This window comes from Pseudomonas marginalis (genome assembly GCF_008692035.1).
In the GTDB taxonomy this organism is placed as follows: domain Bacteria; phylum Pseudomonadota; class Gammaproteobacteria; order Pseudomonadales; family Pseudomonadaceae; genus Aquipseudomonas; species Aquipseudomonas marginalis.
The window spans coordinates 1148404-1206074 of the sequence record NZ_VTFG01000001.1; the positions used below are offsets into that span (position 1 = coordinate 1148404).

Annotated in this window: 46 protein-coding genes (2 of these 46 only partly in view); 15 read left to right on the forward strand and 31 right to left on the reverse strand. The window is 61.4% G+C overall.

Translation table 11 applies throughout. From position 1 onward, the window contains the following. Window positions 1-1767: the 5' portion of an efflux RND transporter permease subunit gene (locus FX984_RS04945; RefSeq protein WP_098479311.1), read on the reverse strand. 609 nt of this gene lie to the left of the window's left edge; 1767 of the gene's 2376 nt are visible here — the first part of the coding sequence; its start codon is at window positions 1765-1767; its stop codon lies beyond the left edge, outside the window. A 15-nt stretch (window positions 1768-1782) separates the two neighbouring features. Next, window positions 1783-2811, reverse strand: a complete 1029-nt coding sequence (locus FX984_RS04950; protein WP_178087829.1) for a WD40/YVTN/BNR-like repeat-containing protein — start codon at window positions 2809-2811, stop codon at window positions 1783-1785. Window positions 2812-3109: 298 nt separating this feature from the next. Here FX984_RS04950 and FX984_RS04955 point away from each other — a divergent pair, with 298 nt between their 5' ends. After that, on the forward strand, window positions 3110-4225 hold the full coding sequence (locus tag FX984_RS04955; RefSeq protein ID WP_098479310.1) for a Gfo/Idh/MocA family protein: 1116 nt from the start codon (window positions 3110-3112) through the stop codon (window positions 4223-4225). A 71-nt stretch (window positions 4226-4296) separates the two neighbouring features. Here the strand turns inward: FX984_RS04955 and FX984_RS04960 are convergent, their stop codons facing one another. From FX984_RS04960 to FX984_RS05010, 11 genes are all read right to left on the reverse strand, one after another. Next, on the reverse strand, window positions 4297-5115 hold the full coding sequence (locus FX984_RS04960; RefSeq protein WP_133822097.1) for a hypothetical protein: 819 nt from the start codon (window positions 5113-5115) through the stop codon (window positions 4297-4299). Window positions 5116-5257: 142 nt separating this feature from the next. Continuing rightward, a complete protein-coding gene (locus FX984_RS04965) occupies window positions 5258-6961 on the reverse strand; it encodes an AMP-binding protein (protein ID WP_146478014.1) in 1704 nt (567 codons plus the stop codon). 31 nt (window positions 6962-6992) lie between these two features. Beyond that, window positions 6993-8291 carry an acetyl-CoA C-acetyltransferase gene (locus FX984_RS04970; RefSeq protein WP_146478013.1) on the reverse strand — a complete coding sequence of 433 codons (1299 nt, stop codon included), beginning with the start codon at window positions 8289-8291 and terminating at the stop codon, window positions 6993-6995. Beyond that, window positions 8288-9178: a MaoC/PaaZ C-terminal domain-containing protein gene (locus FX984_RS04975; protein ID WP_092356806.1), complete on the reverse strand. Its 891-nt coding sequence runs from the start codon at window positions 9176-9178 to the stop codon at window positions 8288-8290. The genes FX984_RS04970 and FX984_RS04975 overlap by 4 nt, the downstream gene beginning before the upstream one ends. A 3-nt stretch (window positions 9179-9181) precedes the next feature. Next, a complete protein-coding gene (locus FX984_RS04980; protein ID WP_146478012.1) occupies window positions 9182-10525 on the reverse strand; it encodes a 3-oxoacyl-ACP reductase in 1344 nt (447 codons plus the stop codon). A 135-nt stretch (window positions 10526-10660) separates the two neighbouring features. After that, window positions 10661-13186, reverse strand: coding sequence for an acyl-CoA dehydrogenase (locus FX984_RS04985; protein WP_146478011.1), 2526 nt, complete (start codon window positions 13184-13186; stop codon window positions 10661-10663). Window positions 13187-13440: 254 nt separating this feature from the next. Beyond that, the gene (locus tag FX984_RS04990; protein WP_027608590.1) at window positions 13441-14895 is read right to left on the reverse strand and encodes an outer membrane protein transport protein; all 1455 of its coding nucleotides are present in this window, start codon (window positions 14893-14895) and stop codon (window positions 13441-13443) included. Between the two features lie 131 nt (window positions 14896-15026). After that, a complete protein-coding gene (gene praB, locus FX984_RS04995) occupies window positions 15027-15521 on the reverse strand; it encodes an alkane oxidation protein activator PraB (RefSeq protein ID WP_027608591.1) in 495 nt (164 codons plus the stop codon). A gap of 123 nt (window positions 15522-15644) precedes the next feature. Beyond that, window positions 15645-16139, reverse strand: coding sequence for an alkane oxidation protein activator PraA (gene praA / locus FX984_RS05000; protein ID WP_027608592.1), 495 nt, complete (start codon window positions 16137-16139; stop codon window positions 15645-15647). 117 nt (window positions 16140-16256) lie between these two features. Continuing rightward, window positions 16257-17537, reverse strand: a complete 1281-nt coding sequence (locus FX984_RS05005; protein WP_092356800.1) for an alkane 1-monooxygenase — start codon at window positions 17535-17537, stop codon at window positions 16257-16259. Between the two features lie 294 nt (window positions 17538-17831). Continuing rightward, entirely contained in the window at window positions 17832-18830 is a 999-nt protein-coding gene (locus FX984_RS05010) for an alpha/beta fold hydrolase (protein ID WP_154905340.1), read from the reverse strand. A gap of 276 nt (window positions 18831-19106) precedes the next feature. On the opposite strand from FX984_RS05010, the gene FX984_RS05015 reads away from it, so the two are divergent. Genes FX984_RS05015 through FX984_RS05025 form a run of 3 tightly spaced genes read left to right on the forward strand, consistent with a single transcriptional unit; the run spans window position 19107 to window position 22381 of the window. Continuing rightward, complete coding sequence (locus FX984_RS05015; protein WP_146478010.1) at window positions 19107-20645, forward strand: flavin-containing monooxygenase; 1539 nt, start codon at window positions 19107-19109, stop codon at window positions 20643-20645. Beyond that, window positions 20642-21532, forward strand: coding sequence for an SDR family NAD(P)-dependent oxidoreductase (locus FX984_RS05020; RefSeq protein ID WP_146478009.1), 891 nt, complete (start codon window positions 20642-20644; stop codon window positions 21530-21532). The genes FX984_RS05015 and FX984_RS05020 overlap by 4 nt, the downstream gene beginning before the upstream one ends. Before the next feature lie 15 nt (window positions 21533-21547). Further along, window positions 21548-22381 (forward strand): metal-dependent hydrolase, encoded by an 834-nt coding sequence (locus FX984_RS05025; protein ID WP_027608597.1) that lies wholly within the window; start codon window positions 21548-21550, stop codon window positions 22379-22381. On the opposite strand, the gene FX984_RS05030 is transcribed toward FX984_RS05025, so the two are convergent. Next, a complete protein-coding gene (locus tag FX984_RS05030) occupies window positions 22378-24453 on the reverse strand; it encodes an EAL domain-containing protein (protein ID WP_146478008.1) in 2076 nt (691 codons plus the stop codon). The genes FX984_RS05025 and FX984_RS05030 overlap by 4 nt on opposite strands. 287 nt (window positions 24454-24740) lie before the next feature. On the opposite strand from FX984_RS05030, the gene FX984_RS05035 reads away from it, so the two are divergent. Continuing rightward, complete coding sequence (locus FX984_RS05035; protein WP_027608599.1) at window positions 24741-25070, forward strand: DUF6388 family protein; 330 nt, start codon at window positions 24741-24743, stop codon at window positions 25068-25070. 8 nt (window positions 25071-25078) lie between these two features. Here FX984_RS05035 and FX984_RS05040 read toward each other — a convergent pair whose 3' ends face one another. From FX984_RS05040 to tssA, 16 genes are read right to left on the reverse strand one after another with little or no spacing between them, the layout of a single operon-like run. Then, on the reverse strand, window positions 25079-25921 hold the full coding sequence (locus FX984_RS05040; RefSeq protein ID WP_146478007.1) for a serine/threonine-protein kinase: 843 nt from the start codon (window positions 25919-25921) through the stop codon (window positions 25079-25081). Next, the gene (locus FX984_RS05045; protein ID WP_092357246.1) at window positions 25918-26634 is read right to left on the reverse strand and encodes a PP2C family protein-serine/threonine phosphatase; all 717 of its coding nucleotides are present in this window, start codon (window positions 26632-26634) and stop codon (window positions 25918-25920) included. The genes FX984_RS05040 and FX984_RS05045 overlap by 4 nt, the downstream gene beginning before the upstream one ends. Window positions 26635-26639: 5 nt before the next feature. Continuing rightward, on the reverse strand, window positions 26640-30014 hold the full coding sequence (gene tssM / locus FX984_RS05050; protein WP_146478006.1) for a type VI secretion system membrane subunit TssM: 3375 nt from the start codon (window positions 30012-30014) through the stop codon (window positions 26640-26642). 15 nt (window positions 30015-30029) lie between these two features. After that, window positions 30030-30893 (reverse strand): type IVB secretion system protein IcmH/DotU, encoded by an 864-nt coding sequence (gene icmH / locus FX984_RS05055; RefSeq protein ID WP_092356783.1) that lies wholly within the window; start codon window positions 30891-30893, stop codon window positions 30030-30032. 5 nt (window positions 30894-30898) lie between these two features. Beyond that, window positions 30899-32227: a type VI secretion system baseplate subunit TssK gene (tssK, locus tag FX984_RS05060; RefSeq protein WP_092356780.1), complete on the reverse strand. Its 1329-nt coding sequence runs from the start codon at window positions 32225-32227 to the stop codon at window positions 30899-30901. After that, window positions 32214-32714 carry a type VI secretion system lipoprotein TssJ gene (tssJ, locus tag FX984_RS05065; protein WP_027608605.1) on the reverse strand — a complete coding sequence of 167 codons (501 nt, stop codon included), beginning with the start codon at window positions 32712-32714 and terminating at the stop codon, window positions 32214-32216. Before tssJ ends, tssK begins: the two co-directional genes overlap by 14 nt. A gap of 5 nt (window positions 32715-32719) precedes the next feature. Then, entirely contained in the window at window positions 32720-33904 is a 1185-nt protein-coding gene (gene tagH / locus FX984_RS05070; protein ID WP_027608606.1) for a type VI secretion system-associated FHA domain protein TagH, read from the reverse strand. Between the two features lie 16 nt (window positions 33905-33920). After that, entirely contained in the window at window positions 33921-34052 is a 132-nt protein-coding gene (locus FX984_RS32660; protein ID WP_081744502.1) for a type VI secretion protein, read from the reverse strand. A gap of 59 nt (window positions 34053-34111) precedes the next feature. Then, on the reverse strand, window positions 34112-35644 hold the full coding sequence (locus tag FX984_RS05080; RefSeq protein ID WP_108572858.1) for a sigma-54 interaction domain-containing protein: 1533 nt from the start codon (window positions 35642-35644) through the stop codon (window positions 34112-34114). After that, complete coding sequence (locus tag FX984_RS05085; protein ID WP_146478005.1) at window positions 35641-38079, reverse strand: AAA family ATPase; 2439 nt, start codon at window positions 38077-38079, stop codon at window positions 35641-35643. The genes FX984_RS05080 and FX984_RS05085 overlap by 4 nt, the downstream gene beginning before the upstream one ends. Window positions 38080-38091: 12 nt before the next feature. Continuing rightward, on the reverse strand, window positions 38092-39099 hold the full coding sequence (tssG, locus tag FX984_RS05090) for a type VI secretion system baseplate subunit TssG (RefSeq protein ID WP_146478004.1): 1008 nt from the start codon (window positions 39097-39099) through the stop codon (window positions 38092-38094). Next, complete coding sequence (tssF, locus tag FX984_RS05095; protein ID WP_146478003.1) at window positions 39063-40850, reverse strand: type VI secretion system baseplate subunit TssF; 1788 nt, start codon at window positions 40848-40850, stop codon at window positions 39063-39065. Before tssF ends, tssG begins: the two co-directional genes overlap by 37 nt. Further along, window positions 40840-41241, reverse strand: a complete 402-nt coding sequence (gene tssE / locus FX984_RS05100; RefSeq protein ID WP_027608611.1) for a type VI secretion system baseplate subunit TssE — start codon at window positions 41239-41241, stop codon at window positions 40840-40842. The genes tssF and tssE overlap by 11 nt, the downstream gene beginning before the upstream one ends. Before the next feature lie 14 nt (window positions 41242-41255). Next, window positions 41256-42731: a type VI secretion system contractile sheath large subunit gene (gene tssC / locus FX984_RS05105; protein ID WP_051429442.1), complete on the reverse strand. Its 1476-nt coding sequence runs from the start codon at window positions 42729-42731 to the stop codon at window positions 41256-41258. Between the two features lie 28 nt (window positions 42732-42759). Beyond that, a complete protein-coding gene (gene tssB, locus FX984_RS05110) occupies window positions 42760-43257 on the reverse strand; it encodes a type VI secretion system contractile sheath small subunit (RefSeq protein WP_027608613.1) in 498 nt (165 codons plus the stop codon). A 31-nt stretch (window positions 43258-43288) separates the two neighbouring features. Beyond that, a complete protein-coding gene (tssA, locus tag FX984_RS05115) occupies window positions 43289-44836 on the reverse strand; it encodes a type VI secretion system protein TssA (RefSeq protein WP_146478002.1) in 1548 nt (515 codons plus the stop codon). Window positions 44837-45314: 478 nt separating this feature from the next. Between tssA and FX984_RS05120 the strand changes: the two genes are divergently transcribed. Beyond that, the gene (locus FX984_RS05120) at window positions 45315-45830 is read left to right on the forward strand and encodes an Hcp family type VI secretion system effector (protein ID WP_027608615.1); all 516 of its coding nucleotides are present in this window, start codon (window positions 45315-45317) and stop codon (window positions 45828-45830) included. 53 nt (window positions 45831-45883) lie between these two features. On the opposite strand, the gene FX984_RS05125 is transcribed toward FX984_RS05120, so the two are convergent. Continuing rightward, window positions 45884-46705, reverse strand: coding sequence for an aldo/keto reductase (locus FX984_RS05125; RefSeq protein ID WP_027608616.1), 822 nt, complete (start codon window positions 46703-46705; stop codon window positions 45884-45886). Window positions 46706-46811: 106 nt separating this feature from the next. Here FX984_RS05125 and FX984_RS05130 point away from each other — a divergent pair, with 106 nt between their 5' ends. The 9 genes from FX984_RS05130 to FX984_RS05175 all read left to right on the forward strand — a co-directional run. Further along, on the forward strand, window positions 46812-47306 hold the full coding sequence (locus FX984_RS05130; protein WP_146478001.1) for a DUF1543 domain-containing protein: 495 nt from the start codon (window positions 46812-46814) through the stop codon (window positions 47304-47306). Window positions 47307-47921: 615 nt separating this feature from the next. After that, entirely contained in the window at window positions 47922-48203 is a 282-nt protein-coding gene (locus FX984_RS05140; RefSeq protein WP_003208024.1) for a peptidylprolyl isomerase, read from the forward strand. Between the two features lie 130 nt (window positions 48204-48333). Further along, the gene (locus tag FX984_RS05145; protein ID WP_092356765.1) at window positions 48334-50193 is read left to right on the forward strand and encodes an extracellular solute-binding protein; all 1860 of its coding nucleotides are present in this window, start codon (window positions 48334-48336) and stop codon (window positions 50191-50193) included. After that, window positions 50193-51254 carry a microcin C ABC transporter permease YejB gene (locus tag FX984_RS05150; protein ID WP_027608619.1) on the forward strand — a complete coding sequence of 354 codons (1062 nt, stop codon included), beginning with the start codon at window positions 50193-50195 and terminating at the stop codon, window positions 51252-51254. Before FX984_RS05145 ends, FX984_RS05150 begins: the two co-directional genes overlap by 1 nt. Next, window positions 51254-52276: an ABC transporter permease gene (locus tag FX984_RS05155; protein ID WP_065927157.1), complete on the forward strand. Its 1023-nt coding sequence runs from the start codon at window positions 51254-51256 to the stop codon at window positions 52274-52276. Before FX984_RS05150 ends, FX984_RS05155 begins: the two co-directional genes overlap by 1 nt. 10 nt (window positions 52277-52286) lie before the next feature. Then, entirely contained in the window at window positions 52287-53861 is a 1575-nt protein-coding gene (locus FX984_RS05160; RefSeq protein ID WP_092356759.1) for an ABC transporter ATP-binding protein, read from the forward strand. Next, entirely contained in the window at window positions 53858-55249 is a 1392-nt protein-coding gene (locus tag FX984_RS05165; protein ID WP_146478000.1) for a sigma-54 interaction domain-containing protein, read from the forward strand. Before FX984_RS05160 ends, FX984_RS05165 begins: the two co-directional genes overlap by 4 nt. Window positions 55250-55542: 293 nt before the next feature. Beyond that, on the forward strand, window positions 55543-56934 hold the full coding sequence (locus FX984_RS05170; RefSeq protein ID WP_027608623.1) for a GntP family permease: 1392 nt from the start codon (window positions 55543-55545) through the stop codon (window positions 56932-56934). 7 nt (window positions 56935-56941) lie between these two features. After that, window positions 56942-57671 carry the 5' portion of a 3-hydroxybutyrate dehydrogenase gene (locus FX984_RS05175; RefSeq protein WP_092356753.1) on the forward strand. Its footprint extends 44 nt past the window's final position, so the window shows 730 of its 774 coding nt (coding positions 1-730); its start codon is at window positions 56942-56944; the stop codon falls past the right edge of the window.

A 57671-nucleotide genomic window follows, 5' to 3' on the forward strand; every position in this document is an offset into this window, starting at 1 on the left:
GTCCTGTACCGCATGCACCGCGCGGTCGAGGGTCTCGGCCTTGTGGTCATTGAGGAACACCAGCACCGGCGCCAGGGAGCAATTGTTGTTGTACAGGCCGTCGGCGCGGGCGATGGAGTTGTTCAACACGTCGGGGTTGCGCGACAGGGTTTCCCATTTCAGGTTGCCCTCGTTCATGCCCTTGATCATCTGCTTGGACACGGTCACCAGCGAGATGGCCGACTGCACGCCCTCGGTGTTCTGCATCTTCCACATCAACTGGTCGATGGGCGCCATGGCTTCATAGCGCGAGCAACCTTCGGCCTTGGTCTTGACCATCACCACCAGCACGTCGGAGCTGGTGGAGTAGTTGCTGATGATGAAGTTGTTGTCCTTGTTGTAGCGCGAGTCCGGGCGCAGCTCCGGCGCGCCCTGGTCGAGGTCGCCGATCTTCAGGTTCTGGCTGTACCAGAGGCCGCCGCCAAAGGCGACCAGCGCGAGCAGGACCGAGACCGGCGCGACTTTGGGGCTGGCGAATTTCGACAGCAGGCGCCAGAACGGATGTTCTCGGTGCGCGTCCTTCTTGCTCCGGGCGATGGCCCGCTTGCTGATACCCGCATAGGAAATCGCCACCGGCAGCAGGATCAGGTTGGTGAACACGATCACCGCCACGCCGATGGACGCGCCGATGGCCAGTTCGCGGATCACGCCGATATCGATAATCAGCAGGGTAATGAAACCCACCGCATCCGCCAGGATCGCGATCATCCCCGGCAGGAACAGTTGCCGGAAGGTGCGCCGCGCGGCCGTCAAGGCGTTGTCCGCCTCGCTGGATTGCAGGGCGATACCGTTGATCTTCTGCACACCGTGGGAAATCCCGATGGCGAAGATCAGGAACGGCACCAGCATCGAGTACGGGTCCAGCCCGAAGCCGAAGAAGTGCATCAGGCCGAGTTGCCAGACCACCGCCACCAGTGTGGTGCTCAACACGGCGATGGTGCTGCGCAGGCAGTTGGTGAACCACAGCAATAGAACCAGGGTGATGACGAAGGCAACGCCGAAGAACAGCACCACCATCACCAGGCCGTCGATCAGGTCGCCGACCTTCTTGGCGAAGCCGACGATGTGGATCTTGACGTTGGGGTTCTGGGCTTCGAACTTGTCGCGGATCTTGTCTTCGAGTTCATGGGAGAACTTGCGGTAATCCAGGGCCAGCAGCTTGCCCTGGTCCTGCGGGTCCGGGTAGGACTCCAGCAGCGGGATGTCGACGATACTCGACTTGAAATCGTTGGCCACCAGCCGTCCGACCTGGCCGGACTTAAGCACGTTATTGCGCAGTTGATCGAGGCTTTGCGTCGAGCCGTTGTAGCTCTGCGGGATCACTTCACCGCCGGCGAAGCCCTCTTCGGTGACTTCGGTCCAGCGTACGCTGGGGCTCCACAGCGACTTGAGGCCCGAACGATCGACGCCGGAGATGTAGAACACCTCGTCGTTGATCTGCCTTAGGGTCTCCATGTATGACTGAGTGAAGATGTCACCGTCCTTGGCCTCCACCGAGATACGCACCGTGTTGCCCAGGTTGGCCAGGTCGTTACGGTGCTCCATCATCTTTTCGATGAAGGGATGCTTGAGGGGGATCATCTTTTCAAAGCTGGTGGACGGGCGAATCAACGTCGCCTGCCAGAACAGGAAAATGCTCACCAGCAGGCAGATCACGATGACTGCCGGGCGGTTATTGAAGATCAGGCGCTCAAGAAAGGTCGCTTTATCGTTGTGATGACTGCTCATGCGTTCCCCGCCTTCTTATTGTTTTGTCGGTTCGGCGCCAGTGGGTGTGGCGACGCGAACACCACCCTGCCCGACCAGAATCAAGTTGCCGTTGCCTGCCGCCGTGACGGCCGACAATGAAATACGATCGGGGCGATTGAACACGCTGAAGGTCCGGCCGTCGTCATGGCTGACCACCACGCTGCCGCCGTTGCCGACCACCACCAGCGAACCGTCTTCGAGCAAGGTGGCCCCCGACAGGCCGAACTCCAGGGCCCCGCGTGCGGCATTGAGTTCGACTTGTTCCCAGGTGCTGCCGAAATCCGTGGAGCGGTAAAGATTGCCGCGCAAGCCGTAGGCCAGCAGGGTTTGGGGTTGTGCGGTGCTGATCACGCCAAACAGCGAGCCCTCGTAGGGGCCTTCGAGTTTTTCCCAGGTCTGGCCGTCGTCGCTGGAGCGGAACATGCTGCCCTGCTCGCCGACGATAAACAGGCCGGCGTCCTTGATCCGGGCTATGGCGTTGAGGTGAAACTGGTCTTCATTGTCGAGGCGGTCGCTGACGTCTTCCCAGGTCTTGCCGCCGTCGGTGGTTTCGATCAGCGCCCCATAGGCGCCCACGGCCAGGCCGTGGTGGGCATCGTTGAACCACACGTCGAGCAACGGCGCTTCACGCTTGAGGTCTTGATACTGCTGGGTCCAGGTGGCACCGCCGTCGGTGCTGGCGAGGATTTGCGCATCATGGCCGACTGCCCAGCCCTGCTTGTCATCGACGAAATACACCGCCGTGAGCAGTTGCCGGGTGGGGACCTTGGCTTGGGTCCAGGTGCTGCCCTGGTCATCGGAATAGAGGATGTGCCCGCGATCACCGACCGCCACCAGGCGCTTGCCGGCATGCACGACATCGATCATCAGGCCTTTGGCGGCCTTGGGGGATTCAATCGCAAAAGAGCTATCGCTGGCGGCCTGGACAACGGTCGGCAACGCGACAGTCCCAAACAGCGAGAGCGCTGCGGCCAGCAACGCAACCCTGCGTGCGGCGCGTGGGCGGCAAACAACCCAACCCATGACAGGCTCACTCATAGACCTTTCTCCCATTTATTATTGTTAGGTCGTCTCGCCTTCCCGGGCCCTGAAACCTGCAATCTAGAGCGCCTGGAGGAAGCAGGGGCCATCCTATCGGGCTTTCGAATCGTCTGACAATCGGTGCTACGTTATCTTTTGTTAACTGACGGCGTTTGGCCATGCCTGAATAGGCGGGTATCAACCAGGCTGATTAATGAATTTTTATTCCATCTATTGAAATTTAGGAATTTTTATTCCATTAATAGCCTTCCTGAAAACAATAATCCAAAGGACCACGGCTATGCGTGAACTCGGAATCGGCTTGATCGGCACAGGCTTCATGGGCCGCGCCCACGCCCTGGCATTCAACAATGCCCGGGCGGTATTTGAACTGCCGGTACACCTCAAGCTGGCCGCCCTGGCCGATGCCGATACCGAGCGCGCCCAGCGCTGTGCCACGGCCTGGGGGTTTGCCCAGGCCCACGGCGACTGGCAGGCGCTGATCGACGACCCGGCCGTGGATGTGGTGGCCATCACCACGCCGAACCACCTGCACTTTCCCATGGCGATGGCGGCCATTGCAGCGGGCAAGGCGGTGTACTGCGAAAAACCCCTGGCGGTCAGCCTGGAGCAGGCCGATGCCATGCGCCAGGCCGCCCGCGAAGCCGGGGTGGTGACGCGGGTCGGCTACAACTACCAGCACAACCCGATGATCGGCCTGGCGCGGCAACTGATTGCCGAGGGCGACCTCGGCGACATCATCAGCTTCCAGGGCGAGTTCAGCGAAGACTTCATGGCCGACCCGGCGTCACCGTGGTCGTGGCGCTGTGAAGTGGAGCATGCCGGTGGCGCCCTGGCGGACCTGGGCAGCCACTTGCTGTCGATGGCGCGTTACCTGGTGGGCGATGTGACCGGCGTGTGTGCCGACACCCAGACCGTCCACGCCCAACGCCCGGCCGTCAAAGGCAGCGCCGAGCAGAAAGCCATCGCCGTGGATGACCAGGTGCACGCCCTGCTGCGCTTCGCCAACGGTGCGCGCGGCACGGTGAGCAGCAGTTGGCTCAAGCACGGTTACAAGAACCACCTGAGTTTCGAGATCAGCGGCACCAAGGGCACCTTGGCGTTCGATCAGGAGCGCTTGAATGAACTGCGCCTGTGCCGTGTCGGCCAGGACGGTTTCCAGCGTCTGCTGGCAGGTCCTGCCCTGCCCGGCTACGCGGCATTCAGCCCGGCGGCGGGGCATCAACTGGGGTACAACGAGCTGAAGACCCTGGAGGTGCAGGAGTTGATCATGGCCGTGGCGGGGCAAGGCGCGGATGGCACCGACTTTGACGCGGCGTGGGAGGTGGAACGGCTGGCGACGGCGATTCGTGTGGCGGCCCGTGAAGAGCGCTGGGTCAACCTAAACTCGCTCTGAAGCGCAATGCAAAACCCTTGTGGGAGGGGCAAGCCCCCTCCCAACTTTCAGATCACCTGCACACCTCTCAATCAGCGGAAGTGAAGCCTGTCGAGCATGTCGGGACGCCTGAGGAGTTCCTTCGCCAGCCAGGCCTGGCGACCGAAGTAGGGATGCCTGGTAACGGTCCAGTTGGCAACTTCATGCAGTTTTTCGAGGCTGAGGTGGATGGGCCACTGCGGGTCCTTGAACAGATCGAAATCACGCATCAGCTCTCGGGCCAACTCTTTGTCATTCTGGTTTTTAAACATCGTGATGTTGAGGTTGTTTCGATCGATCAGGCTATCCAGCCCGCCGGTGATATGGTGACGGTCCATATCGTCGACCAGGTCTCCACGCCTCATCAGTTCCCGTGCCAGGCGGATATTCTGGTCTTTGTCATAATCGCCGGTCAGCGGTTTGCCGGCCATATTCTTCAGGCCGTCCTTGGTGATGATCCCATGGGGTGCCTTGAAGTCATCGAACCTGTCGAGCAGCATGCGTGATAGGTCCGCATTGCTCTTGCTACCAAAACCGTAGCAGGGCTTGCAGGGGAACGGGTCGGGCCTTGGAGGGCGATGGGCGCCAAAGCAGTGACGGACGAACTGCTTGAAATTGCTCATAACCCCCGCCGGCCAATAACCTGCTTTGATCTGCTGTGCACGGTCACGCGCCTCGAAGCCGGCGGTACCCGCGTTCGCGTAAAACGCCGCCGACCGCGGGGTGTCACTCGACTGAAAGCTGATTGAGGCGCTCTTTTGCGGAGTGGCGGACGCATTCGCCGTTGGTTTTGGGGAAGAGCTATTGCCCTGATCCACCTCCGGGTCCAGGCGTGAGGAAGTAACAGGTTTATCAAGAGCAGGCGCCAACATCGTTTGATGTCTCCAGTCCGGTTTGGCCAAAAAGTGTTCACCTGCCTGTCCAGCGTCGCACCAGGACGCAGATACACAGCGATAACGCTGGGTTGCAAGTAGTCCTTATGTGGCAAGCCTGTCCGAATCAGTTCCTGCCTTTCTAGCGCAAGGCTCGACGCAACACTTTGCCCACCGTCGTTTTAGGCAACTCGGTAGTGCGAAACTCCACATACCTGGGCACCTTGTAGCCCGTCAGGTATTCCCGGCAATGGGCGAGGAGCTGTTCCTGGGTCAGGTTCGGGTCCTTGCGCACCACGATGATCTTGACCTTTTCCCCCGTCACGCCGTCTTCCACGCCGATGGCCGCCACTTCGCCGACGCCCGGGTGCAGCGCCACCACGTCTTCGATTTCATTGGGGTACACGTTGAAGCCCGAGACCAGGATCATGTCTTTCTTGCGGTCCACCAGGCGGATATAGCCGCGTTCGTCCATCACGCCGATATCACCGGTCGACAACCAGCCCCCGGCGTCCAGCACCTCGGCGGTTTCCTTCGGCCGTTGCCAGTACCCCTGCATCACCTGTGGGCCGCGCACCTGCAGTTCGCCCTGCTCGCCGATATCGGCCAGTTCGCCGTCTTCACGCATAAACCGTACCCAGGTCGACGGTAAAGGAACACCTATGCTGCCGGTGAATTCCATTTCGCGCATGCGCGCAATGTCGATCGGGCTGATGCTCACCACCGGCGAGCATTCGGTGAGGCCGTAGCCTTCGATGATCGGCAGGCCGGTGACGTCCTTCCAGCGCTTGGCCACCGCCGTGTGCGTGGCCATGCCGCCGGCGATCACCATGCGCAGGTCGGAGAAGTCCCGAGCGCAGAACTCCTTATTCTCCAGCAAGCCGTTGAACAGCGTATTGACCCCGGCAATGCCATTGAAGCGCTCCTTGCGCAGGATCATCTGCACCCGCTTCACATCCCGCGGGTTGGCGATGAGGATGTTGCGCCCGCCCAGGCACATGAACATCAGGCAGTTCACCGTCAGGGAAAAGATGTGATACAGCGGCAGCAGGGTGACGTTGGTTTCCTGCTTGTCCTGGTCCAGCTGGTCGCCGACCCAGGCCTTGGCCTGCAACAGGTTGGCGATGATATTGCGATGGCTGAGCATCACGCCCTTGGCATCCCCGGTGGTGCCGCCGGTGTATTGCAGGAAGGCCAGGTCGTCGAGGTGCATGTCCACCGGGAAGTGGTTGAGCGCGCGGCCCTGTTTCAGCACCTGGTTGAAACGCACCGAGCCCCTCAGGTTGAACGCCGGCACCTGCTTTTGCACGCGACGCAGGATGAAGTTCATCGCCGCGCCCTTGAAGCTGCCAAGAAGATCACCGATGGCGGCCACCACCACGCGCTTGACGCGGCTGCCGGCGATGACTTTTTCCAGGGTATGGGCGAAGTTTTCGAAGATCACCACGGTTTCAGCGCCGCTGTCCTTGAGCAAGTGCTTGAGCTCATGGGCGGTGTACAACGGGTTGACGTTGACCACCACCGCACCGGCCAGGATCGTGCCCAGCAGGCAGATCGGGTACTGCAAGCAGTTGGGCATCATCAGCGCCACGCGGTCGCCCTTCTGTACGCCCTGGCCCTGCAGCCAGGCGGCAAACGCAATGCCTTGCACCTGCCAGTCGGCGTAGGTCATTTCGGTGCCGATGCTGACGTAGGCGACCCGCTCGCGAAATTTCTCCAGGTGCTCCAGGAACACCTCGCGCAACGACGGGTAGTCCTCGATACCGGCATCGATGTCCGCCGGGACGCCGGGCAGGTAAGCGTTCAACCAGACCCGTTCGGTATGTTCCAGGCTGATAGCGTTCATGGCAGTCTCCTTATTGTTGTTATTGATGGGGCTACTTTTCGACGATAGCGGTAATGCCCAGCCCGCCCGCCGCGCAGATGGAAATCAGGCCGCGACCGCCGCCCCGCTCGTGAATGGCCTTGGCCAGCGCCGCCAATTGCCGGCCACCGGTGGCGGCAAACGGGTGGCCGCAGCCGAGGGAACCGCCGTTGACGTTCATTTTGGCGCGGTCGATGGCCCCCAGCGGCGCCTCCAGGCCGAGCCGTTCGCGGCAGTAGTCGGCGTCTTCCCAGGCCTTGAGCGTGCACAGCACCTGGGCGGCAAAGGCTTCGTGGATCTCGAGGAAATCGAAGTCGGCGAAACTCAGCCCTTCGCGCTTGAGCATGCGCGGTACGGCGTAGGCCGGCGCCATCAGCAGGCCCTCCCTGCCGTCGACAAAATTCACCGCCGCCGTCTCGCCCGTGCGCAGGTAGGCCAACACCGGCCAGCCATGGGCGGCCGCCCACTCTTCGCTGGCCAGCAGCACCACCGAGGCGCCATCCGTCAGTGGCGTGGAGTTGCCCGCCGTGAGGGTACCGTGCTGGCGGTCGTAGGCCGGGGACAGGCCGGCGAGTTTCTCCAGGCTGGCGTCGGCGCGCAGGTTGTTGTCCCGCGCCAGGCCGCGATGGGGGCTGATCAGGTCGTCGAAGAAACCGCGCTGATACGCGGCATCCAGGCGCTGGTGGCTGGTGAGGGCCAACTCGTCCTGGGCCAGGCGCTTGATCTGCCAGCGTTGGGCCATGGCTTCGCAATGTTCGCCCATGGACAAACCGGTACGCGGCTCGCCATTACGCGGCAACAGCGGCTTGAACAACATCGACGGACGCACCTTCAGCAGTGCCTTCACCTTGTCGCCCATGCCCTTGGCGCGGTTGGCCGCGAGCAAGGTGTGGCGCAGGGATTCATTGATGCCGATGGGCGCGTCGGAGGTGGTGTCGGCGCCACCGGCGATGCCCACGTCGATCTGGCCGAGGGCGATCTTATTCGCCACCAGCAAGGCCGCTTCCAGGCCGGTGCCGCAGGCTTGCTGCACATCGTAGGCCGGGGTCTGCGGGGACAAGGTGGTCGACAGCAGCGATTCACGCGCCAGGTTGAAATCCCGCGAATGCTTGATCACCGCGCCGGCGGCAAACTCGCCCAGGCGCTGGCCGTGCAGGTTGTAACGGTCGACCAGGCCTTGCAGCGCCGCCACCAGCAGGTCCTGATTGCTGTCGTGGGCGTACACCGTGTTGGAACGGGCAAACGGAATGCGGTTGCCGCCGATGATCGCCACGCGGCGGGTCGGGGCCGGGTTGAAGCTGTAGTCACTCATGTAGGGCTCTCATTCCAGACAAATAGCCCGCGCATATGCGGTTTGTCGCCGGCGAAATTGCGCACTTCGAATTCGCGCCGCGGGCCGCTCACGGGGTGTTGCCACAGGGCGACCTGGCCGGGCAGGAAGATCGGCAGCTTGAAGTCGCAATGGGCTTCGGCCTGACCCAGGCCCCCGGGGGGTTGTTGAGCGGCCAATGCGCGGCCGAGGGTCCACATGCCATGGGCGATGGCGCGGCGAAAGCCGAAGAGCCTGGCGCCGATCAGCGAGGTGTGGATCGGATTGAAATCCCCCGAGACCGTGGCGAAGCGCCGGCCCAGGTCCGCAGGCAGTATCCAGCGCTGGGTGCGTAACAGGCCCTCCTCCTGCAACGCCAGCGCGTCCTCCCATGGCTCGCCGACGGGACCTTTCACCTCGCGGCGCAGGTACAGGCTGTCGCTTTCCCACACCAGGGTGCCGCTGCTGTAGGCCCGGGTGGCGATGCTCAGCGCCTGGCCCTTGGCATGGGCCACCCAGCGTTCGCAAAAGACTTCCAGGCGCAGTGCCTGGCCTTCCTGCAGGCGCTGGTGCTGCCGAATGCGGTTGGCCAGGTGCACCATGCCGCTGGCCGGATACGGGAAACTCGGACGGGTCAGCAGCATCAGGTGCAGGGGGAACGCCAGCACATGGGGGTACGACAGCGGCACGCCCTGTTCGCGGCGAAAGCCACAGGCACGGCCGTAAGCCGCAATGCCCGCAGCGGACAATTCCACCGCCGAGCGCACCAGGCGCTCCCTGGGCAACAGCGGTGCGCCGTCGAGCTTGGGTTTGCGCAGGGCACGTACGCCGTCCAGCAACAGGCGCGCGCGTGATGGCGGTGGGTCGATGATCTGCGTCACGTAGTCCATGGCTCAGGCTCCCAGCAGGCTTTGGCCGCACACGCGCACGACCTGGCCGTTGACCCCGCCCGACGCCGGGTGCGCCAGCCAGGCAATGGTTTCGGCCACATCGATCGGCTGCCCGCCCTGGGACATCGAGTTCATGCGCCGCCCGGCCTCGCGAATCATCAGCGGGATCTTGGCGGTCATCTGGGTCTCGATAAATCCAGGTGCTACCGCATTCACCGTCACCTGTTGCGCCGCCGCACGCGGGGCCAGGCCTTGCACCAGGCCGATCACGCCGGCCTTGGAGGTGGCGTAGTTGCTTTGCCCGAGGTTGCCGGCAATGCCGGAGATCGACGACACGCACACGATGCGAGCTCCAGGATTCAAACCCTGGTTGTCCAGCAAGGCATTGCTCAGGTTCAACGGCGCTTCAAGGTTGACCGCCAACACGCTGCGCCAGGCCGCTTCAGGCATCTTGGCGATGGTCTTGTCGCGGGTGATCCCGGCGTTGTGCACCACCACATCGAAGGCACCGTATTGGCCGACATGGGCATGCAACTGGGCAGCGGCGTCCGCTGCCGTGATGTCCAACGGCAGCGCCGAACCGTCCACACTCGCGGCCGCCTGTTGCAGCGAGTCCTGGGCCTGGGGCACGTCCACGCAGACCACATGGGCGCCCTCGCGGGCCAGGACCTGGGCGATGGCCAGGCCAATGCCTCGGGAAGCGCCGGTGACCAGCGCGCGGCGGCCGGCGAAGGGTTTGTCCCAATTGACGGCGACCTGCCCATCCACCGGTTTTTCCAGGCGCACCACCTGCCCCGACACATAGGCCGAACGCCGCGACAGGAAGAAACGCAGGCTGCTGTCCAGTGCGTCTTCCGCTCCCGGTGCCACGTACAGCAACTGCACGGTGATCGCCCGGCGCAACTCCTTGGCCAATGAACGCACCAGGCCTTCGAGCGCACGCTGGGCGATGGCCTGGGGCAACTCGGTGCAGTGTTCCGGCGCGGTGCCCAGCACCACAACGCGGCCGTGTTGGCCCAGGCGCCTGGCGTTGGCGTGGAAGAACTCATAGAGCTCGTCCAGTTGCTGCAGGCCGGTTATGTCGCTGGCATCGAACACTGCGCCCTGCACCTTGACCGTGGACGGCGCCTTGAGCGTCGCCGGGGTGGCGGTGACCGTGTCGGTGGCGCTGAATACCTGTTGCACCTGCGCAGCCAGGCGCCCTGCCCCGGCGACAATCACCGGGTTGGCCAGGCCTGGCTGGCCGCTGCGGTGACGCTGCAACGGCACGGGCTGGGGCAAGCCCACCACCTGGGCCAGGCGACGGCCCCAGGGGGAATTGACGAACGATAGGTAGCTGTCACTCATAGATAGATCCACTCACCACACAAACTTGCCGTGTAAACCCGGTCTGTGTGGGAGGGGGCTTGCCCCCGATAGCGGTGTGTCAGACCACAGGATGGGTATAGACAAATCGCTATCGGGGGCAAGCCCCCTCCCACATCAGTTGACCGGGGCGTTTTCACCTTGGGCGGCTCGGCGTTTGGGCGCCGGTTCCAACGCCTGCCTGCGCTGCTGCAACGCCTCCAGCAAACCGAAGTCCTGGGGGAAGTCATCCACCTGGATAGCGTGGTCGGCGTATTCCACATAGCGCGCCAGCAAGGCGTCTTCGTCGTCGCTGATCAGGTCCAGCGCCCGCGCCTTGACGCGCCAGGCGGTAAAGGCCGTGGCGGCAATCGGCATCGGTTCGAGCAGGCCTTGCCTGATGGCCGGCTTGAGCCGGGCGTCGATCAGCTCGACTTGCGGCAGCAGGCGGAAGCCCAACTCGCCGTAGGCCAGCTTGTCGATTTCCGGACGCGGAATGTAGGAATTGGCCAGCAGGCGGTCGCGGGTTTCGCCGGGGATCTGCACCACATCGGCCACCTGGGCCAGCAGCTGATCCGAAGGTTTGCGCAACGCAATACCGAACGGGAACGTCAAGCCACGCAGCACCGCCGCCGCCGCTGTGGAGGGGTAGTTGTCCAGCACTTCGGCAAGGGCTTCATGGGCACGCAGCAATGCGTCCTGTGCCGCCCAATGCACCAGCGGCAGGTCTGCCTGGGGCCGGCCGTCGTCCTCGAAGCGCTTGAGCACGCAGGACAGGATGTACAGCTGCGACAGAATATCGCCCAAACGCCCGGTGATACTTTCCTTGCGCTTGAGGGCACCGCCCAGCACGCCCATGGAAATATCCGAGATCAGCGCCAGCACCACCGACAGGCGATTGGCCTGGCGATAGTAGGACGCCAGCGCCGGGTCGGTCTTGGCCGGTACGGAAATCAGGCGCCCGCCGGTCAGGGCATGCACCGCCGAACGTACGGTGTTGGCCAATACAAAGCTCACATGGCCGAACATCGCGCTATCAAAGTCTTCCAGCGCCTGGCGCCGGTCCGGGTTGCGCGCCGCTTCCATTTCGCGGAACACATAGGGATGGCAACGAATCAGGCCCTGGCCAAAGATGATCAGGCAGCGCGTCATGATGTTCGCGCCTTCCACCGTGATGGCGATGGGGCTTTGCTGATAGGCACGGGCCAGGAAGTTATTCGGGCCCATGCAGATGCCCTTGCCGGCAACAATGTCCATGCCGTCGTTGACGATCATCCGCGCGCGTTCGGTGACGTGGTACTTGGCGATGGCCGAGATCACCGAGGGCTTCTCACCGGCATCCAATGAAGCCACCGAGACCTTGCGCACCGCATCGCAGGCATACAGATGCCCGGCCATGCGCGCCAGCGGCGCCTGCACCCCTTCGAACTTGCCGATGGGCAAGCCGAACTGTTTGCGCATCGCCGCGTAGGCCGTGGTACCACGCACCGCGACCTTGCCCAGGCCGACGTTGGCCGACGGCAGGGAAATCGCGCGGCCGGCGGCCAGGCACTCCATCAACATGCGCCAGCCGTTGCCGACCTGTTCGCGGCCACCGATCACCCACTCCAGCGGGATGAACACATCCTTGCCGGTGGTCGGGCCGTTCTGGAATACCGCGTTGAGCGGCCAGTGCCGGCGACCACTGTTTACGCCGGGATGGGAGGTGGGGATCAGGGCACAAGTGATGCCGAGAGAGCCCTTCGGCCCCAGCAATCCGTCCGGATCTTCCGCGCGAAACGCCAGACCGAGCACCGTGGCGATCGGCCCGAGGGTGATATAGCGCTTGTCCCAGGTCACACGAAACCCCAGTACCTCCTGGCCTTCATGGGTGCCTTTACAGACGATGCCCAGATCGGGAATCGCCCCGGCATCGGAGCCGGCGTACGGGCTGGTCAGGGCAAAGCACGGGATGTCTTCGCCCCGGGCCAGGCGTGGCAGGTAGTAATTGCGCTGGGCATCGGTGCCGTAATGCAGCAGCAGTTCGGCCGGGCCCAGGGAGTTGGGCACCATCACCGAAATCGCCGCCGCCGAGCAGCGTGTCGACAGCTTCATCACTACCTGGGAATGGGCATAGTGGGAGAAGCCTTTGCCGCCGTACTGCTTGGGAATGATCATGCCAAGGAAGCCGGCGTCCTTGGTGTACTGCCAGCCTTCGGGGGACATGTCCTGCCAGACCTGGGTGGTTTCCCAGTCGTTGGCGATGTCGCACAGGGTTTCCACTTCATTGTCGAGAAAGGCTTGCTCCTCGGCGCTGAGGCTCGCCGGGGCCGCTTGCAGCAGGCGCTGCCAGTCGGGCTTGCCGCTGAACAGCTCGGCGTCCCACCACACGGTGCCGGACTCGATGGCGGCGCGTTCGGTGTCGGACATCGCCGGCATGATCGTGCGAAACAGATTGAGGGCCTTGCCGGTCAACAGCGCGCGGCGCAGCGGTTTGAGGCTCATCAACAACGCCGGCAATACCACCAGCACGGCCGCGACGGTGGCGCCGAAAGCCGCCACCCCATTGAACAGGTAACCCGCTGTCAGCCAGATCAGGCCAGCGCCCAGCCACAGGGTGGCGGCAGCTTGTCGATACGCCAGGGCAATCGCGGCTGCGACACCCACCAATAACCAGATAACCATGGGGATACCTCTACTCGATTCAGGGCGTGGTTTACGTGCGAAAGGTCGGATCGACCTGCGGCGTAAAGCCACACTACAAACTTGGAAAGATAAATTCAAATTTTGTTTTGAAATTTTTATTTAATGCTTGGGCGAAAAAATAGCGGCTGAATGAATCAGCCTGGAATGCCAATACTCAAGGAACTGTCGACGTGGAATGAGGGTGAAGGCATCAAGATGCGCCTGGTGCCTTTTCCATCACCCTCTATGAAATATCAGAACGCGTAGGTGGCCGACACGCTCACCACATCGCCCGACGACTCCGCCTTGCCATTCAGGCTTGCGCCACCCAGGCGATCGACGTTTTGAGTCTTGAGCTTGACCTCTTGCACGAACTGGTGGGAATAGGCCAGGTCAAGACTGAGGCCCTTGATTGCTTTCACATCGTAACCAGCCCCCAACGACAGGAATGTACGGTCGCCATCCGGGATTCGCGGGTCGCGGGTCGAATTGCGTGTAGGTGTCTGGTCAAGGGCTACACCTGCACGCAAGGTCAACTCATCGGTCAAGCGGTAGTCACCGCCGAGGGAGTACATCCAGGTGTTCTTGTAGTTGTAGGGAATGGACACAATGGTGGTGCCACCGGACTCGAGCGTCAGGTCTTTGAAAGAGGACCACTCAGTCCAGGTCACACTGGCCCCCATCGTGAAGCGATCGTTGAACTGGTGTACCCAGTCCAGGCCGGCCGTGGCAGGAATGTCCAGTTGGACACTGGCATGGGCGCCGTCCGGTGCCAGCTCTAACCCTGGATAAGCGGTATTCACCAACGTACCGCTACCGCCAAACGGACTTGGCTGGGTCATCAGGTTGTAGGAAAACTGATCGGCGTAAATATTGTATTTGCCGGTCATCTTGTTCTTGATCTTGGCGTGGTAATTCAAGCCAAGGGTGTCTCGCTCCGTGGGTTTCCAAACAATGCCGGTAAACCAGCCCGCTGAAATGTTGTCGACCTTCACACGCATCAAGGCATTGCCGACATCAGATGGAAAATTGATCCCGCCCAGCACGGAATCGGACACCGCGGCGGCAGACAACAAGTCCACGTTTTGGCTGACGAAGCCCTTGCTGTGTTGCACGATCACGCCACCGCCGATAGAAAATTGATCATTCACCTTAAAGGACAGGGATCCGGTCAATCCTACGGTTTCAATTTTGGTGTCCACTGCAAAGTCGCGCAGTTTCGAGTCCTGATCCCAAGTGGAGCGCATACCTTGCGGCACAACCTGGCTCAGGCCGAAAGCAAACCGATCCCCCAGGGGCATGACCATGAAACCGGTTGGCAACCAGGCAGTGAACCCGCCTTGACCGCCGTCGTTGCTATTCACCGTGGTCGCTGCGACGTCGGGAAAACCATTGGCGTCCAAGGGCGTATTGGAAATCGGGTTGCCTGCATAATCAGAGGCGTCACCTTTGTATTTGATCTTGATGCGGGCGTAGTCGACGGTAAATTGCGCCACGTTGTGTTCGACAAACGCCATGGCCGCCGGGTTGTTGTATGCGGAACTGGGATCGTTCTTGAACAACGAGCCACCGGCAAATGCCCGGCCCCAACCGGGTGCGCCGTAGGTCGGAGTTGAAAAACCGCCGGCCTGTGCAGGCGCGTTCACCATCGCCCCGCCTATCAGTGCCAGCCCCAGCAAAACCTGCACGTGTTGTTTCTTATTATTCATGCGGCACTCCTTATTGTTATTTCTCTGAGCCGGCCCCGCCGGTTCGTTTTGCTTCCGGCAGTTCACAAACTGGCGCCCGATCGAGGCGCCAGTCTTTCAACAGGTGATCAGCCCGGTGTGTCAGTTACCCATCAAGGCACGATGGTAAATGTCGGGCTTGGGGTAACGCTCAGGCTCACCACGGTGCAGCTGCCGCTCAAGGTCTGGTTGGAGGCGGTCAGCACACCCCCGCTGTAGCCCACGGTGATGGTGGATGGACCGCAATTGGACGCCGGATACAGAACCGACGCGGCGATGGTGTAACCAACGTTGCTGACCGAGCCCGCAGCGGCACCGGTGGCGGTCAAGGTCCATGGCAGACCGGTGATTTTCGGCAGCGCACAAAGACCACCGCCGGTCACCGCCACACCGGTGATTTTTGCCACACCGCTGGCATCGACGTTCCCGGTAAAAGTTGCGCCGCAGTTAACAGTGGCCTGGAACGACGATGGCGACTTCACCGAAATGGTGCCTGGCGCAGTGAAGCTCGAGTTCACCGGGGTGATGCTATAGGCATTGGCCATCGAAGCAGCACCCATGCAAACAGCCAAAGCAGACAACGATACGAGGGTTTTCAAGCTTTTCATTGTTTTTCCTCACATGTTATGGCGAGTCATTTCGCCAGGGGGTAATGGCCATGAACGAGAGGTCACGGTGAAACTGCAGAACTTCCCTTTCCAGCCAAATTTCAATTCAATTACCGCAGCACGCTATTCAACAACTTTGAAGTTCGGCGGCATCTTGATCGACACCGTCTTGATCTTGCAGTCTTCGCCAATCGGTACATTGGCGGCTTCCAACTTGCCGGTGGCGTTATCCCAGGTGCCATCGGCGGTAGAAGGCCCGCACTTGCCGCCCAGGCCGAAGGCGTGAACATCCACACTGATCTTCGACATGGAACCGCTCCTGGTATCTTTGGCGACCAGGATCCACGGCAAGTTGATGGCTTCGACGCGACTGCACTTGAGGCCGCCGTCGAATTCGACTTTGTCGACATTGACCGAGGAACCGTCCGCAGCGACCTTGCCGGCCACCTTGATGGTGCAATCGGCGCTGATCAGCGCGCCTTTGGAGAAGCTGATCGGGCCCTGGGCGGTAAAGGCGCTGCCCGCCGGTTCGATACGCGCGGCCTGGGCCTGGTGATAGGCGATCAGGCCCAGCACGGCCAATACGATATGGGTGGTGAACTTGGCAGGTGTTTGCATGGTGTACGTCCTTCCCTTTAATTATTGTTGTTCGGGTCAAAGCACTTTCTCGGGGCGATAAAATCCTGCGCGGCAATCAGGCCCCGAGTACACGACAACACTAAGTGTTACTTCAGATCAAAACGGCTTGGCACTGCCGCTGTACTTCTCCAGGTACTTCAAACGCTGTGAAGGTTGAAGATTGGTCAGGGTGATATCCCCGGCATAATGATTAAGGACTCGATGATCCATGCGCCGCCGCCACAAGTACGGTACATAGGCCCAGACAATCATGCTCGCGTAACCATAAGGCAGTTGCGGCGACTCATCGAAGTGGCGCAACGACTGATAACTGCGCGTCGGGTTGGCGTGGTGATCGGAGTGCCGCTGCAGTTGGAACAGAAAGATATTGGTGACAATCCGATTACTGTTCCAGGAGTGCCGAGGCGAACACCGTTCATAACGACCGTTGGGCAACTTCTGGCGTTTAAGGCCGTAGTGCTCCACATAGTTCACCACTTCCAGCAACGAGAAGCCGTAGATGCCCTGGATAACCAGGAACGGAATCACCGCAGCCCCCAGCCAGGCAATCATCGCGCCCCACAACACCACGCTGTACATCCAGGCACTGAGCACAGCGTTTTTCCAATGCCAGGCCGGCAGGCCGAGTTTGCGCAGGCGCTCGCGCTCCAGGTTCCAGGCCGAGTGTGCGCTGAACCACACCGAGCGCGGCAGGAAGGCCCAGAAACTTTCACCCAGCCGCGAGCTGGCCGGGTCTTCCGGCGTGGCGACGCGCACGTGATGGCCACGGTTGTGCTCGGTGTAGAAGTGCCCGTAGAAGGTCGGCGCCAGGGTGACCTTGGCGAGGAACACTTCCAGGGCATTAGGCTTGTGCCCCAGTTCATGGGCCGTGTTGATCGCGATACCGGTGGCGGCTCCGGTCGACATGGCCATGCCCAGGTAAGTAAACCAGCTTGGTTGGCCATGCAGTTGCGCACGCTCAGTGATGTAACCGGCGGCGCGGGCCAACCAGCTGGAAGGTTCAAGGTTGGCGGTGGCGTGCAGCAGGCCGCCCCGGATGATCCAGTCGATGCCGCCGGCGGCCAGCCATCCGGTAATCACCACCGACGCGATGACGAACAGCACGCCGATGTAGACGATCCAACGGTAATAACTTTGGGATTCAAGGTGGTTGACGGCGGATTCGGGCGGGTTGCTGATGTCTTCGCCGAGCAGCCCGTCGATCAGGGGGATCAGGCCAAAGATCACCAGTACGCCGACCCACCACAGTTGCTGGATGCCAGTGGCAATGGCGAGGGCGCCGGACAACAGAGGGGTGGCCAATGGCAGGATGCCCAACCACCACAGGTGGCGCTTGCCGTCGGTCCAAACGCTTGGCGCTGCCAGAGTCCGGTTCATGGCAGCCTCCTTGGCAGGCAGGCGGAAAACAGGTTCAGGGAGCGCTGGGTGCTCCGGGAAATCAACCATGCGATAAAAGACGTTTTTTTCATTTTTATTCGCTCTTAGGCATTTCAAAAATCATTTCAAAATAAATATTGAAATATTTTTTTAAATAAATAGCGCGGAATCGTTAGGTCGTCAACTACTTTTTCGAGGCCTTTTTTACGTGACTGGACAGTCTGTTTTTCAGCTGTTTGGTCAGGTCTCTAGGGCAGGCATTTGCGACGTTAGACCCGACAATGAGGGCCACGATTATTTGTTCGCCAAGGCAAAGGGCGGATGCAGGACCGTGGCCGTTTCCACCGGGCGCACGCGCTTGGCCACGTGCAGCACGGCCTCGACCACCCGCGCCGTGGCGGTGATCGGCAGCATGTGGCCACGCCCTTCCACCACTTGCAGCTTGAGGCCGGGCACTTTATCGGCGAGGGCCTGGCCATGCCGGCGAAAGTCCAGCACCTTGTCCCGCGCGCCATAGATCAGGCCGATGGGCAGGGTCAGTTGGGGGTAGCGCTTGACCATCCCGGGCAGGCAGTCGTTGACCAGCGCAATCTCGCTGGAGGCAGCGTAAAAGTTGTCGGGGCGCATCCCCAGCAAGCCGCCGCCCCGGGTGGCGAAGTCCTCGGGAGCGGCGTCCGGCGCAAACACGCCCTTGACCACCGAACGTCGAGTCAACAGGCCCATGGGCACGGTGAGGGTATTGGCCACAAAGCGTCGCAACCAGGCCGGTCGCACCGCCAGCGACCAGAACACCAGCGGCAACCTGGGTTGGGGATGGGTCAACGGTGCCACCAACACCAGGCCCGATACAGCCTGAGGATGATCGAGGGCCAGGGCCAGGGAAATCGCGCCGCCGAGGGAATGCCCGAGCACCAGGGGTTTGTCCAGGCCAAGCTGGTTGATGAAGGCCGCGACTTGCCGCGCCTGGGCCGGCAAGTCCGCAGCGGTACCTTTATGCCGCGTGGAATACCCCGACCCGGGACGGTCGAGGGTGATCACCCGAAAGTGCTCACGCAGCTGGCCGGACAAGGCATAGGTCAGGTTGCGACTGCAGCCCATCAGCCCGTGAATCATCACCAGCGGTGGGCCCTTGCCCTCTTCCACATAATGAAAGCGCTCGCCATCCACCTCCACGAAGCGCCCGTTGATTGGAACAGCGGCTTCGATGCGCCGTGTCATCCAGGCGCTGAAACCCCATAGCACCGCACTTGCCCCCACCAGCACACCTGCAGCAGTCACCCATTGCACAGCCATAGCTCGTCCTCGGCTTCCCTGTGACCGGCGACCTGACCGGAATTGATCAAGGCCTCGGCCAACGTCCACACCCTGGACCTGAACGGCGTGCGTACCACGCTCGTCCGTCGGACAAGTCGCACATAAGGCACAAGGTCCTAGCGTAGGCGCTATTTTCAGGTAGATTATTTAAAATCTTTTTTAAAATAATTAATTCAATTTTTCTTTGCAATGGTGTTCTATCTAAAAGACACAACAAAAAACAGGAGCACATCCGATGCCCATGAAGGACCGCCTATGAATGCCCACAGTGATTCCATCGACATCGCCATCATCGGTTCGGGTTTTGCCGGCCTGTGCATGGCCATCAAACTCAAGGAAGCGGGGTTCACCGACTTCTTTATCGCCGAGCAGGCCGACACCCTCGGCGGCACCTGGCGGGACAACCATTACCCAGGTTGCGCCTGCGATGTGCAGTCCCACGTGTATTCGTTTTCCTTTGCACCCAACCCGGACTGGACTCGACAGTTCGCGCCGCAAGCGGAAATCCGCGCCTACCTGGAACACTGCGCGGTGCGCTTCGGATTGGCGCCCTACCTGCGTTTCGGCATGGGCCTGAAGCGCGCGGTGTTCGATGAACAGCTACAACGCTGGCAGTTGAGTTTCAGCGATGGCCGCCACGTCAGTGCGCGGGTGCTGGTGTCGGGCATGGGCGCCCTGGCACGCCCGGCGCTGCCGGCGATTCCGGGGCTGGACACCTTCAAGGGCAAGCGCTTCCACTCCCAGCAGTGGGATCACGCATACGCCTTGAAGGGCAAGCGCGTGGCGGTGATCGGCACGGGGGCCAGTGCCATCCAGTTCGTGCCGCAGATTGCGCCGCAGGTGGCGCACCTGGATCTGTTCCAACGCACGCCACCGTGGATCATGCCCAAGCCCGACCGCGAGATTTCAGCGTTCGAACGCTGGCTGTTCAAGCACCTGCCTGTTACCCAGCGTCTGGTGCGTGGCGCCTTCTACTGGGCACTGGAAGGCCGTGTGCTGGGCTTTGCGCTGCACCCACGGCTGATGAAAATGGTGCAGAAAGTCGCCCTGCGCCACCTTCGCAAACAAGTGGCGCGCCCTTCCCTGCGCAAGGCCCTGACGCCGGACTACACCATCGGCTGCAAGCGTGTGCTGATCTCCAATGACTACTACCCGGCGCTGTCGCGCAGCAATGTCGAGGTGGTGACCGACAAAATCCTGCGCATCGAAGCCGACGGTGTGATCACCGCCGACGGTATCAAGCACCCGGCCGACTGCCTGATTTTCGGCACCGGCTTCCAGGCCACCGACCCGCTGCCCCGGGGCTGCATCATCGGTCGCGACGGTGTGGACCTGATGGACACCTGGCGCGACGGTGCACACGCCTATAAGGGCACCACGGTGCCGGGCTATCCCAACCTGTTTCTGATCATCGGGCCGAACACCGGCCTGGGCCATAACTCGATGATCCTGATGATCGAGGCGCAGGTGACCTACATCCTCGACGCGCTCAGGCAGATGCAGCGCCATCGCATCGCCACGGTGGACGTCAAACCGATGGTGGAACAGGCCTACAACCGTCAATTGCAAGACCAACTCAAGCGCACCATCTGGAACACCGGCGGTTGCCAGAGCTGGTACCTCGACCCACGTACCGGCAAGAACACCACCCTGTGGCCCGCTTCGACATGGCGCTTCAAGCGGGTCACCCGGCAGTTCGCACTCAAGGACTATGCGGTCGACCTGTTGCCCCTCACTGTTCCCACCCGCCCGGCCACGGCGCCCCACTCCACCGCAGAAGGCAGCCTCTCATGAAGTCATTCAACGGCCGCGTGGCGGCGATTACCGGCGCGGCATCCGGCATGGGCCGCGCATTGGCCCTGGCACTCGCGCGCGAAGGTTGCCACCTGGCACTGGCGGACAAAAACGCCCAGGGCCTGGAGCAGACCCTGGCACTGATCAAGACCTCAACCCTGGCGCCGGTGACGATTACCACCCAGGTGCTGGATGTGTCCGACCGCCAGGCCATGGAGGCTTGGGCGGCGCGCTGCGTGGCCGAGCATGGCCAGGTCAACCTGGTGTTCAACAACGCCGGCGTGGCCCTGTCGAGTACGGTCGAAGGCGTGGACTACGCCGACCTGGAGTGGATCGTCGGCATCAACTTCTGGGGTGTGGTCCACGGCACCAAGGCGTTCCTGCCGTACCTCAAGGCCAGTGGCGACGGCCATGTGATCAACACGTCCAGCGTATTCGGCCTGTTTGCCCAGCCCGGCATGAGCGGTTACAACGCGACCAAATTCGCCGTGCGCGGCTTTACCGAAGCCCTGCGCCAGGAGCTGGACCTGCAACGCAGCGGCGTCTCGGCCACCTGCGTGCACCCCGGCGGCATCCGCACCGATATCTGCCGCAGCAGCCGCATCGACGCGAACATGACCGGCTTCCTGATCCACAGCGAACAGCAGGCCCGCGCCGACTTCGAAAAACTCTTCATCACCGATGCCGACCAGGCCGCCAAGGTGATCCTGCAAGGCGTGCGCAACAACAAGCGTCGCGTGCTGATTGGCCGCGACGCGTATTTCCTCGACCTGCTCGCCCGTTGCCTGCCGGCGGCCTATCAAGCGCTGGTGGTGCTGGCCAGCAAGCGCATGGCCCCCAAGCAACGCAGGCCAGTGTTTGAAACCAACGACGAGCCCCGTCTCTGAACAGGAGCACGAATCATGTTGCCGATCCGCCGCGACCTCCATTTTGCCCTGCCCGCCGAACGCATCACCGACTGGCACGAACAGGGCCCGTTCATCACGCATTTCTTCAATGCCTTGTCGCTGCTGTTCCCCCAGGGCGAACTGTTTTTCATGGACAGCGTGCGTCACTACCGCAAACGCGTCGACGATCCGGCGCTAAAGAAACAGATCCAGGGATTTATCGGCCAGGAGGCCATGCACAGCCGCGAACATGTGGCCTATAACGACCTGATGCAAGCAGCCGGGCTTCCGGCGCACACCCTGGACCGTCGGCTTAAATTCATTCTCGATCTGCAGAAGAAACACTTCGCACCGTCGTTCAACCTGGCGATCACCATTGCCCTTGAGCACTACACGGCGATGCTCGCGGAAATCCTCCTGAGTGACCCGTCGCGCTTTGGCGATTCGCTCAAGGGCTACCAGCAGATGTGGTATTGGCACGCCCTGGAAGAGACCGAACACAAGGCCGTGGCCTTTGATGTGTGGAACACGGTGATCAAACCCGGGCCCAAGCGTTACCTGCTGCGCACCGGGACCATGCTGACAACTACGGTGTTTTTCTGGCTGGTGGTGCTGGATTTTCATGTGCGTCTGTTGATTGCCGACCGCAAGGCGGGTGGGCACCTCAAAGGCTTCTGGCGCATGTTGAAATTTCTTTATGGCCCCAAGGGCGTCTTCCCACGCATGCTGAGGCCGTGGTTGCACTACTTCAAACCCGGCTTTCACCCCTGGGATCACGACAACCGTGCACGCCTGGCAGGTATCGATCGCTTGGTCGAGGAGATCGAACAGACCCAGCGCGGCTACTAGACCTGCGCCATGGCCGCACGCTCGCGCACAAAACCTTCCAACTGATCGCCCGGCAGTGCCTTGCTGAAATACCAGCCCTGGATAATCAGCTCGGCGCCGGTGTTCAAGAAGGCCAACTGCTCGGCGGTCTCCACGCCCTCCACCACCACGCCCAGGTTCAGCGCTTCGCAGAAACGCAGCATGCCGGTCAGGACCTGGGCGCCCTTGGGATCGTGCTGCGCCACCACGAAACTGCGATCGATCTTGATGAAGTCCACCGGGAACTGGTGCAGGTAACTCAAGGCCGAAAACCCGGTGCCGAAATCATCGATATAGACCTTGGCGCCGATGCCCTGCAGTTTCTGGATGTTCTGGCGCGTGGCAGGGATATCGCTGACCAGCGCGTCTTCGGTGATCTCCACCGATACCTGGCCATGGGCCTGGGCGAGGATCTCCACCAGGCGCTCGCCGTGGGCGGCGTCGGTCAGGGTGGCGCTGGAAATATTGATGGTCATCGGCAGGGTAAAGCCGAGTTTCTGCCATTTCTGGTACTGGCGAATCGCCTGGGATGCCACCCACATATCCACGTCCGGCATCAACCGCGCCTGGGCCAGCCATTGCAGGAACTCCCACGGTGAATGCACCGTACCTTGGGCATCGCGGGCGCGCATCAGCGCTTCGCAGCCAGTACACAGCCCGGTGCGGGTCGAGACCTGGGGCTGGTATTCAAGGTAGAACTCATAATCGCTGATCTGCTGGATGCGATTCAGTTCATTGGCCTGGCGCGCCAGCGCCTTGTGGGAAGCCAGGACCGGGTCCAGTTCGCGCAGCCGGCCTTTTTCTTCCAGGCCGCGGAAGGTCATGTCCAGGGACTTGAGGTACACCGTGCCACCTTCGGCAGCCTGGCGATGAATCGCGCGCACATAGGGTGCATACACCAGCGTGCCCAGGCCCAGGAGCGTCACTTGCAGCGCGACGGCCGCCAGGTCGCCATGAGTACTCAGGTAGGCATTGAGCAACACCGGTGCGGTAAACGGGACGCTGGCCACCGCCGGGGATACCCAGCCCAGTTGCACCACGGTAAGCGCCACCATTGCGTTCAACGCAGGCACCAGCAGAAACGGAATGAACAGACGCGGGTTGAGGATGATCGGCAGGCCGAACAGCAGGACTTCACTGACGTTGAACAGCGAGAGCGGCAAACTCGCCACGGCCACCAGGCGCATGGACTGGCTCTTGGAAAACAGCAGGATTGCGATCAACAAACACAACGCACCGCCCGAACCACCGATAAAGGCAAAGCTGCCCAACAGGCCGCCGTTCAGCACATACCTGATTGGCTCGCCCGCTGCCAACGCGGCGCCGTTGAGCACCACGGCCTGGTCCAGCACATCAAACAGCGGTTGCATGGCATAGACGCCGTGAACCCCGAAAAACCACAACAGCGAGTTCATCACGGTGACAAACAAACCGCTGCCGTAGGGCGACTCCAGCGCATCGAGCACCTGGGGGCCCTGCAGCTGCGCCACATAGGGTATCTGCAACAACAAGGACAGCGCAGCCACCAGCGCCAGGGCGGTAATAGCCCCTGGCACTACCATATTGATCGTGCCTCGCAGGTTGTACCCCACCAGGTCTTCATTAACCAGGCGCGTCCAGCGAAAACGGTGCAGCCAGGCCAAGGCCGGTACATTCAGCAGCGGCGAGGCAATAGCAATAAACAGCAGGAAGGTGGCCGATGCCCGGGGATATTCCCGCAGGATAAACGTCGCCAAGACCACATGGGCCAGGCACAGGAACGCCACCGGCAATTGCGGCAGGCGGTGCTGGATCGCCAGCATGTAGCCAATGGAGGCGGCCACCAGACACGGGATCACCGAACTGATCTGATTGTGCAACCCCGCCAGGAAGCTTACCACCTGCGGGCTGCAGCCCAACACCCGAGCGCATTCGGACAGGATCAGAAAGGCCGCAGACACCAGCAGGCACGGCAAGATCCACAGCAGCCCTTCGCGGATCGCTCGCAACGAATCGGCACTGGCCAAAGCGGCCAGGCGCTGGGTAAAGAAAAGTTTGAACAGCGTTTGCGCCATGACCCATCCCTCTGCCCATCGCCCGCTGCCCTTGGAAAGCAGGGTCGGAAGCACCGGGGCTAACGCTACACGTCCTGGCACCGGGAGCGAAAGTCCTTTGCCATGGGTATCGGTGAATTTCCAGCAATGAGTGACAGTCAAAGCCGGGTATCTCCAATAGTTTAATTTTCTGGTCTGGACCGGTCCTGGAATCTGCTTCAATACCCGTTATCCGTGTTGCTTGTGCACACACGGCTTGCCCCGGGCCAGAAACCGAGGCCTGGTCCCACCTGATTTGGAGCACGCCCTTGTCACCTCCCGGCGATAACCACCAGCTCGCGCTGGATCGATTCCTGAACGAACATCCCGATGTGGCTGCCGAACTGAACACCCTGAACCCACTGGCCGCTCAGGCCAAGGGTGAAACCCTGGCACAGTACCGCGCCGAACGGCTGCATGAAGCCTTCGAGGCGGAAGCAGAACGCCTGGGTTTGTTTGCCTGGGAGCTGACCCTCAGGCTGACCAGCCAATCCCCTGCTGACTTCGAGGCGCGGCGCCTGGAAGTACACAAGGAAGTTGCCCAGATGGCCGGCTTGAGTTGGACCGAATACTGCCAACTGCATGATTTGGCTGATTGACACCCCCACTACACAAACCAGTAGCGCCGTCGTCTATTCATCGCTTCGCCCAACTCCTCGACGGCAATGGTTCGGCACTCAGGGTCCAGGGCCAGCGCAGAACGCAATGCCGGCCAGCACCGCCGAGGTAATTGCCGAGGCCTGGACAATGGCTGATCCGACTGATGCTCGCCGGGGCGCCGTCCCTGGGCGAGCTCATAGATTACGCAGGCGGCGCCATACAAGTCGGCCCTGGCGGAGATGTTCCCCCCGGCCACCAGTTCCGGCGCCGCATACCCGGGCGTCCAAGCCTTAAAGCGACTGCGACTCAAAGTGGGCAGCCCCGCAGCCTGCTCCGCCTCGGCATGGCCCAGGCCGAAATCGAACAGCCGCACTCCCTGCTCGCCCAGCATGATATTGGCCGGTTTCACATCGCCATGGAGAACGCCCCGCCTGTGGGCATAAGCCAGTGCATCCAACAGTTGCAGGGAGATGGGTTGCAACTCCCGCCACGGCAATCCATCCGGGCACTCCGAGAGGATGCGGTCAAGGGTCCTGCCCTGCAGCAGTTCCATGGTGAAGAACGCCACCTGACGCGGAGTATCGACCTCGAAAGCGTACGTTCTGACCACGTGATCGTGCCGCAGGCTCCGGGTCAGGGCGAACTCGCTGTACAGCAATACATGGCCGTCGGAAGATTCGGCAAGCGTATCGCTCAACAACTTGAGTGCCACCCACGCGTCGGGCTCGCCGAACGCCTCGTGCAGCATATCCCGGGCTCGGTAGACCACTCCCATGCCACCGCTGCCCAATAACCGATCCAGCTGATAGCGTCCCGCAAGCAGTTTCGGCGGGCCGGCGACCTCGCTCATGGCTGGACTACCACGGCCGTCAGGTCATCCTGGGCCGCCCCCCGTAGCACGTCGGAAAACAACCGATCCACTACCTGTCGGGGCGGCCCCACACTCAGGGCGCTGCCCAACTCGCCATGGCTGAGCCCCTGATACAAACCATCGCTGCACAATAAAAACACATCCCCAGGTTGGGTAATGAACTCCAGCACCGCCAGGCTCAATGGCTGCCGCCCACCGATGGCACGGGTCAAGGCCCTGGCATCCGGATGCGCCAGGGCCTGCTCCAGGCTCAATTGCTGCTTGTCCATCAGTTGCTGCCACAGGGAATGGTCCCGCGACAGTTGGTACAAACGTCGTCCCCGCCAAAGATAGCAACGGCTGTCCCCGACCCAGATGCAGGCTGCGCGATTACCCTCCAGCAGCAACGCAACCACGGTGCTGCCCATGATGCCGTCGGCAGCTTGTTCCGTGGTGGCTTGCCCCATTTGACGGTCGAGCCGTCGCAAGCAGCATCGTATGGCATCGATCCGTTCGTCAAAGCTGCCCTGGTCGGGCAACGAAGCCAGGCTGCTGATGACCCAGTGGCTGGCCACATCCCCAGCCAGATGCCCACCCATTCCGTCCGCTACCGCCCAACAACCGCGCCGGGGGCAGTCGAGGAACGCATCCTCATTACGCGCGCGCGTCTTGCCTCGCGCCGTTCGCCCGGCGCTGCACCCATCGGCATGCACCTGCCTCACAGTTGCTCCGGCAAACGGAAGGTGCGCCAGTTCGCCATCTGAAAAGGACCAGGGTTGCGATGGCTGTTGAGCAGGAAGGTGGCATGCGTGCCAGCGAGCTCAGCCTTGAGCAGCCGAGAACCCCGGCCGCTCCCAGGCTCACTTTGCATCAGCTCGAAAAACCGGAACAACGACCAGGGACCAGCGTTTTTTTCCATGCCCAGCGGCCGCTCCGCCCCCCGCTCCAGCACCAGGCTGCTACGGCCATCGTCCGCCTCGCCTGGCCACTGGAAAGCCATGGGCACGATCGGGCCATGGCGGTATTCAAGGTGTTGATCACCAATGCTCAGGATCGCTCGGCTGACCGCCTGGTCCAGGCTATAGGGCGCCAGCGTGAAGCGAACCGCCCACTCACCCTGGTCCTCGGTAAAAAACCCCTGGCGAATCACCTGGGCCTTCGTCAGCTGGTCCAGCAATGAGCGCGACAGCGCCAGGCTACGGCCATCCAGGCCGCGTAGACGATAGCGACCGGACTCGGCACTGACAAAGGCCCGCAGGTAGCTTTCATAAAAGCGCGCCATGCCACCCCGCGGCTTGAAAAAGTCCTGGAAATCGCCAAGGGCAACATCACTCTCGGACCGTGGGTTGAATGGGTACCGACGCTGGATCGCCTTGGCGTAAAAGCCATAGACCTCACTTTGGTAACGCTGATTTATATACACATACGCATCATCGAGCAGCAGCCGCCAACTGTCATCGGCAATGCCTTCAAACCACCCCTTGACCGGCAACGGCAGGCGCCCGGCAGCATCCCGCAGATTCCCCAGCAATGGCTGCTGCCCTTCCATTCGTTGCCTGGCCATCATGAATGCCGCCTGCCCTGGGGTAGCTTCGCGGTTAAGGGCCGCCAGTTGCAGATGCCATTCATCGAGCAGCCGCAACGCCTGCGTCAGTTCAGCTCCAGGGTTCTGATCCGCGTCCAGCAATTGATGCAGGTGCTCGAACCGACGCTGCAGTGCACGCCGGGCAGAATCAGGCTTTGCCTGCCCATGCAGCTGGCTGGGCAGCACGCTGGAAGCGCTGGTCCCGAACTCGCCGGAGGGCGGGCTGAAATCCTCAAGGGGATCGTTGGTCGACAGCAGGCGTGTGTTTTCCCGAACCTGTCGCAACAGCTGCATCAACGGCGACTGCGCTGACGCCAGGCTGGCAAGCCCGTCAGCATGCTGGCTCAGGCTGTCACTTTCCTGCAGGCGCACCTGGCCAATGGCTTGGCTCCAGGTGTCGGCGTACTCACTGAAATAACGTTGCTCGAGCTCCAGCATCAACTGGCGCAAATCCAGGCTGCTGAGGTCTGCGTCCTCCCCAAGTACCCAGTTGTCCTGAACAATGGCATTCACCAGCCGAGAGCCCTGCCTTTCGAAGTACTGCACATACCGCCGGGTATAGAAGCCGGGGATGGGCTGCTCGACCGCTGCGAACCCCCTCCCCTCGGCCAGGCGCAAGGGCTCAAGGTCACGCGCCTGGTCACGCAGCACCCGATAGACCACGCCCGCCAACGACTCGCCGCGCAGTTCCTGGCGGGCCTCGGCGAGCAGCTCAACGTTCAAGGGCATCGCGAAGGGGCGCTCAAGCAGCCGTGCAAAATGTGCATTCAATCGTTTCTGCACCGAAGCATCCCCGGCATAGCGCACAGCCCAATGAACGGCCACGCGCTGCGCCAGCCAAACCTTATCGCGACGCTCGCGAAGACTGAGCATCAGGTAAGCCCGCAGGATGTCCAAAAGCCCCTCGCGGTCGCCAAGGCTGGCCCGTACCTGTTCTTCAAGCATCGTAGATACCAGCGGCAACAACTGCTGGTGCAGCAAGTCTTCATAGGCACTGACCAACAGTGGCCGACTCGCCTCCCCTTGATACAAGCCGCCCCGCTCCACCGCACGAGCCTCCGCCAACGCTGGAAACACTTGGGTCGCAGCCAGGCGGTCGTCCAGCAGAAGCAGGAGCACCAGGGTATCGTCCAGACCGGGTGACGCGGGCGGCTGTGGCTTGAGCAGTTGCGCCAGTTGCACCAGCCGCTGGTGATTGATCGAATAACTGTGTGCCCACAGCCACCCCGCCGCGACAATGACCAGGGAGGCGGCCAACGCCAGCAACCCTTGGTGTCGACGGATACGCTGTCGTTCCGGAGTCTGCAGCCCGGCGAGATTGGCCTCGGCAAAAATCACCCGCTTGAACAGGCCCTGGACGAAGTAGGAACGCCTGTCGGCAGTCTGCGCACTCGTCAGGTAAAAGCCACGCAATCCGTTAATACGCTGAAAGCGATGAGAGGAGAACGCAGACTCCACAAACAGGCACAAACGTTCACCGATTTGCGCAGCCTGCCGAGGAAAATCGAGCATCAGCCCGCGACGTTCGATATTGCGTTCCTGATGCAAACGCGCAATCAGCTCTGCTCCAAGGCGTTGCAGAAACGCCTCAAACGCTTCGCGAACCTGGGTGATCGCGGTACCGGCCGGACCTGTTGCCACGGGTTCTCCGAGCAGGGCTTCGGCGCCGTCGCCCTGGGACGCATCGAAGAACTCGACAAAGCCCGGCAACCGGTCAGCCTGGGTCAATACCAGATAGATCGGCACATCCACATGCAGCATCTGCTGTACGTCCTGCAACCGGGTGTGCACGTGGCGCGCATGCATGTCCAGGTCGCGATCATTGCTGCCAAGCAGCGTCTCCACCGCCATCGTCACCACCACGCCATTGAGGGGGCGAGCCCTGCGCCGCAATCTGAGCTGCTCCAGAAACGTCGCCCAACCGGCCCCATCCACGGCACTGTCAGGTTGGGCCAGGTAGCGCCCTGCGCTCTCGACAAGGACAGCTTCGTCGGCGAGATACCAATCAAAATACTGGGTTGCGCCCGGTGCCATCGCTTCCTCCCGATCAAGTGGGAACTGCGATCCGCAGGCGGCCAGCAGACGGGTTCTGCCGCTGCCCTGCTGGCCGAGCAACAGATACCACGGCAAGTCGTTGCGCCAACGCTCATTGCGCTCGCCATAACGACGGGAGGTTTTCAGTGTGTGCAACGCCTCCTTGAAACGCCCCCGCACCTGCCTCCGCTCTTCGTCAATCAACCCCTTGCGTTGGTGGCGCTCCTGGTGCTGGCGCCGATTCAATCGTGCGGTACGGCGTGAGTCGACCATGACCATCGCTAACCCCCACAGCAGGAATAACCCGCTTATGGTCAACAGACGAGCTGGAGCGCCCTGCCAGAAACGGTGGTCGTCCACCGCCAGCAATGGCCCGAAAAACCACACCAGCAACGCGCTGGCGAACACCACAAACAGGCTCCAGACCCAAGTCTTGCGCAGCGCCGTGCCCACGCCCTTGAAGAATGCGTTCATTCATTGCTCCCAGCGTTACAACGGCGACCGTGTCTGATCCGACGCCAAAGATTGAAAAGGTTGCAGCACCGCCATGCGTTCATTGCCCAATGCCCAGGCAAAACCCAGGTACATGGCCAGCAAACAGGCGAGCGTGAAGACGACGACCCCGGCAGGGGAAAAGATGTGCATCCCGGCACCCGGTGCCTGTGCTGCGGCAGCGGGTACAGGCATCGGCGGGCGCTCACCGCGCACATGCCGGATCTGTCGATACAAGCCATCGCGTACCGCTTCCAACTGCGGCCCGCCCCGCTCCATGACGCGGTATTTACCTTCAAACCCCAGCGACAGGCACAGGTACATCAACTCCAGCATTGCCAGGTGCTTGACGGGGTCGCGGGATAAACGCTCCAGCAGTTGGAAGAATTTTTCGCCACCGAAGGTTTCGTTGTGAAAGCGGCTCAACAGGCTGGATTTCGACCAGTCACTGCGACTGCCCCACGGGGTAGTGACCACGGCTTCGTCAATAACGCTGCACAGTACATAGCGCGCCGACATGACCTGCCTGTCCTCTGCACCCTGGTGCAAGGCATACGCTTCAAACGCCGTGATCCCCGACGACAACCTGTCATTGAGGGCCTGCAAGCTTTCCCGGCCGGAACTGCGCTTGAGTCGAACGACCTGCGACAGGAGTTCCCAGGCGGCGGCCACCAGGATGTTGGGCCCGATCTTGAAACTCTGTGCCCCTTGCAGGCTGGCGGTGTAGATCATCCGGTCTTCCAACCGTTCGAAGCGCGGTGGCGATGGGAAGTCCGTCACCGGCGCCCCTGCGGGCGCGCGACCATCGAGGTCAAGCAGGATAGTTTTTTCGTCCTGCGGGTATTCGCTGTCCATTGTCATGGCATTCAGTTCCTGATGGCCCAGAAATTGAGTTTGAGTTCGGCAAACTCGCCACTGGCGTGGAAGGCAAAACCGCCCGATTGTTCCAGCTGCGTGATATCACGGGCACTGAGTTCGAGCATGAAATAGGTCTTGCCGGCATGGAACGGGATCTGTCGGGGCGCCACCGGCAGTGGCTTGACCTTGATGCCGGCCAGATGCAGATTGACCAGCTCGCGGATGCGTTCCACGGAGCCGATTTTCAAGTGCGCCGGAAGGCGGTGGCGCAGCTCCTCCGAATCGCATTGGGCAGTTGCCGCCAGAATGAATGTTGCGCTACCCAGCAGTTTGAGATCACTCACCGGACAGACCAGCACACCATACTGTCGCGGCTCCAACGGGAGCTCAGTGGCGTGTTGTTCCAGCACCAACGACAGCACGGTGCGAATGCCTTCCATCAACCCACGAAAACTCGCCCCCTGCTCACCATGCTGGTAACGAGTCTCCAGTTGCGCGCGTTTGTTGTCGGTGGCGAACGTCGACAACTCGCCGAGGATCGACAACAACTGCCTGTACAACACCTCCGGACGTACCTGGCTCTGACTCAGGAAGTGACGCAACACCAGCTCGGTTCGATTGATCAGTTGCAGCATCAGGAAATCGCCGACCTGGGCCCCCTCCGCCCCGCCACCTCCCCGGATCCTCGCGGCAATCGCATCGCCTCGGGTGCCCAGCAGACTCAGCACTTCCTTGATACATGACGCGACATAGCCTGAGCCCTGCACATAGATAAACGCCGGTACGAAATCCGCGTCCAGCCGCACGCCGCCCTCGCGGGTCGAATCCAGCACCCGGGCAACCTGGAGTTTCACCTGCAACGTGTCACTGGTTTGCTCCCCTAACAGCAATCGCAGGTCCGGGCGTGCGCAGTTGATCCGGCAACGGGAATCAAAGCCAGCGTTCGAATCAGTGATCTCCGCTTCGCAGCTTACGTAGCGCGCCAGCACATCACTGTGCTCCTGCTGGCGCACTTCCACCTGATTGCCGATGGCCAACGGCAACGCCAGGTAAATGGCTTGCCCACTGGTGTGGGCAGGAACCTGCAACGCCAGTGGCTCCATCACGCTGCTCAGCTCGAACAAGCTGCCATCGGGAAATACACCGCTGGCCTGGTTGACGACCAGCTTCCCCAGATTGAGGTACTGCATATCGACATCAAGGGTCAGGAACCCCCAACCATCAATGCCCAGCAAACGGGTACGGTTGAGTTGCTGGTGGTAGTAACGGTCGTTGTGCTGCAAGTGTTGGGGGCGCAGCAGCATGCCCTCCTGCCACACGACTTTATGAACCTGCATGTCTATCCTCCGACCTCCGGGCTTGAGGGGTAACGACGCGAACCCCGGACTCGTCGAGCATCAGCTCGACACGCGTCAGGCGCTGCCGGGCGACGGGCAGCACAAGCCGCCATTGCACATGGGGCAGGTCCCGATAGGCAGCCACCACCCCGACATAACGACTCTGTGGTTCGACACTGAGCTTCAGCGCCAGCCGCTCACCGGGGCGCAGCTCCAACTCCTCGCTGTTGACCCAGTCCTTGGGCAGCGCCTGCTCTGCGCGGCTATAGAGGGTGAAGAAATCAGCGTTTTCGAACGCCACCGCGTGCCGCAGCTCCAGCAGGCGCACCACGATGGGAGACGGGCGACCGTGAAGGTCGCGGTTGACGCCGTCGCTGGCGCTCAACGCCAGGTCCAGCTTGGTCAGGGTTGAATACGGTGACACGCTGGCACACCCGGTCAGCAGGCCGAGTACAAGCAGCATTGACAGAACGGCAGCTCGATACATGACAGTCATCCCGGATAAGGCGCATGCAGCGTGGCGACCAGGCGCACCTGCTCCGCGTAGGCTTTGGAAAATTGGTTACGCAACAGCTGCTCGCCCAAGGGTTGCTCGTCGATAAGGTGTCGGTAATGGCGCTGGTAGGCCCGCCAGTGGGCTCCATCGGTAGAGAACCTGGCCGGCATGTCCTGGCGCTCGAAGCACAGCAACAGATGGCTTGGTGCAAATGCCTCCACAGCGCCACGTATTGCAGCACGGCAAGCCACGACCAAGGCCAGCTGGTGGATTTGCATTTCCCGGAATGCCTGGGCGACCGCTACCTCTGCAGGCAGCGGGCCCGGCTCACCGAGGCCCAACAGTGAGGCCAGGGCAGACGGGGTATCGGTGCAATCCTTCAAGGGGTTGTGACTCTTAATGGCAGGCACGGTCCAACCGAGGTTCAACTCGCCGTTCAGCTCATCGCGAGTACGCAGACTCTGCTGCAGCCCTTCGATGGTTTGCCTGAACAGACCAGCCACCTTGATCGCCAGGGCTTCGCATGCCTGGGTATCAAGCGTATCCAGGGGCACGCCCATCGCGTCCGCGAACTGCGACCAGAATGGAGCACGACTGGCTGCAGTCACCTGGGCGGGTTGAGTCGAGGCCTCTTCCGTTACTGGCTCGGCCCATCTCGGCACGATCAGGTGATCCCGTTCCAGGGGGCAGTGGGACAGTGCGCAGGCCGCCCTCGCAGCCGAGAGTTTCAGCGCCTCCGGATCCCCGGGTGAGCTGCCATGCACCTGCTCGCTATCGAGTGCTCGCAAGGGGTCAAGCACCAAAAACGCGTCATCCGGAATCGTATCGTTGCCGAAAAACACCTGCCGGCCATTTTGTCTCCCGGGCGCCACAAGTCGTGCACGGATATCCACTGGCCCCAGTTGGTAGACATCACCCTCGCTGATCAGTCGTGCCTGCCCTTTGCACAAGCGCTCCGCGCTGCCCGACACGCCAATGCCATTGCTGCTGATGTCGGTGAAAAAATACTGGCCATCCCGGTAACTGACCAGGCCATGATGACTGGAGAGCAAGCGACTCGCGTCCGGGATGACCCAGTCACAGCCGATCCCGCGGCCGATCACGCCGCCGACGCCGTCGAATGTCTTACAGGATGCAGGCTCACCGCTTCCGGTATTGCACACCTCAAACACTAGTTGCATGACAAGGCTCCGCTGTTCAATCGCTGCGACGTGTCGCCTGGGGGTCACCCAGCGGACGGTAGTCAGCGTCATCAAAAACGTAATTGGCGTTGCAGCCGCTCAACAAGCACAGGACAAGCCCCAAGGATTTCCAAGTACGAAGTGGCATCAGGTATCTCCAATGAAAGTAAGGCTGGCGGCGAAGAGTGGAAGCCATACGTGCACCATTCAGCGTCCCCCTCGGACATCGCCGCCAGGGATGTTCAAGCGTGCAAGGCGGTAAAGCAGGGTGCGGCGTGCTAGCCCCAACTCGCGTGCCGTACGGGTCCGGTTGCCACGGTTCTTGTGCAGGCAGTCGATCAGGAATACCCGTTCAACCCGTTCCAGGCGCTGGCGCAACGTCGCGCCGACGGCAATAGTGGTCGGCCCGGACGACAGGCCCAGGTGTTCAGGCAGCACCACTGCGTCGTCACACAGCAGTACCGCGCGCTCGACCAGGCATTTGAGTTCACGGACATTCCCGGGAAAAGGGTGGCACGAGAGTTGATCCAAGGCCGCAGCAGACCATTCCACCGGCGAGAGCCCCATTGCCGCGCAGGCCGATTGTGCGAACTGTCGCGCCAACAGCAGCACATCTGCGTCGCGCTCGCGCAAGGCCGGCAATTCGATCGGGAACTGCGCCAGTCGGTAGTACAGGTCCTCGCGAAAACTGCCCTCCGCCACCATTGCAGCCAGATCACGATGGGTCGCTGCGATAATTCGCACATCGACCTTATGGGCCGCATCGGCTCCCAACGGGCGAACCTCGCCTTCCTGCAACACCCGCAGCAGCTTGGCCTGGAGTGACAGCGGCATATCGCCGATTTCGTCGAGGAGCAACGTGCCGCCATCGGCGGCGTCAAATAGCCCCGCATGGTTACGTTCGGCGCCTGTAAAGGCGCCCCTGCGATAACCGAATAGCTCGCTCTCCAGCAGCCCCTCGGGAAAGGCCGCACAGTTCTGCACCACAAAGGCTTTGCTACTGCGCGGCCCGGCAGCATGGATGGCCCGTGCCACCACCTCCTTGCCGGTTCCGGTCTCCCCGCGCAGCAGCACCGTGCAGGGCGCATTCAGCACCTTGCCGATCAGCCGGTAGGTTTCTTCCATGGCTGCGCTGTTGCCGATCAGCCCATACGTCATACGCGCCGAGGGTAGACAAGGCCTGGCCTGGGAGCCGTTGTGCGGCGGACGCACACGTCGCAACAGCGCCAGCTGACTCAAGGCGAAGCTTGCCAGTTGGCTTAACGAGGGTCCGTAGTCCTGGAGCAGTTTCGGCCGCTGGCTGGCGCACAGCAATAGACCGGCAACGGCCTTGTGGCGAGCGAACAGCGGCAGGCATATCAACGAGTGCCAGGGCGTAGCTGTCGCGGGTAGAAAACCGCTTTCGTACACACTGTCGTCCAGGTTATCCACGCTCAGGATACTGGGATGGCCGAGCACGTGACGCAACAGTTGCTGATGCTGAAAGTCTGCGCCGCAAGCACCCTCGCCGAGGGGCAATGCGCCAGGAAAATACTGGGCAATCAAGTCCAGCCGACCCGTGTCCTCGTCCCGCCAATATAACTGGCCGAGTTCGCATTCACTCAGTTGCGCAGCCGCTGCAACACACAGGCCTGGCAACGTTGTCTCGTCACCCTCGATGCCCATTCGGGTGAACCAGGCCAGCAACGTCTCGGCGTAGGCCAGGGGCTGGGGTAAAGGGGCCAGCACATCGTTCATCATTGGCTGAACTCACAGATCGGCAGCCCGTCACCATCCAGGCAGGCGTGGGCCCGCGACAGCGGCTCACCCATCGCCACCGCCCCAAGCAGTCGATCGACCATCTGCGGCAACAGGTGGATCTCGATCCATTGGTCGATGTACCGCGCTCCGCTGTCGCTATGGACGCACCGCTCAGCCATATGCGTGACCAGTTCGGCCGTATAGCTCAAGGCCAGCTTGCGTGACTGCAACCTTCGCCCAAGACGGTCGAGCTTGAGTCTTGCCAGGTCATGCAACACAGCGCCCATCAACGGGTAATAGGGTACGACTCGCATCCGGGCGAGCAGTGCCGGTTTGAAATAGTCGCGCAGCAGAGGGTGAATTGCGTCCTGCAGCACCTGTGTGCCAGGTCGTCGGCCGCCTGCACATAAGTCGATAATGCAATCGCTGCCCAGGTTGGAAGTCATCAGGATCAGCGTATTGCGAAAATCGATTTCCCGGCCTTCGCCATCGTTGACCAGCCCCTTGTCGAAGATCTGATAGAACAGGTTCAACACCTCCGGGTCGGCCTTTTCGACTTCGTCGAGCAGCACCACCGAATAGGGGCGCCGGCGCACGGCTTCCGTCAGCACTCCGCCCTCTCCATAGCCGACATAACCGGGAGGTGCGCCAATCAGCCGAGACAGGGCGTGTTTTTCCTGAAACTCCGACATGTTGAGGGTGGTGACAAAACGCTCGCCGCCATACAGCAAATCACCCAGGGCCAAGGCCGTTTCGGTCTTGCCCACACCACTTGGGCCTACCAACAGAAACACACCGACCGGCGCATCGGCCTTGTTCAGTCCGGCAGCCACCGCGCGCAGGTTGCGGTCGAGCGCCTGTATGGCAGGTTCCTGGCCGAGAATGCGCGACCGCAGCGCATCGGCAACCCCCAGCACCGATGCACTGTGCTCAAGGGACAGTTGTTCAACCGGAATGCCGGTCCAGGCGCTGATGACCTGTGCCACCAGTCGCGGGCATACACGCAACGGCTCCGCCAACGCGCGCTGTTCCAGCCAGCGCTGCTCCTGAAGTTGACGCTCACTCTCGACAGCCGCCAATCGCAGGCCCAATGCTTGTGCAGCCGGCTCATCCATTGGCAATCCGGCGTCCCTGTCTCGATTCAGCGAGTCGCGCTGCCGCGAGCCTTCAGCGTGCTCGGTACACAGGCGCTCCAATGCCTCGGGCACCATTATCTGGTTGATTCGCGCACGTGCGCAGGCGGTGTCCAGCACATCCACGGCCTTATCGGGCAACTGACGCCCTGCCAGGTAGCGGGCGCTCATCTGCGCCGCCGCGACGACGGCATCGTCACGTATATGCACGCCATGGCTGGATTCGTAGGCCGGGACCAGCCCGCGCAGGATCGAAGTCGCCTGTTCAACGCTGGGCTCGCCAACCAGCACAGGCTGGAAACGCCGCGCCAAGGCAGGGTCTTTTTCAAAGTATTTCTTGTATTCGGACCACGTGGTGGCAGCGAGGGTACGCAACTCACCGCGGGCCAGGGCCGGCTTGAGCAGGTTGGCGGCATCGCCGGCACCCGCCTGGGCACCCGCCCCCACCAGGGTATGCGCCTCGTCGATAAACAGAATCACCGGTGTCGGCGCGGCATTCACTTCGTCGATCACGCCTTTGAGACGCCGCTCGAACTCGCCCTTGATGCTGGCACCGGCTTGCAGCAGTGCCATGTCCAGGGTCAGCACACGCACACCCTTGAGTGGCTCCGGCACCTGCGAGCTGGCGATGCGCAGGACAAGGCCTTCGACAACCGCGGTCTTGCCCACCCCGGCCTCGCCGACAAGGATCGGATTGTTCTTGCGCCGCCGCATAAGGATGTCGATCAGTTGGCGGATCTCACCCTCGCGACACAGCACCGGGTCGATACGCCCTTCCTGGGCCTGGCGTGTCAGATCATGGGTAAAGCGCGCCAGCAGTGACTCGCCGCCTGCTGCCGGGCAGACGTCAGGCCCCTGGTCCAGCACAAACCCCTGTATACGCTGTGCATCCAAACCGCTCAACAACTCGTGATAGCCGGTACCCGCGTGCTGCAGCGGGTGACGCAACAACGCCAGTAACAGTGCACCGTGGTCCACGACGCTCTGGCGCAACTCCAGATGGGCAACCATCAACGCCTGTTGCAACCACTGCACGAGGGCCGGGGCGAACACCGGATTACGCGTGGCACTTGCCTGCCCCTTGGGCTGCAGCGTTGCTTGCAGCGTCTGCGCCTCGATCCCGGCGTCGGCCAAGGCTCGTATCAAGAGCCCCCTGGGACGTTCCAGCTGGGTCAGTAGCAGGTCTTCCACCAGGACCTCCCTGCCACCTCGCGTCACGCAACGTTCGGCCGAGCGCTCCAGGTCCTGACGGACTGCGGGCGTCAATGTCAGGATCAGCTGTTGCAGGTCTACATTCATCATGGTCATTAGTCCCTAGTGAGCATTGCTGGCCACGATGACCGCACCATCGGCGCACTCGTGTGCCAGCCAAGTGGTCCACCCCAGCCTGCAGACATTGTGTTCACCCACGTGCAACGGCCTGAGCGCCTCCTTGGCCAGCACCAGCCGCAGGTCATGCTCCAGCGGGTCTCGTGCAGCCAGTCGCACCAACGAACACAGCAGTGGATACTCCGACCCCGTCGGCAAGAAACCATGGAAGCGCTGCCAATCCAGATCCTGTATATGCACCCGGAACTTACCGTTGCAGTCGGTGATCCGGCTTCCCAGTACCTGGTCGAAGCCCAACAGGCTGTTGGCACAGCCAAGCTGGTTCAACTGCGGGGGAGCAATGGCAACCGTGCGTTCCACCCATTGCTCTATAAACACGCGCTCATGCCCGAAGTAGTAACGCAGCACTGTTTCGATCACCGCCGCCGAGTGCGCCCGCAGGCCAAGCAACCCCAGGTAGGGCAACAGTCGCTTGCAGTCCAACTGCGCGGCGGTACGGATGCGCTGGCCCCTCAACCCGATCAACGCAAACATCTGCTCGGAAAAAGCATCACGCGCCTGCGCCTGGAAACACGCCTGGTAGCGGTATTTGCGCCAGATCGGCAGCATCAGCCGTTGCAGACGATGGTGAAACAGGTCCAGGAAGTCTCGAGTCGCGTGGCCGCCCGCTCCATCGGCACTCGCCTGCTCACCGTAAAAGGCCGGCAAGGGTGAACCTGCGCCGCAGAGGCCCAGGACATTGAGGCGAAGACGCGCACGCAATTGATCGTGTTCAACAAAAAACTCCAACCGGTCAATATCGTGACCGGGAAAACCAAGACCCGGGTTGGCCTGAAACTCCAGCCACTCATAGAGTGCGTTGTCATCCAGTAGCGGATGGGCATCGCGCAGGCGCTTGATCACCTGCGAAATCGCCTGGAACAGCGAATATTCACGGATGGCACGGCACAGTTGCTTCAAAGCAGGGGCTGCTGCCCCATCTGAGGTGGCCATAGGTACACATCTCCTTGTGTGCTGATGACACGCAGCTCGTGGTAGGCATTAAGGCTGGCATAAAGCGCGAAGAACTCGTTGAGCACCGAGGCGAACAAAAACGCTTCGCCCGCCCCCAGGAAACCTTGGGAATCAATGCTCAGGTCGACCCGCACCCCTCGAAGCGGCATGCCCCGGTGCAAGCGGTCGACGGCCGTATGGCTGATGGATCGCAAGGCCCCCAGCCTTCTCTGGCTGACCTTTTTCGCTTGCAGATCGTGGTAACGCGGCACGTCATAGGTTTCGAGGACCACCTTCAAGACATTGATGTCGCTCAGTGACAAATAGTTGAGCGACATGTTGCTGATAAGTCGCCAGAGAAAGTCCTGGTCCAGGGGCGGTGCGAAACTCGCAGTCGGTGCGCAGATATTGCGAAATGACAAGCCCTCCGGTGTCTGCTCACAGGGCTGATTGATCTCCCCTGCCTGCAATTGCCGAGGCAGGTTGTGATTGGTGCATGTCAGCTCGATCGACAGCGTTTCCTGGGTATGCCCCCGCCCGCTTCCGAACCCCAGCCAGGTATCGAGCCCGGCATGATGCGCCGAAGCACGCTGACGAATGCTGTAGCTGGTGGGCGCTGCCGATGCATTGATAACGCCGTCGTGCTCAAAGGATTCAAACGGTACGTACGCCTGATACCCCAGCCCGCCGGGGCGCCAGCCCGTGACCTTGTCGACGGAAAATACACAGGCGTTTGCGCGCGCATATTCCCCAGGAATCAACAGGTATTCGTCCTGCTTGCCGTCCAGGCGAATCGGCACCGCATCATGTTTGAACAGGTTGACGATGGGCGTGCAGTACAGCCTCACGTTGTCCAGCGTGGGGTATCCGGTTGCCTGGCAACGGGTGCGTAACTTGAAGCACAGCCTGACGCTGCAGATTTGCTTGAGTACGTCCTGGGGCAACCGCTGCAACGCATCCAGGCCAAGCACATCGACGAACAGGTACTTTTCAGGAAAGGCGAAATACTCCTGCAGATGGCGGTATCCACGAAAGGTATTCTGCGGATAAGGCATCAGCGCATGCTCCTCCGCGAACCCCACCGGACTGACCTGATCGCCACCCAATCGCAACAGCAGGGGCTGGCCATCAGCCCCGCTGACCGCAAGCCCATCACCGCCCAATGGCAGCAACTCGATACCCTCAACCTCGCGCAACAGGCTCAGGTACAACGCTTGACTGATGTAGCGGTCTCCCGACAAATGCAGGCGCAATTGATCGAACGCACATTCGCTGAAATTGCCTTCGCCGCCCATGTCCAGGCGCAGGCTCAGCAACGCCTGCTCTCCCTGGACGCAGTACTCCAGCGCGCTCAGTTGCAGCGGCAAGATGCAGGTGGCGTAGCAGGTTCGAAAACGACAGCGGTCACCATCGACCGCAGCGCTTTCGACCGGTGTATCCCGTGCGACCATCACACCGGGCCCCGCATGTTTCAACGGCTCGAACTGCAGGATACTGAACGCAGGTAGGGGCCGCATGTAGTTGGGCCACAGCAGGTGCATCAAGGAATGAGTCAGCTCAGGCAACTCGTCATCCAGCTTCTGGCGCAGGCGACCGGTGAGGAAAGCAAAGCCTTCCAGCAGCCGCTCCACATCCGGATCCTGACCGGCCTCCCCTAAAAAGGGCGCGAGAGCAGGATTGCGCTCGGAAAAGCGCCGCCCGAGCTGTCGCAACGCACTGAGTTCGCTCTGGTAATAGTGGTTAAAGGACATCAGGCAAGACCTCAACCTGTCCAGCATCCTGCAGGCGCGCGGTGAACACCACGGGCTGCGTCACCCCGTCGACGCAGAGCGTGGCGTCAATGGCAAACGCCAGCGCCAGAGGATCGTCACCACAAGGCAACGCCCTCACGTGCGTATCCTTCAAGCGGGGCTCATAGGCCCGGATAAACCGCTCGATCAACAAGCGCGACTGGCTCAATGACTCATGCAGACTCTGGCTCATGTCATTGAGATCCGGCATACCGTAATCCTCCAGTGTCTGCACGCTGCCAGCGCGGATGCTGAGCATCTTTCCCAGATGAGCTGCGACGGACGTCACGGCACATGATGATTTTGCGGCCGGACTTTCAAGTCGCTCGAAGAGGTTTTGGTTACGCGTCATCCCTTGGCCCCTGCTCATTCTTTGTCGAGCTTGCCAACCAGGGACAGGGTGAAATCCGCCCCCATGTATTTGAAGTGCGGTCGCACACTCAGGTTGACGCGGTACCAGCCAGGCTCGCCCTCGACATCACTGACAACGATACGTGCCGCCCGCAATGGCCGCCGCCCACGCACTTCGGCACTGGGGTTTTCCTGGTCGGCCACGTACTGGCGAATCCACTTGTTGAGCTCCAGCTCCAGGTCGGTACGCTCCTTCCACGAGCCCAGTTGCTCCCGTTGCAGGACCTTGAGGTAATGGGCCAGGCGGTTGACCACCATCATGTAGGGCAACTGGGTGCCCAGGCGGTAATTCAGCTCGGCCTCCTTGCCCTCGGCACTGATGCCGAAACGCTTTGGCTGTTGCACCGAGCTGGCGGAGAAAAACGCGGCATTGTCACTGCCCTTGCGCATCGTCAAGGCAATGAAACCCTCTTGCGCCAGTTCGTATTCGCGACGGTCGGATACCAGCACTTCAGTGGGAATCTTGGTTTCGATTTCGCCCATGCTGTGGAAGTGATGCAGGGGTAAGTCCTCCACTGCGCCGCCGCTTTGCGGACCGATAATGTTCGGGCACCAACGAAACCGCGCAAAACTGTCGGTCAATCGTGTGGCAAAGGCGTAGGCGGTATTACCCCAAAGGTAGTGCTCGTGGCTGTTCACCACGGTTTCCCGGTAGGCGAAGGTCTTGACCGGACATTCAAGGGGATCGTAAGGCGTGCGCAGCAGGAATCGCGGCACCGTCAGCCCGATATAACGGGCATCTTCGCTCTGGCGAAAGCTATGCCATTTGGCGAACTGCGGACCTTCGAAATGATCCCTGAGATCCTTCAAGTCAGGTAGATCGGTGAAGCTTTCCAAGCCGAAAAAAGTCGGCCCGGCGGCCGCGATAAACGGTGCATGGGCCATGCAGGCGACCTTGGAAGCGTATTGCATCAGCTTCACATCGGGGGCGCTGGGGGAAAGAAAGAAGTCAGCGATGATTGCGCCCACAGGTTGACCGCCGAACTGACCGTACTCCGCACTGTAGACGTGCTTATAGAGCCCGGACTGGGTCACCTCGGGTGAGTCTTCGAAGTCATCCAGCAGGTCTTGCCGAGAGACATTCAGCAGTTCGATCTTGATGTTTTCTCTAAAGTTGGTGCGCTCGACCAACAACTGCAGGCCTTTCCATGAGGATTCCAGGGCCTGGAAGCGCGGGTGGTGCAGAATCTCATCCATTTGCCGACCGAGCTTCTCGTCAATCTCCGCAATCATCCGGTCAACCAGGTGTTTCTTGACCGGTTCCCCGCTGTTCTGCGGCTTGATCAGCTCTTCGATAAATGCCGAGACGCCACGCCTGGCTATGCCGTAGGCCTCATCATCCGCACTCAACAGAGTCTGGGCGATGATGTTGTCGAGAATGCTGTGCTCGTCAGTGATGAGTACGGGTATCGAGGTGTGTTGAGTCGTCATGGCGCCAGTGTCCTTTTACTGAAGAATGTCAGGCGGTCCGGCCGCTCAGGCCCAGCTCCGCCAATACTCGGGCACGGGATTCGTCGTCGGCCAGGGCCTGTTCGATGGCTTTGCGAAAGCTCGGCGTGTTGCCCAGTGGTCCCTTGAGCGCCATGAGCGCCTCACGCAGGGCCATCAGCTTGTGCAACTCGGGGATCTGCTCCACCAGGTTCGCCGGGTTGAAATCCCTCATCGAATTGATTCGTAACTGGATGGCCAGGTCTTCGACCTCGGCGCCGTCCTGGAGCCGATTGGGGACATTCAGCGTCAGGCTCAGCGCCTGTTTGGCCAACACCTCATCGAGGGTGTTCTGGTTGAGGGCGATGGGCTTGCGATCTTCAAGCTTGCGCAGGTCCTCACGCTGGGTGAAGTCCCCCAGCACGAGGAGTTTCAACGGAAGCTCGACTTCTTCCCGCACACCGCCGACGGCGGGTTTGAAGGTGATATTGATGCGTTCCTTGGGTGCTACCGAACCTTCTTTGGCCATGGTAAATCTCCTTTTCAAGCGGCTCGTAAGCCTATTCAAGTACCGCTTCCAGATCGAAGAGGCACAGCCTGCGGTGGGTGTCTTCCTTGCGCTCGCGCACGGCATGGTTTTGTGGCAGCAGGTCGCAGCAGCGGTGCAAGAGGCGTGTCACTTGAAACGCCAGCTCCGGCTCCCAGCGCTCCAGGCCCGAGCGCTGCAGCTCGAAGTCCAGTTGTTCGAGCTGGATCTTCGCCAGTTCATGTTTGCCAGCGTGTGCACACAAGCGCGCCAGGGCCAACCGCCAATAAAAGCGGGCGCGATCGCTGCGAGCGGCATGGAGGCCTTGATTGAGCTCATGTACCGCGGCTTTGAGCCCATCCTTGCGCAGCCGCGGTAGCACATCCTGCAAGGCGATCTCCCAGGGCTCGGCATCGCCCCCCACGCGGGGCGCCTCAGGGGTTTGCAGGTAATGGGAGACATGCAGTGCGATCCAGTCGCGAGTGGCGTCGTCGGCAAAAGGAACGCCCCCTTGAAAGCGAAACGCCGGCAAGTCCGGCAATCGTTGCAACAGCAGGGCGAAACTCACTTCCAACTCGCTCATGGCCAGTTCCGCCTGCTGGGCTTCCAGGCATTGCCAGAGCATGTACAGCCCGTCGAACCAGAACATCGCACCTGAGAGGCCGGCCTCAAGTTCAGGCAGCAGCTCGGCGTGATGGCCTTGGGCAAAACGTTGCTGGTAGTACTTGAGTCTGTCGGGGGCAGGCCCGCACAACGCGGTGACTCGCTCACCGTTGGCATCCGGATAGCGGACGATTGACAGCCAGGCCAGCGTTCGACTCAGGTGCAAGGCCCGTAGGTCGGCGGCGTCCTGGCGTAACCACCAGGCACACAACGGACGAGCTTGTTCCTGCAAGGCATACAGCAATTCATGCGCGTCTTTTTCGTTGTTTACCGTCGGTTTGGCCGTTGAGGATGGCGTAGCAGCGGGTTGCACTTGCGCAACGGCGGCGTTCAACCCGGCGACAGGGGGATGGCCTTGCACAGCAAGCGCCAACCACTGCTCCAATTGTTTGCGAATCGGCAGCAACAGCGGCGTGTCGCCTCCCAAATGTGCAGTCCAGAGTTCATCAAGGCGCGTGAGGTGTTCAAGCATGGACTGGAATAGGGGTTGCTGGTCCTGAACCGACAGGTCTTGGACAAGCAGTGTCTCAAGGCGCAGGACCAGCCAGCCGAACGCCGCGCCGCGGGTGCGCAGCTTTCCAGGGTATACCGCCGACCAATGGTGCTCACACAGATGGCGCAGCAACCCGAGGCCAGCCAGCAGTCCGGCAAAGGACTCGCGGTGGTACAGCGCCCAGGTCAGCCAGACGGCCACGCGCAGATCCTTGGACTGCTCACGCAACATGCATTCGCTGATTTCCAGGAGCTTTTGCCAGTCCGGCTGGCCGGCGCCATGCATGGACTGCATCTTTGCCAGTTCGGACTCCAGGGTTTCATATTCATTTGAATAGCGCATATCACTGCCGGCAAAGTTCGCTGGCAAACAGGGCTGCCGGGCAAGCTCGAGGTAATAAGCGCAGAGTTTTTCTGAATGGACCATTTAGGAGCGCACTCGACTATCCAAGGCACGAGAGACAAACTAAGTGCATTTAACTTTCACACCAGATCGCCATGAACCCTTCGCTTGATTCGCCGCGAAGTTCGTAAACCTTAGCCACGACAATAACATCCAGCAAGCAACAGGCTCACACTTAAGACATTTCCTACACACCCCGTAAACCAAGGCATATGCAGACTTTTGCGCAGCTACAGAGATGTAGTTCACCTAACCCCAGCGGAAAACCAACTACTAAGAGACGTAGCAATATGAGCAACTAAATGCGCACTTATGCGCAAACACTTTCCGTAAAACAGCCAAAAAAACCATAATACCCGTTTAAACCAAACGCCTATATCCACAGCATGCCAAGTCCGTATTGGTTCCCGCACTTTCCGGCACGCTTCTTGTAATAACCACATTCCCAACCGGCACGATTAACCGTTGGAACTACTTCATCAATCAGACAAGGAAACCCGTCATGCCAACACCCGCGTATCTTTCCATCACCGGTGTCAAACAAGGTTTGATTACGGCAGGCACATTTACCCAGGACTCGGTAGGCAACATTTATCAGGAAGGTCATGAAGACCAGATTCTGGTCCAGGCCTTTGCTCATCAAGTAATCATCCCCCGCGATCCGCAGTCGGGTCAGCCGACGGGCCAGAGGGTCCATAAGCCGCTGATGATCAGCAAGGTCTTCGATAAGTCATCGCCCTTGCTGTTCAGCGCATTGACCAGCGGTGAAGAGGTCAAATGCCGACTGGAGTGGTTCCGCACATCATCGGCCGGCACCCAGGAGCACTACTTCACGATAGAACTGGAGGGCGCGACGCTCGTGGACATCCAGTCCCGCATGCCCAATTGCCAGGACCCGGACAATGCCCACTTCACTCACCTGGAGGATGTGTACTTCACCTATCGCAAGATCGTGTGGACCCACGAAGTGTCGGGCACATCCGGATCGGATGACTGGCGCAACCCGGTAGCGGGCTAAGTCGGACCTGAGCAGGAACGGGAGCCAGGGACGGCACCGTTTCTGCCAGGCAACTACACCATCGCCAAGGGATGCTTGCGCTTGGGTGCGCCGAACACCCGGTCGATGGCATCCAGGTCGTGCTCATCGAGCACCACCTTGGCGGCGGCCGCATTGAGCCGTACATGCTCCGGGGTGACCGCCTTGGGAATGGCGATCACACCGTCCTGGCGCAGCACCCAGGCCAAGGCAACCTGGGCAGGCGTGACCTCGTGGCGGCGGGCGATCTGCTTGAGGGTCTGGCTGGACAGCAACGCCCCACCCTGGGCAATCGGGCAGTACGCCATCAGCGGCAAATGGTGTTGTTGCCACCAGGGCAACAGGTCGAATTCGATCCCGCGCTCTTCGATGTTGTACAGCACCTGGTTGGTCGCGCAGGCCGGGGATGCGAGCTCCTGCAGGTCGGCCACATCGAAATTCGAGACGCCCCAGCGGCCGATCTTGCCGGCCTCACGCAGGCGCTCGAACGCTTCGACAGTTTCTTCAAGGGGGTACTGGCCACGCCAATGCAGCAGATACAGATCAATGTAGTCCGTGCCCAGGCGCCGGAGGCTGGCTTCACAGGCACGGGGCACGCCTTTTTGGCTGGCGTTGTGCGGGTAGACCTTGCTCACCAGGAACACTTGGTCACGCCTGCCGCTGATGGCTTCGCCGACGACTTCCTCGGCGCCACCCTCGCCATACATCTCGGCGGTGTCGATGAGGGTCATGCCCTCGTCGATCCCCAGTTGCAATGCCGCGACTTCAGCGCGGCGCCGGTCCGGGTCTTCGCCCATGCGCCAGGTTCCCTGGCCGATGACAGGGACGGGAACACCCGCCAGATCAATGGTGCGCATGACAACCTCCTGATGAGTTCGCGAATTAACAGTGTGGCATTGACCGGACAAAAGGGTTCAATCGAAGTATGGTTGCCCTTTGCCAAGTCGCCAGGAAGGACCTGCAATGCTGTTTGTCGTGATGCTCGGGGGCAAGCACCCACGAGCAAGAATTGAAGTGCACGATGTGGTGTTCGCCGTAGCAGACACCCTGGAAGGCACCTACCCGCAACTGCGCGAGGGCTGGTTTGGCAGCCCAAAGGGCGTGCATATCGATTCGTGGATGGCGGTGGACGGCGTCGACGGCTGGAAAGTCGAACTCAGCCACCTGGCCCCCGCTGCCGACGCCCATCACCTGTACTTCATCAACCTTGGCGGTTATGAAACCAATAGCTTTGGCGAGGCCCACCACTACCTGCTGGTGGTCGCCCGCAACAAACGGGAGGCGACCAGCAAGGGCAAGCAACAAATGCTGCGCCACTGGTCCCAGGCCCACACCGACGGCGTGATGGATATCGACGACTGCCTGCCCATCGACCTGGTGGACGGCCGCTACCTTCACCTGATGCAAGGCGCCCATCGGCCGATCATTCAGCAGAACGACTATATCGTCTTGAATTGATGGAGGCTTATTCGACCTGACATCAGATAACTCCAGCAACGTCAGACGTAACACTGCTGTTGCTGTTGCTGTTGCTGTTGCTGTTGCTGTTGCTGTTGCTGTTGCTCTTGATCTCAGGCGCCCCGTCAAACACGCTGGCCGAACGCAGGCTTGAATCCGTGGGTAACCCGGCAGGACGCCGGGTTAGCCGTCCTGGGCCAGGGATGGCCCATGACGGCGGCCCACGGAGTCAAGCCGGAGTGAGGGCACACCGAGCCTAGGCGAGGTGCCGAGTGTTGGGGCAAGAGCCCTTTGCTTACTTTGGGGCTTTTCCAAAGTGAGCCGCCGTAAGGGCGGAACCCTAGGTGGCCGTTACCGCAGCAACGGATATGTACTCGGTCTGATCCCAAATCCTGGCCGGCCATCAGGCCGCCATCGGGAGCAAGTCGAATCGTCGCACCGCCCCTCCCACATGTGATCTCTATGCATCAGGTAGATACCAGCCTGCTCTGGGTCTCACTCCATCACGCCAATACCCAAGCCCAACGCCCCAACCTGAACCCCAGCGGAACTTTGCCAGGAAATAACCGCCTGAATCCGGTACGCTCACCGTTTTTACTCAAGGAGTTAATCCCCATGGCCAAAGCCACCGCCCGTCACATCCTCGTTGCCACTGAAGACAAGTGCAACGAACTCAAGGCCCAAATCGAAGGCGGCGCCGATTTCGCAGAAGTCGCCAAAGCCAACTCCAGCTGCCCATCCAGCCGCCAGGGCGGTGACTTGGGTTCGTTCGGTCCAGGCCAGATGGTCAAGGAATTCGACACCGTCGTCTTCAGCGCCCCGGTCAACACCGTGCAAGGCCCGGTAAAAACCCAGTTCGGCTACCACCTGCTGGAAGTCACCAGCCGCCAGGACTGATCCCATCCGCGCTGCTGCTTGAAACAACGGCCCGCCTCTTGGTGGGCCGTTGTGCATGTGACGACTGGCGACGCTGATGCCGTTAGCGTACAAATCCTTATTCTTCTTCACCCGGCGTTCAAGGCTGACAATGCGATTGGCTTTTTCCAGACTGTTCAGTACCTCCCTGGCCCTGCTGCTGGCCAGCAGCGCCGTGATCGCGGCGCCCCAACCGTCCATGACCGTGTACGGCGAACCGGCCAAGTATCCCGCCGGTTTCAGCCATTTCGACTACGCCAACCCCAACGCCCCCAAGGGCGGCAGCCTGCGGCGCTCGGCGCTGGAGATCGGGCGTTTCGACCATGTGCTGCCGTATATCGACAAAGGCATCGGCGTCTCCCAGGTCGACGGCTGGCTGTATGCGCCCCTGGCCCTGCGTTCCCTGGATGAGCCCTATACGGTGTATGGCCTGGTGGCCGAGAAGATGGAACGCGCGGAGGACGGCCTGTCCCTGCGCTTCTTCCTCAACCCCAAGGCGCGCTTTGCCGATGGCAAGCCGATCACCGCCGAAGACGTGCGCTACAGCTTCAACCTGCTGATGACCCAAGGCAGCCTGCGCTTTCGCACGCTGTTCGCCGACGTCAAGCACGTCGAAGTCGAAGGCCCGCGCCAGGTCCGTTTTGATTTCTCCAGCAATGAAAACCGCACCCTGCCCCTGGATGTCGCCACCCTGCCGGTGTTTCCCGAGCACTGGTGGAAAACCCGCGACTTCGCCAACGGCGGTGGCTACGAAGCCCCCCTGGGCAGCGGCCCGTACAAGGTCGGCAAGATCGACTCGGGCAGCACCATCACCTTTACCCGCGACCCCGACTGGTGGGGCAAGGACCTGCCCGTCAGCCGCGGCCTGTACAACTTCGATCACCTGAGCCTGGAGTACTTCGGTGACACCGAAGTGGCCCGCCAGGTACTGCGCGGTGGCGCCTACGACTTCAACCGTGAGTTTTCCGCCACCGGCTATTCCATCGGCTACAACGGCCCGGCCCTGGACGATGGCCGCCTGCAACGTGCGCACCTGGCCAAGGACATGCCGCAACCGGCCCAGGGTTATGTGTTCAACGTGCAAAAACCGATGTTCAAGGACCGTCGCGTGCGCCAGGCCCTGGCGATGCTGTGGGACTTCGAATGGGCCAACCGGCAGATGATGCGCAACCTGTACATCCGCCAGCAAAGCTACTTCTCCAACAGCCCGTTGGCCGCCACCCAGCTGCCCACCCCGGAAGAACTGGCGATTCTGGAACCCTTGCGCGGGCAGATTCCCGACGAGGTATTCACCCAGGTGTTCAAGGCCCCGGTCACCGATGGCAGCGGCATGATCCGCGACAAACAGCTGCAAGCCCTGGCGCTGCTGGAAGAAGCCGGCTGGAAGCCAGACGGCGACAAACTGGTCAACGCCGAGGGCGAGCCGCTGGAGTTCACCTTCCTCAATGCCCAGAACGGGCTGGAACGCCTGCTGTTGCCGTACAAACGCAACCTCGCACAGATCGGCATTACCTTGAACATCCGCCGCATCGATTCTTCGCAATACGTCAACCGCCTGATGGCCCGCGACTACGACATGATCGTCACCGGCTTCCCGGTCACCACCTCGCCCGGCATGGAGCTGTACAACTACTTCGGCTCGACCGCCGCATTCGATCCGGGCGCCAACAACTACATGGTGCTCAAGGACCCGGCCGTCGACAGCCTGATCAAGGGCCTGGTCAAGGCCGACACCCAGGCGCAGATGCTTACCTATGCCCATGCCTTGGACCGGGTGCTGCAATGGAATTACCTGTGGATCCCCAATTACTACCCGCCCGGCACCTCCGCCGCGTGGTGGAACCGCTTCGGCCGCCCGGCCATCGAGGCCAGGAATGATGAAGCCCTGGAAACCTGGTGGGAAATCAGCCCTACCCCGCTGACCAATGAACAAATGAATGCCGAGTTGAAAAAACGCGCGGGAGCTCGCTGATGTTTGCCTATATCGTGCGGCGCCTGCTGCTGATCATTCCGACGCTGGTGATCATCCTGCTGGTCAACTTCGTGATCGTCCAGGCCGCCCCCGGCGGACCGGTGGAACAAGCCATCGCCCACTTGCAGGGCATCGGCGGCGGCGCGGTCGGCGGCTCATCCGGCGACGGTGTCAGCAGCGGCTCCCGTGCCAGCCGCGGGCTGGACCCGAAACTGATCAAGGACATCGAAAAACAATACGGCTTCGACAAGCCCGCGCCGGAACGCCTGTGGCTGATGCTCAAGAGCTACGCCCAGCTGGATTTCGGCAACAGCTTCTTTCGCGGCGCCACCGTGATCGACCTGATCCTGGAAAAAATGCCGGTGACCATTTCCCTCGGCCTGTGGGCCACGCTGATCACCTACCTGGTGTCGATCCCCCTGGGCATTCGCAAGGCGGTGCGCCATGGCAGCAGCTTTGATGTGTGGAGCAGCACCGCCATTGTGATTGGCTACGCGATGCCGGCGTTCCTGTTCGCGATGTTCCTGATCGTGGTGTTCGCCGGAGGCACGTCATTGAACTGGTTTCCGGTGCGCGGGCTGGTCTCGGAAAACTTCGCCGAGCTGAGCACCGTGGGCAAGATCGCCGACTATTTCTGGCACCTGGTGTTGCCCGTCAGCGCACTGGTGATCGGCGGGTTCGCCACCTTGACCATCCTGACCAAAAACTCGTTCCTCAATGAAATCACGCGCCAGTACGTAGTGACCGCCCGCGCCAAGGGCCTGAGCGAACGGCGGGTGCTGTACGGCCATGTGTTTCGCAACGCCATGCTGCTGGTGATCTCGGGGATTCCCCAGGCGTTCATCAGTGTGTTCTTTGCCGGTTCGCTGTTGATCGAGGTGATTTTTTCCCTCGATGGCCTCGGCCGCATGAGCTACGAAGCGGCCGTGTCCCGGGACTACCCGGTGGTGTTTGGCTCGCTGTTTATCTTCACCTTGTTCGGCCTGCTGATAAAACTGATCGGCGACCTCTGCTACACCCTGGTGGACCCGCGTATCGACTTCGCCGCGAGGAACGCCTGATGCTTAACCTGTCTCCCGTGGCCCGTCGGCGTTTCGAACGCTTCAAGAAAAACCGTCGCGGCTGGTGGTCGCTGTGGCTGTTTATCGGGCTGTTTATCCTGACCCTGGGCGGCGAATTGATCGCCAACGACAAGCCCTTGGTACTCAGCTACAAGAACGAGCTGTATTTCCCGGCGTTCAAGCGCTACACCGAGCAGCAGTTCGGCGGGCAACTGCCGTTCCAGGCCGATTACCGCAGTGACTACGTGCAAAAGCTGATCAAGCAGGACGGCGGCTGGATGCTGTTCCCGCCCATCCCGTTCAGCGACGACACGCCCAACTACGAACTGACCCGCCCGGCCCCCAGCCCGCCCTCGACGGTGAACTGGCTGGGTACCGATGACCAGTCGCGGGATGTGCTGGCGCGGGTGATCTTCGGTGCGCGGGTGTCGATCCTGTTTGCCCTGGCACTCACCGCGATCAGCGCCACCATCGGCATCGCCGCCGGGGCCTTGCAGGGCTATTACGGCGGCTGGGTGGATCTGCTCGGCCAACGCATCCTTGAAGTGTGGTCCGGGCTGCCGGTGCTGTACCTGCTGATCATCCTGTCGGGGTTTGTCGAGCCGAACTTCTGGTGGTTGCTGGGGATCATGGCGCTGTTTTCCTGGCTGGCCCTGGTGGATGTGGTGCGCGCCGAGTTCCTGCGCGGGCGCAACCTGGAGTACGTCAAGGCCGCACGGGCCCTGGGCCTGGGCGACGGCAAGATCATTCGCCGGCACATCCTGCCCAACGCCATGACCGCCACCTTGAGCTACCTGCCGTTCATCCTCACCGGGGCGATTTCCACCCTGAGCGCCCTGGATTTCCTCGGTTTCGGCATGCCTGCGGGCAGTGCGTCACTGGGCGAGCTGATTGCCCAGGGCAAGCAGAACCTGCAAGCGCCGTGGCTGGGCCTGACGGCGTTTTTCACCTTGGCGCTGATCCTGTCGCTGCTGGTCTTTATCGGCGAGGCACTACGTGATGCCTTCGACCCACGCTCATGAGTGACTGCGTATGAACCTGATCGAAATCCGCGACCTCAGCGTCGCCTTCAGCGGCCAGACCGTGGTACGCAACCTGAGCCTGGATGTACGCCCCGGCGAGTGCCTGGCGCTGGTGGGTGAGTCCGGCTCCGGCAAGTCGGTGACCGCCCATTCGATTCTGCAACTGCTGCCCGAAGCCGGTACTGAAACCCGTGGCTCCGTGAAATATCGCGGCCAGGAACTGGTCGGCGCCTCGGCATCGACCTTGCAGAAACTGCGCGGCAACCGCATTGCGATGATCTTCCAGGAGCCGATGACCTCCCTCAACCCGCTGCACAGCATCGAAAAACAGATCGGCGAAACCTTGCTGCTGCACAAGGGCCTGGGCGGCAAGGCGGCGCAGGCGCGCATCCTCGAGTTGCTGCAGTTGGTGGGCATCCAGAAACCCCAGGAACGCCTCAAGGCCTATCCCCACCAACTCTCCGGGGGCCAGCGCCAACGGGTGATGATCGCCATGGCCCTGGCCTGTGAGCCGGAGCTGTTGATCGCCGACGAGCCCACCACCGCCCTTGACGTGACCGTGCAGCGCAAGATCCTGCTGCTGCTCAAGTCCCTGCAACACCGCCTGGGCATGTCGCTGCTGCTGATCAGCCATGACCTCAACCTGGTGCGCAGCATTGCCCAGCGGGTGTGCGTGATGCGTGCCGGCGAGATTGTCGAGCAGGCTGACTGCGAGACCTTGTTCACGGCCCCCCAACACCCCTACAGCCGCCTGCTGCTGGACGCCGAGCCGTCCGGCGATGTGCTGTGCAGCGAGCCACGGGAGACCGTGCTGGACGTGCACGACCTGAGCGTGCAATTCCCCCTGGGCGGCGGCCTGTTCCGGCGCAAGACCTACCTGCGCGCGGTGGATGGCATCAGCCTCAGCGTGCAGCGCGGCAAGACCCTGGGGATTGTCGGCGAGTCCGGTTCGGGCAAGTCCACCCTCGGCCAGGCGATCCTGCGCCTGCTGGATTCCACCGGCAGCATCCGCTTCCAGGGCGAGGCCCTCGACCCGCTCAACCACAAGCAGATGCGCCCGTGGCGCAAGCAGATGCAAGTGGTCTTCCAAGACCCCTACGGCAGCCTCAGCCCACGCATGTCGGTGCAGCAGATCATCAGCGAAGGCCTGGAGGTGCATGCGCCGTGCAGCCTGGCCGACCGCGATGCGCAAGTGATCCAGGTGCTCAAGGACGTGGGCCTCGACCCCGCCAGCCGCCATCGCTTCCCCCATGAGTTTTCCGGCGGCCAGCGCCAACGCATCGCCATCGCCCGCGCGCTGGTGCTCAAGCCGGCGCTGATGCTGCTGGATGAACCGACCTCGGCACTGGACCGTACGGTGCAGAAGCAGGTCGTAGCGTTGCTGCGTGAATTGCAGGAAAAGTACGGCCTGACCTACCTGTTTATCAGCCATGACCTCGCCGTGGTGCGCGCCATGGCCCATGACATGATCGTGATCAAGGACGGCAAGGTGGTGGAGCGCGGGCCGAGCCATGACGTTTTCGAAGCACCGCAGCACCCGTATACCAAAGAACTCCTGGCGGCGGCCGGCGGGCTGTCGTCATGAGTACCAGCCTGACGGACTACCAACAGGTTCGCGGCCTGGCGATCCAGTCGCTGTTCGAGATCATCGAGCAGTCCAGCGAAGGCACGGTGATTGTCGACCGCGACGCCAATATCGTCTGGATGAACGAGCGCTACGCCAAGCGCTTCGGCCTCAAGAGTGCCGATGAAGCCATCGGCCAGCCGTGCGAGCAGGTGATTTCCAACAGCCTGTTGCGCCAGGTGGTGCGCACCGACCGGCCGATTCTGCTGGACATCCAGGACACCCCCAAAGGCCCTTTGGTGGTGATGCGCCTGCCGATCCACAACGACGCCGGTGCAGTGATCGGTGCGATTGGTTTTGCCTTGTTCGATGAGCTGCGCAACCTGTCGCCGCTGATCGAGCGCTACCTGAGCATGCAGCAGGAACTGGCCTCCACCCGCTCGTTGCTGCGCTCACGCCAGAGCAAGTACAACTTTGCGCACTTTATCGGCACCAGCGCCGCCAGCCTGGAAGTCAAACGCCGTGCCCGGCGCAGCGCAAGCGCCGAGTCACCGGTGCTGCTGCTGGGCGAGACCGGTACCGGCAAGGAATTGCTCGCCCAGGCGATCCACGGCGCCTCACCGCGTGCGCACAAGGCGTTTGTCAGCATCAACAGCGCGGCGATTCCCCATGACCTGCTGGAAGCCGAGTTCTTCGGCACCGCGCCGGGCGCCTTTACCGGTGCCGATCGCAAGGGCCGTCCGGGCAAGTTCCAGATTGCCCAGGGCGGCACGCTGTTCCTCGATGAAATCGGCGATATGCCGCTGCCGCTGCAAAGCAAGCTGCTGCGGGTGTTGCAGGAAAAGGAATTCGAACCGGTGGGTTCCAACGAAATGCTGCACAGCGATGTGCGGGTGATCGCGGCCACCTCCATGGACCTGGAAGCGGCGATCAAGCGCGGTGAGTTCCGTGCGGACCTGTATTACCGCCTGAACGTATTGCCGATCCAGGTGCCGCCGCTGCGTGAGCGGCTGGAGGACATTCCGGCGCTGAGCGAAGCGATCCTCGAGGAACTGCGCAGCCAGCATGAACTGGACCGCGAGGCCCTGGCGCTGTTGGCACAGCATGCGTGGCCGGGGAACATCCGCGAACTGCGCAACGTGCTGGAGCGCGCGGCGTTGCTGAGCGATGACCTGGTGTTGAACCCTGGGGACATTCGTGCGGCGATTGGCACGTTCAGCCCGGTGACGCGCGGCGCGGTGGACACGGCTGAAGGTGAGACGTTTGCGGCGGCGCGGGAGCGGTTTGATCGGCAGGTGATTGCGGCGGCACTCAGGGCGTGTGAGGGCAATGTGGTCGAGGCGGCCAGGCGATTGGGGTTGGGGCGGTCGACGTTGTACAAGAAAATGGTGGCACTGGGAATTGCCTGATCTCCAAACAGAGACAAGATTCTCCATATAAAGACATTCCCTGTGAGAGGGGGCTTGCCCCCGATAGCATTAGGTCAGTCAACACATATGCTGGCTTATACACCGCTATCGGGGGCAAGCCTCCTCCCACATTTGATCTTCATTTGTCTCAAAATTGAGACAGCACCCCGAAATACTCGAAAGAAACTAAAAAATATCCATATATTTCAATAACTTGAAAATATGGCACACATCTCGCTATAACCCTCCCCACTGCTTCACCCACAACAATAACAATCCGATGGAGACACACCATGAGTGTGATCATTGCCCTGGCAGCGCTCGCGTTGCTGATGCTGGCTGCCTACCGTGGCTATAGCGTTATCCTGTTTGCCCCCATCGCCGCCCTCGGCGCCGTGCTGCTCACCGACCCGTCCGCCGTCGCCCCTGCCTTTACCGGGGTGTTCATGGAGAAAATGGTCGGCTTTATCAAACTGTATTTCCCGGTATTCCTGCTCGGTGCGGTGTTCGGCAAGCTGATCGAGCTGTCGGGTTTCTCGCGCTCTATCGTGGCGGCGGCGATCCGTTTGCTCGGCACGCGCCAGGCGATGCTGGTGATCGTGCTGGTCTGCGCCCTGCTCACCTACGGCGGTGTGTCGCTGTTTGTGGTGGTGTTTGCGGTGTACCCGTTTGCGGCGGAGATGTTTCGCCAAAGCAATATCCCCAAGCGCCTGATCCCGGCGACCATCGCCCTCGGTGCGTTTTCGTTCACCATGGACGCCCTGCCCGGCACGCCGCAGATCCAGAACATCATCCCCAGCACCTTCTTCAACACCACCGCCTGGGCAGCGCCGTGGCTGGGGCTGATCGGCACGATTTTCGTGTTCTGCGCCGGCATGCTCTACCTGGCGCGCCAGCGCAACAAGGCCCAGCGCGCCGGTGAAGGCTACGGCACCGAGCTGCGCAACGAGCCGGAAACCGCCGAGAACCTCACGCTGCCCAACCCGTGGATCGCACTGTCGCCGCTGATCCTGGTGGGCGTGATGAACCTGCTGTTCACCCATTGGATCCCACAATGGTATGGCAAGACCCACAGCCTCAGCCTGCCGGGCATGAGCGCACCGGTGACCACCGAAATCGCCAAGCTCACGGCGATCTGGGCGGTGCAGGCGGCGTTGCTGGTGGGCATCATCATGGTGCTGGTATTCGGCTGGTCGGCGATCAAAAGTAAGCTCGCCGACGGCAGCAAGAGCGCGGTCAGCGGCGCATTGCTGGCGGCGATGAACACCGCTTCCGAATATGGTTTCGGCGCGGTGATCGCTTCGCTGCCGGGCTTCCTGGTGCTGGCGGACTGGCTCAAGGGCATCCCCAACCCGCTGGTCAACGAAGCGATTACCGTGACCCTGCTGGCCGGTATCACCGGATCCGCGTCCGGTGGCATGAGCATCGCCCTGGCGGCCATGTCCGAGAGCTTTATTGCGGCGGCCCATGCGGCCAATATTCCCCTTGAAGTGCTGCACCGGGTCGCGGCCATGGCCAGCGGCGGCATGGACACCCTGCCCCACAACGGCGCGGTGATCACCCTGCTGGCGGTGACCGGCCTGACCCACCGCGAAGCCTACAAGGACATTTTCGGCATCACGATCATCAAGACCCTCGCGGTGTTCGTGGTGATCGGTACTTTCTACGCCACCGGCATTGTGTGAGGTTTTCATGACAAGATTGAACGGCAAGACCGCCCTGGTCACCGGTTCCACCAGCGGCATCGGCCTGGGTATCGCCCTGAGCCTGGCCAAGGCCGGTGCCAACCTGATCCTCAACGGCTTCGGCGACGCCAGCGCGGTGGTCGCCCAGGTGCAGGCGTTTGGCGGCAAGGTCGGCCACCACCCGGCGGACGTCAGCGACCCGGCGCAGATTGCCGACATGCTGGCCTACGCCGAGCGTGAGTTCGGCGGTGTCGACATCCTGGTCAACAACGCCGGCATCCAGCACGTGGCGGCGGTGGAGGACTTCCCGGTGGAACGCTGGGACGCGATCATCGCGATCAACCTGTCCTCGGTGTTCCACAGCACGCGCTTGAGCCTGCCGGGCATGAAGGCCAAGGGCTGGGGGCGTATCGTCAACATCGCCTCGGTGCACGGCCAGGTCGGCTCGGTGGGCAAGGCCGCGTATGTGGCAGCCAAGCACGGCGTGATCGGCTTGACCAAGGTGGTGGGCCTGGAGACCGCCACCAGCAACGTGACCTGCAACGCGATCTGCCCCGGCTGGGTGCTGACGCCGCTGGTGCAGAAGCAGATTGATGATCGCGTGGCCAATGGCGTCGATCCGCAGCAGGCGCAACATGATCTGCTGGCGGAGAAACAGCCGTCCCTGGAGTTTGTGACGCCGTCGCAGCTGGGTGAGCTGGTGCTGTTCTTGTGCAGCGAGGCCGGAGCCCAGGTGC

What these genes read in the sequence shown, in the direction of transcription:
- FX984_RS04950 (WP_178087829.1), bottom strand. Translation starts at nt 2,811, where the DNA reads ATGGGTTGGGTTGTTTGCCGCCCACGCGCCGCACGCAGGGTTGCGTTG.
- FX984_RS04955 (WP_098479310.1), top strand. Translation starts at nt 3,110, where the DNA reads ATGCGTGAACTCGGAATCGGCTTGATCGGCACAGGCTTCATGGGCCGC.
- FX984_RS04960 (WP_133822097.1), bottom strand. Translation starts at nt 5,115, where the DNA reads ATGTTGGCGCCTGCTCTTGATAAACCTGTTACTTCCTCACGCCTGGAC.
- FX984_RS04965 (WP_146478014.1), bottom strand. Translation starts at nt 6,961, where the DNA reads ATGAACGCTATCAGCCTGGAACATACCGAACGGGTCTGGTTGAACGCT.
- FX984_RS04970 (WP_146478013.1), bottom strand. Translation starts at nt 8,291, where the DNA reads ATGAGTGACTACAGCTTCAACCCGGCCCCGACCCGCCGCGTGGCGATC.
- FX984_RS04975 (WP_092356806.1), bottom strand. Translation starts at nt 9,178, where the DNA reads ATGGACTACGTGACGCAGATCATCGACCCACCGCCATCACGCGCGCGC.
- FX984_RS04980 (WP_146478012.1), bottom strand. Translation starts at nt 10,525, where the DNA reads ATGAGTGACAGCTACCTATCGTTCGTCAATTCCCCCTGGGGCCGTCGC.
- FX984_RS04985 (WP_146478011.1), bottom strand. Translation starts at nt 13,186, where the DNA reads ATGGTTATCTGGTTATTGGTGGGTGTCGCAGCCGCGATTGCCCTGGCG.
- FX984_RS04990 (WP_027608590.1), bottom strand. Translation starts at nt 14,895, where the DNA reads ATGAATAATAAGAAACAACACGTGCAGGTTTTGCTGGGGCTGGCACTG.
- praB (WP_027608591.1), bottom strand. Translation starts at nt 15,521, where the DNA reads ATGAAAAGCTTGAAAACCCTCGTATCGTTGTCTGCTTTGGCTGTTTGC.
- praA (WP_027608592.1), bottom strand. Translation starts at nt 16,139, where the DNA reads ATGCAAACACCTGCCAAGTTCACCACCCATATCGTATTGGCCGTGCTG.
- FX984_RS05005 (WP_092356800.1), bottom strand. Translation starts at nt 17,537, where the DNA reads ATGAACCGGACTCTGGCAGCGCCAAGCGTTTGGACCGACGGCAAGCGC.
- FX984_RS05010 (WP_154905340.1), bottom strand. Translation starts at nt 18,830, where the DNA reads ATGGCTGTGCAATGGGTGACTGCTGCAGGTGTGCTGGTGGGGGCAAGT.
- FX984_RS05015 (WP_146478010.1), top strand. Translation starts at nt 19,107, where the DNA reads ATGAATGCCCACAGTGATTCCATCGACATCGCCATCATCGGTTCGGGT.
- FX984_RS05020 (WP_146478009.1), top strand. Translation starts at nt 20,642, where the DNA reads ATGAAGTCATTCAACGGCCGCGTGGCGGCGATTACCGGCGCGGCATCC.
- FX984_RS05025 (WP_027608597.1), top strand. Translation starts at nt 21,548, where the DNA reads ATGTTGCCGATCCGCCGCGACCTCCATTTTGCCCTGCCCGCCGAACGC.
- FX984_RS05030 (WP_146478008.1), bottom strand. Translation starts at nt 24,453, where the DNA reads ATGGCGCAAACGCTGTTCAAACTTTTCTTTACCCAGCGCCTGGCCGCT.
- FX984_RS05040 (WP_146478007.1), bottom strand. Translation starts at nt 25,921, where the DNA reads ATGAGCGAGGTCGCCGGCCCGCCGAAACTGCTTGCGGGACGCTATCAG.
- tssM (WP_146478006.1), bottom strand. Translation starts at nt 30,014, where the DNA reads ATGAACGCATTCTTCAAGGGCGTGGGCACGGCGCTGCGCAAGACTTGG.
- icmH (WP_092356783.1), bottom strand. Translation starts at nt 30,893, where the DNA reads ATGACAATGGACAGCGAATACCCGCAGGACGAAAAAACTATCCTGCTT.
- tssK (WP_092356780.1), bottom strand. Translation starts at nt 32,227, where the DNA reads ATGCAGGTTCATAAAGTCGTGTGGCAGGAGGGCATGCTGCTGCGCCCC.
- tssJ (WP_027608605.1), bottom strand. Translation starts at nt 32,714, where the DNA reads ATGTATCGAGCTGCCGTTCTGTCAATGCTGCTTGTACTCGGCCTGCTG.
- tagH (WP_027608606.1), bottom strand. Translation starts at nt 33,904, where the DNA reads ATGCAACTAGTGTTTGAGGTGTGCAATACCGGAAGCGGTGAGCCTGCA.
- FX984_RS32660 (WP_081744502.1), bottom strand. Translation starts at nt 34,052, where the DNA reads ATGCCACTTCGTACTTGGAAATCCTTGGGGCTTGTCCTGTGCTTGTTG.
- FX984_RS05080 (WP_108572858.1), bottom strand. Translation starts at nt 35,644, where the DNA reads ATGATGAACGATGTGCTGGCCCCTTTACCCCAGCCCCTGGCCTACGCC.
- FX984_RS05085 (WP_146478005.1), bottom strand. Translation starts at nt 38,079, where the DNA reads ATGATGAATGTAGACCTGCAACAGCTGATCCTGACATTGACGCCCGCA.
- tssG (WP_146478004.1), bottom strand. Translation starts at nt 39,099, where the DNA reads ATGGCCACCTCAGATGGGGCAGCAGCCCCTGCTTTGAAGCAACTGTGC.
- tssF (WP_146478003.1), bottom strand. Translation starts at nt 40,850, where the DNA reads ATGTCCTTTAACCACTATTACCAGAGCGAACTCAGTGCGTTGCGACAG.
- tssE (WP_027608611.1), bottom strand. Translation starts at nt 41,241, where the DNA reads ATGACGCGTAACCAAAACCTCTTCGAGCGACTTGAAAGTCCGGCCGCA.
- tssC (WP_051429442.1), bottom strand. Translation starts at nt 42,731, where the DNA reads ATGACGACTCAACACACCTCGATACCCGTACTCATCACTGACGAGCAC.
- tssB (WP_027608613.1), bottom strand. Translation starts at nt 43,257, where the DNA reads ATGGCCAAAGAAGGTTCGGTAGCACCCAAGGAACGCATCAATATCACC.
- tssA (WP_146478002.1), bottom strand. Translation starts at nt 44,836, where the DNA reads ATGGTCCATTCAGAAAAACTCTGCGCTTATTACCTCGAGCTTGCCCGG.
- FX984_RS05120 (WP_027608615.1), top strand. Translation starts at nt 45,315, where the DNA reads ATGCCAACACCCGCGTATCTTTCCATCACCGGTGTCAAACAAGGTTTG.
- FX984_RS05125 (WP_027608616.1), bottom strand. Translation starts at nt 46,705, where the DNA reads ATGCGCACCATTGATCTGGCGGGTGTTCCCGTCCCTGTCATCGGCCAG.
- FX984_RS05130 (WP_146478001.1), top strand. Translation starts at nt 46,812, where the DNA reads ATGCTGTTTGTCGTGATGCTCGGGGGCAAGCACCCACGAGCAAGAATT.
- FX984_RS05140 (WP_003208024.1), top strand. Translation starts at nt 47,922, where the DNA reads ATGGCCAAAGCCACCGCCCGTCACATCCTCGTTGCCACTGAAGACAAG.
- FX984_RS05145 (WP_092356765.1), top strand. Translation starts at nt 48,334, where the DNA reads ATGCGATTGGCTTTTTCCAGACTGTTCAGTACCTCCCTGGCCCTGCTG.
- FX984_RS05150 (WP_027608619.1), top strand. Translation starts at nt 50,193, where the DNA reads ATGTTTGCCTATATCGTGCGGCGCCTGCTGCTGATCATTCCGACGCTG.
- FX984_RS05155 (WP_065927157.1), top strand. Translation starts at nt 51,254, where the DNA reads ATGCTTAACCTGTCTCCCGTGGCCCGTCGGCGTTTCGAACGCTTCAAG.
- FX984_RS05160 (WP_092356759.1), top strand. Translation starts at nt 52,287, where the DNA reads ATGAACCTGATCGAAATCCGCGACCTCAGCGTCGCCTTCAGCGGCCAG.
- FX984_RS05165 (WP_146478000.1), top strand. Translation starts at nt 53,858, where the DNA reads ATGAGTACCAGCCTGACGGACTACCAACAGGTTCGCGGCCTGGCGATC.
- FX984_RS05170 (WP_027608623.1), top strand. Translation starts at nt 55,543, where the DNA reads ATGAGTGTGATCATTGCCCTGGCAGCGCTCGCGTTGCTGATGCTGGCT.